The sequence below is a fragment of the Nitratireductor luteus genome, from assembly GCF_026162365.1.
Lineage (GTDB): Bacteria > Pseudomonadota > Alphaproteobacteria > Rhizobiales > Rhizobiaceae > Chelativorans > Chelativorans luteus.
This window is the reverse complement of record NZ_JAOANW010000019.1, coordinates 1-56444: the sequence shown is the minus strand read 5'-3', so window position 1 is coordinate 56444 and position 56444 is coordinate 1. Positions and strand designations below refer to the sequence as shown.

Below are 56444 nucleotides of genomic sequence, written 5' to 3'. Positions count from 1 at the left end.
CTTTTTCCTCGATAGGGGAAAGGCATGAGAGCTCGGGCACTGTTCGATCTGGCAATCGACAGCAAGCTGCGCGGCTGCGATCTGGTGAAGATCAAGATCGGGACGTTGGTCACAGGACCAGAAATCCGGACACGCGCAATAGTCATTCTGCAGAAGACCGGCCGCCCCGTCCAACTTACGGCAGATGCCCGAGAGAGTCTGCTTGCGTGGCCAGTCGGGTCGACCATTCCGATCGAGCACCGCCAGTATGCTCGCCTCGTTGATAAATAGCTGAGTGCAATCGGGCTTCGGCGCGAAGAATATGGCACCCATTCGCCTCGGCGCACCAAGGCCGCGATCATCTACAAGGCGACGGGCTACCTTCGAGCGATCCAGATTCTTCTGGGTCACACCAAGATCGAGAGCACGGTCAGGTATCTTGGCGTAAACATCGAGGATGCGCTGGAGCTGGCTGAAATGACCGAGATATAGAAAGGGTGATCCCGCGGGTTGTCGGAGCCGCTTGACATCCAAATCGAACTCTCGTCTCAGCGCGATCTTACGAGCAGCGATGCGCCTCCATCTGGGCCGTAGACGCCAGCTTTGCCACTTCTCGTAAGCCGACATTGCCCGCGACGACGCTGGAGGTAGCGGTTGCGGACGTCCGATCCGGCGCTACGGACGAACTTCGACCTGTTGCTGCCAATTGGCAGCCACCGAGCGGAGGTCGCAAGTCGGAAGCGGGCGTGCACATTGGCGCCAGCCGGCAGATGTCAGTTTCAGTATTCCGGTGAAGTGGTGTTATCTTAACGAGATGTCACGGAACCCGCTTGAAGCGATTCAGGCCGCCAGAGACGCATACGAACGGGGTGCGTGGGCGGACGCGACCCGACTGTTCTTGCGCGCGGACGCCGAGTTCGATCTCGCTATCGGCGACCTCGAGTCACTGGTATGGGCCGCGGGGATTTCGGCGCAGGATCGCGTGATGCTCGCCGCGCTCGAACGGCTCTACACCCATCACTGTGCCGGCGAAAATCATGAAGAATGCGCGCGCGCGGCATTCTGGTGCGGACTTCGCAACATGCTGATCGGGAAAGTGGTACTGGGGTCCGGCTGGCTTCAGCGCGCCGCCAAACATGCCGAACAGACTTCACCGGATTGTGTGCAACGAGGGTATTTGCTGTTGCCTCAGGTGCACATGCACCGGGCCAAGGGCGCCTATGAGGTGGCGATCGACGTTGCCGACAAGGCGCTCGCCATCGGAGAGAATGGCGGCGATCCGGACCTGATTGCCCTGGCCGGCAGCATCAAGGGCGGCATCCTTTTCCGCCTCGGCCGGATCGACGAGGGGTACATCCCGATCGACGAGGCCATGTTGCTGGCCAATAGCCAGCGTCTTTCCCCGATCGTGAGCGGTGTCGTCTATTGCGAGATCGTCTCCTCCTGCTGCCGTGTGCTTGAAATGGTGCGCGCGCGCGAATGGACCGCGATCCTGACCGACTGGTGCCGGCGCAACCCCCAGGCCAGGGCGTTCAATGGCGTCTGCCAGGTGCACCGGGCCGAGGTGCTGCAACTCGAGGGCAACTGGAACGAAGCCTTTGAGGAGGCCGAGCGCGCGACGCAGGGTTTGAGCGGCACGAGCGAGCAAACCGCCATGGCCAACGCCGCCTACCGGCGGGGCGAAATCCTGCGGCTGCGCGGCGAATTGGAGAAGTCCGATGCCGAGTATCGCCTGGCCGGCGAAATCGGCATCGACCCGCAGCCCGGACTGGCGCTGCTCCGCCTCGCGCAGGGCCGGCGGGACGAGGCGGTCGCTGCGATCCGGCGCGCGCTGGAAACCGCCGGCGACGTGCCCCGGAAAACGGCGCTGCTCCCGGCGGGCATCGAGATATTCATCGCTTGCGGCGACCTGGACGAGGCCGAACGGCTTTGCGGTGAAATGTCGGACATCGCGGAACTCTTTGGTACCGAAATCCTGGCCCACGTGGCCGACCAGGGACACGGTTCGCTGGCTCTGGCACGTGGCGAGTTCGGCCGCGCCGTAGCCGTACAGACCCGGGCGCTGCGCTACTGGTCAGAATTCGGCGCGCCCTATCTCGTGGCGCGCCTGCGCGTCGACATCGCGCGAGGCTGTGCCGGGCTCGGGGACTCCGAGGCCGCAGGGAGGGAGCTCGACGCGGCCGAGAAAATCTTCCGGGACCTCGGCGCGGCGCCCGACCTCGCTCGAATCCATGAGATTCGGACCGTGTCGAAGACGGCAAGGGCGGACAATCTGACGGCGCGCGAACGCCAGGTGCTGTCGCTGGTGGCCAGTGGCAGCACGAACCGCGAGATTGCCGAGAAACTCAGGCTCAGCCCCAAGACGGTAAATCGCCATGTCGAGAACATATTCGGCAAGCTCGGGGTTTCCTCGCGAGCTGCCGCCGTTGCGAAGGCGTTGACGACCGGCTCGATCGACACGCGCAAAAATGGGTAGAACGCCCCATTCAATGATTTTGAAAGGTGGGTCGTCTTCACGATGAAAGCCAACGACAGCTCGCCTAGGCTGGTCTTCAGAAACACAAGACTGGAGATAGGTCATGGCCAGCACGCGCACGACAAGATCCGCCGCCCCCGGCCGCCATCCCGCCGACCTGGTGGAGATGGGCCGTCTACTCAGAACCCAGCCCGACGCATTCCCGGCGGCATCTTCGCAAGATGATGCCGAAGCCAAGGCCGAGCGCCATGACGTCGTGGTGATTGGCGCCGGCCAAGCCGGGCTGTCCGTCGGCTATCACCTGAAGCGCAAGGGCATAGACCACGTCATTCTGGACGCCGCCGCCCGCGTTGGCGACGTCTGGCGCAGCCGGTGGGATTCGCTCCGGCTCTTCACCCCGGCGAAGTTCGACTCGCTCGACGGTTTCCGCTTCCCGGCGGACCCGGACACCTTCCCAACGAAGGACCAGATGGCGGATTACATCGAAAGCTACGCCAGGAAGTTTGGACTGCCGGTGCGCCTGAACACCCGGGTCGAGGCGTTGCGCAAGGCAAACGGCCGCTTTGGCGTTGAGACCACGGACGGTTTCTACGAGGCGGATCAGGTGGTCGTCGCCGCGGCAAGCTATCAAAAGCCGCGTCTGCCGGGATTTGCGCGCGACCTTGATGCGCAGGTCTTCCAAATGCACTCGCGCGAATACAAAAATCCCGCCCAGATCCCGGCCGGCCCGGTGTTGCTGATCGGGGCCGGCAACTCCGGCGCCGAGATCGCGCTCGACCTTGCCAGGACGCACAATGTCTATTTGTCCGGACGCGACGTCGGGCATGTACCGTTCGACATCGCCGGCTTTCTCGGACGAAAGCTCCTGGTTCGCCTGGTCGTCCGCGGCATGTTTCATCGCCTCCTGACCATGCGGACGCCCATGGGCAGGAAATTCCGGTCCAAGATGCACGGGCACGGCATGCCGCTGATCCGGACACGGCCCGGCCAGCTGGAGCGCGCCGGGGTTCGGCGGATCGGGAAGATCACGGGCATCAGTGACGGCAAGGCGCTGGCAGACGACGGCACGAAGGTGGCTTTCGCCAGCGTGATCTGGTGCACCGGCTTCCATTCCGGTTTCGACTGGATCGACCTTCCGGTTCTGGACGAGCACGGCGCACCCCGTCACCGGTTCGGCAAATCAACCGACATGGACGGGCTCTATTTCGCCGGCCTTCATTTCCAGTACGCGGTGTCCTCGACACTAGTCTCCGGCGTCGGGCGTGACGCGCGCCGCGTCGCCGGCTGGATCGCCGCGGCGAGGAAAGGCTAACGGCCCGGCAGGACTTGGGACGAAGGAAGTCGACGGCTGGTGTCAAAGCCCATCGGCGATCGGACCAGCGGAATTCTACCAGAAGGAGGAAAGATCATGAAACTGATACTCCAGGCAGCCGTTCTCGCCTGCCTGCCCACCGCCTCGCTCGCGGGGCCGGTGATCGTTCCGTCGGCCGGCTCGGTGTCAGATACGGTGCAGAGGCTGACGGCCTCGATCGAGGATGCCGGGGCGATGGTGTTCACCGTCGTCGACTTTGGCGGCGGCATCAGGAGCATCGGAAAGGATGTGGGCGAGTTGCAGCTTGTCATTTTCGGAGACCCCCGGATCGGCGCATCCGCGCTGTCCGCCGACAAGATGGCCGCGCTCAGCCTGCCCGGCAAGGTGCTCGTCTACGACAGCGGAAACGGCACGGAGATGGCCTATGAAGTCCCGGCCGAAATGCTCGCGGAATGGGATATTCCCTCCGACGCACCTGTGCTGCAGGTGATGGCCGACACGCTCGATCGGATCACCTCGGCAGCCGCCGACTAATGCGGACACAGCCAACACCATGCGTATGCTCGCTGTCGACACCTCCGCCACACGCAGGCCCGCACCATAAGCGACCGACAGCGCGGCCTGGTGGAGACAGGTGGTGGCGCCAAGCAGCCGGGCAACCTCGTCACGGCTAAGGACCACGGCAGCTTGCGCGGGTGCGACAGCCGGACGAGCTTGCGCGCCAGGTCGGGGCGGTCGAGCGTGTTGGTGAAGAAGAAGCGCAGCGCCGACACGATGCTGTTCGTGGTCGGCACGGGAACGCCATGGCATCGCCGACCCTGGTGATGCCGCCGTCTATGTCGGTCTCGCCGGACTGGTATTTCTTGGGCGTCAGTCCGAAGTAAGCACCAACGGTTCGGGATTTCGCAAACCGCCCCGGATCGTCGACCGCCGCGCGATAGGTGAGCGCAACAAGGGCGCCGACGCCGGGCGCGCTCATCAGCCGCTGGCAGACAGGATCAGCACGGGCGATCTTCAGCATCGCGCGGTGCAGCCGGGTAAACTCATTCCACAATGCAGCCCGTGCCTGCAGCATCGCGCCGATCACTGTCCCAAGCATGTCATGGCCTTCAATGAGGTCGCGAATGCGCGCCTCGAAACGTCCGCGGCTCACCTCGCCAACCTTGAGCCCGTAGCCGCGCAGGATCCCGCGAATGCTGAGCTCGACGTCGAGCAGCTTGGCCAGCAACAGCTTGCGGCCGACCAGCAGTGCCCGCACCTCCTGGGCATCTCCAGACTTGGCGTGCACAGGACGGTACCAGCCCATGCGCAGCAGCTGCGCGATCCCGCGAGCATCCTTGCGGTCTGTCTTCACGGGCATCGCCGACAGCGCCGCCTTCACATGCCGCGTTTCCAGCAACACCACGTCAAGGCCAGCCTCGACCAACTCCTCCCGCCACCACTGCGACAGAGGGCCCGAAGGCCGATCCTGACTACCGGCAGGCCAAGATCGGCAAAATGCTGCAACAGCGCCTCTGGCTCGCTCGCCACCTTCGTCTCGCGCACGATCTTGCCCGATGAATCCACCACGCAAACGCTGCTCTGTTCCAGCGACACATCAATTCCGGCATAATACTCCATGGTTGTCCCTCGCTTGATGCTTGGGGCCGACAATCGGACCCCGTTTCAACATCGTCACTCTGAGGGACAGCCACCTTCATGGCTACCAGAGGAGCGCCGGCCCAGTACGGCATCTAGGAGGACATCACAAGGCTGTTGTCCCACCCGCAGCAGCAAGCGCTGAACGATGCGCTTGCCGGTCGATACGTCGCGGTCTGCTGCGGCTCCGGAGTCAATTCGACCGCGATGCTGGTTGCCCTGCACGCACGGACCTTGCCAATCAGAAATTTACGAATATATGGATATTCGAGATAATATGGATTAAATGGAGGCCCATATGCGGACATTCTCAACTGCTGATCTCAACAAACATGTCGGTGATGTGACCGATGCCGCCCGGCGCGGCCCGGTTTTCATCACCCACCATCGCAAGCCGAGGTACGTTCTCATGGCCATCGAAGATTTCGAAAGGATGCGCGGCAAAACAGACCGGCGCAAGCAATTCACACTCGACACAATGCCGGCCGAAATCGAAGAGGGCTTGCTCGCCCTGGCCGACAGTTACGAGAAGGACGGCGGCGCTAATGATTGATCCCGAAACCGGCCTCGTCATCTAGTTCAGTTATCTTTGGTCGCATGAGCATAACCAGGGAGAGCAGGAAGGCCTCAAGGCACGGCCGACTTGCGTGGTCGTGCCGCTCTACATGCACCAGAGACGTGTTATTCCCGAAAGGAATGATTGCGCGGACCCTTGGACGACGTGGATCGCGTGTCAAAGGCGGCCGGTATTCCAAGAGCGCACGAAGACCATGAATTCAGAGCAACTGACAAAGTCTCTAACCCTTCGGCATCTGCGCATCATTGCGGCGCTCGCTGAGTTTGGTCTGGTGGCAAAAGTCGCCGACGCGCTAAACGTGACACAGCCGTCGGTCTCAAAGCAGATCAGCGAATTGGAGCGGCTCGTCGAGACACCGATCGTGACACGCTACCGCAACCGGCTCCACCTGACACCGGTGGGCCGACGGCTTGCCGATCATGCACGGCAGGTGCTGGCACAGATCGACCGTGCGGCCTTCGATCTGAACGCCATGGCGCAGGGCGTGACCGGGGCAGTCTCGGTAGGCGTAGTCAGTTCGGTGGCGCCGATCCTTTTGCCCCGCACGATCGCGCTGATGAAGCGCAGCGCGCCCGAGGCCAGCATTTCGGTGACCGAGGGGCATTTCGTCTCCCTGTTCCCGTTACTTGAAAGCGGTGCGTTCGATGTGCTCATCGCTCGCGTATGGCACCCGCAGGAACTGCCGGGGATTGAGCAGAAGGCCCTGTTTCAGGAGCAGGTCGTCGTCGTTGCCGGACACGAACATCCCCTGGCGGGGGCGACAACCCTGGAATGGTCGGAAGCGCGAGAATGGCCTTGGCTGCTGCCGTTGGCGAACTCGGTGGCGCGCCGTGCCGTGGAGGCGCTGTTTGCCGAATTCGGCTTTGCCCCGCCGGTCAATCTCATTGCCTCGGCCTCGCTGCCGCTCAGTATAGGTGTCATGCGGGAATTGCCTGCTTTGGGGCTGTTTCCGCAAAGCCTTGCCCGGGTTCATGCAAGCCGCGGCGAACTCGTTATCCTGCCGCTCGACACACATGGACTCCTGTCGGAGGTACGCTGCTTCTGGCGCACCGGCCAGTCGGACACGAACAGCTCGTTCGGCCTGTTCATGCAATGCCTCGATCAAGCACTGAGCACATGAACCATTCCCTCCGGTTATGGTATTCATACAATTAATCAATATTCACAGCCGGTTGCCGCGGCTATCCTTTCCGGATATGCAATCATGCCATGGGGGCCGGTGTTTTGCCGGATAGCAGCGATCGACAGCGTATCCTTGCCTGAAAAGTCTGCGACCCGGCTGATCGAGGGATTCGCCAAAGCAGAGTTTACCCCAAGTGAGCTTCTCGAATCCTGTCTTGAGCGCATAACGCGCCTCAATCCCTCGATCAACGCATTGACCGCCTTTTGCACCGAGCGCGCCACTGAGGAAGCCGGCAAGGCCACGCGGCGCTGGAAGGCCGGCGCGCCGATCGGGCCGCTGGACGGCTTGCCCATCGGAGTGAAAGATCTGCAAGATGCGGAGGGCCTGCCGACCACGCATGGAAACCCTCGCTTTCTCAACAACATCGCCATACGTGATATGCCAATGGTGGCGCGGCTGCGCCGGGCCGGGGCCATCGTCCTGGCCAAAACGAATGTGCCCGAATTCGGCGCCGGCGGGAACACGTGCAATCCGGTCTGGGGCGCCACCGGAAATCCCTACGACCCGCGCCTGACGGCGGGCGGGTCGTCCGGCGGCTCGGCCGCTGCGCTGTCGGCATCGCTGGTTCCCCTGTGCACAGGCTCCGACACCGGCGGATCGCTTCGCCTGCCCGCAGCACTCTGCGGGGTATTGGGCTACAGGCCCTCGGCGGATGTGGTGGCGCATCCGACCCGGCCGGTGGGCTGGTCGGTCATTTCGGTGCTTGGGCCAATGGCGCGGAATATGGAAGACCTGCTGCTGATGCTGCGGACGATCCACGGGTTCGATGCGGACGATCCGTTGTCCTCCCTTGCCGATCCCGCGCGTTTCGACAGTCTGCCGCCAGCTTCGCTGGACCGGCTGCGCATCGGTTTCAGCGAAGATTTCGGCGGTGCGCCGGTCGACTGCCGGGTGCGCGCGGCCTTTCGCGAACGGGTGGCGGCCATTGCTCCGCATGCCGCCTCGTGCCGTCCGGTGGACTTGAATCTGGGCGAGATGGATCGCTGTTTCGACATCCTGCGAGCCGAAAGCTTTGTCGCCGCCTTCGACCCCCTGGGAGACGGAGCGATCGACCAAGTCGGGCCTCATGTCGCCGCGAATGTGGAGCTGGGCCGCAGCCTGAGCTTTCACGACCGTGCCTGGGCTCATCTGGAACAGACACGCATCCTGCGCGCCTTCAAGGAGCGAATGGCCGATTTCGACATTCTTTTGCTGCCGACCGCGCCAATACCGGCCTTCCCGTGGGAACAGCCCTACCCGGAGGAGATCGACGGGCGGAAGATGGACATCTACTATCGCTGGCTTGCGCTGACCTATCGCGGTTCGCTTATGGGCGGCCCCTCAATCACCCTACCGGCGGGCGTGCTGGAGGATGGCCTTCCCTTCGGTCTGCAGGTGCTTGGTCCGCCGCGTGGCGACCGGGAACTGCTGCGGGCGGCACGGGCGCTGGAGGCCCTGCTCGCACGCGACCCCGCAACCGCGCCGGTGAAACCGGACCTGACCAGCATCGTTCCGCCGCCGGTCGATCTGCGCGCAATCGCGACGCATCCGCCCGGGAGCCCGGATATCGCGATGATCCGGCCCCATGCGGTCGGCACGGCGGTCTGAGGATGGGCGCGTGCTGATCGTTCTTGCTGCCTTCATCGTGATGCTGATCACCGGAACGGCTTTCGCCTATCTGATGGGGGCGGTGTCGGTTTTATCGTTCGTTGTCGCCGACAAGGCGCAGTTCCTCTCGATCATGCCGCAGCGCATCTTCGCGCAGCTCGATGTCTTTGCCTTCATGGCGATGCCGCTCTTCATCCTCACGGCCGAGATCATGTCGCGCGCCGGCGTCACGCGCAGCCTGATCAACTTTTCCCTGGCGCTGGTCGGACGGTTTCGCGGCGGGTTGGGGCATGTAAACATCCTCACCAGCATCTTTTTCGCCGGCATATCGGGTTCGGCCGTGGCCGACAGCGCCGCACTCTCGCGCATCTTCGTGCCCGAGATGGTGGCGCGCGGCTATTCCCGCTTCTACGCTGGCGCGGTGACGGCGGCCTCGTCGATGATCGGGCCGATCATCCCGCCGTCGATTATCATGATCGTCTATGGCGGACTGACCGGCGCCTCGGTTGCGGCGCTGTTTGTCGCGGGCATTCTGCCGGGACTACTTCTGGCTGCAGCACTCATGGCGCTGAACGGCGTGATTGCCCATGTCCGCAAACATCCAGGCGGTACCGGCGCCGATCTGCCGCCGTTCTGGTCCAGCCTGAAGAGGGCCCTGCCCGCGCTTTGCCTGCCGGTCGTCATCCTCGGATCGCTCGTTTTCGGCCTGGCCACGCCGACTGAAGGGTCGGCGATCGCCGTCTTGGTGGCGCTGATTGCCGGGCAGTTCTATGACGGCCTTTCCGCACGTGCCTTTTTCGACGCGCTGGAAGCCACCGCGCGCATGACGGGCACAATCTTCATCATCCTGGCCGCGATCTCGATTCTCGGCTTTCTTGCCGGGCAACTGGGTTGGCCGCAGATCCTGTCGGCTTGGGTGGAGAGCATCGGGCTGACCGGCACCCGCTACCTGTTCTTCCTGCTCCTGATCTTTCTGGTCGCCGGCATGTTCATGGATACCCCGGTGGCCCTGACATTGCTGATCCCGCTCTTTGTCCCGCAGGCGCTGCAACAGGGGATCGACCCGGTTCATTTGGGCATCGTGCTCTGCTTCAATCTGTGCATCGGCCTGATCACGCCACCCCTGGGAAAATGTCTGGTTGTCGTGGCGGCCATGACCAACACCAATTACTGGCGGCTGGCCTATGCCGCGCTGCCTTTCATCGCCGTGCAGATACTGGTGCTACTGGCTCTGGCCTATTGGCCCGAGATCAGCCTCGCCCTACCGCGCGTCAGCGGCTTCGCCGTCAACTGAATTTTGAATGGAGGAGATCAACATGCAACTCAAGGCCCTTGCCCTGGCAACTGTGATGGCTTTCATCGGACCGGCCGCAGCCGAGGTCAAGATCGCGCTCGATACCAAGCCGGATCTTGAAACGTCCGGTTCCTACAACTGGATCCATGCCTTTGCCAATGCGCTGAAGGAGGCGGGGATCGAGGTGCGCGAAATGCCGCGCGGCTCGGTTGGCGACGAAGGAGAGAAGCTCGACCAGATCTCGACGGGCCTGCTGGAAGTGTCATTGTCGGACGTGCGCACCGTGGCCTCGATCGAGCCCTTCATCTACGGCGTCCGCCTGCCCTATATATTCAACGATGTCGCCCATATGGACCGGGTGCTGGCCGAAGGCGATGTGTTCGCATCGGTCAACGCAGCATTGGCGAAACAGGACGCGGTTCTCCTGGCGCTGGTGCCGCTCGGCCCGTCCTCGGGCATCATCACGACGGACACCGCCGTGCGCAAACCCCAAGACATGGGCGCCTTGCGGATGCGGGCCCTCGACGATGCGCAGATCGCCATGTACGAGGCGTGGGGCACCAAAGGCACCATCGTACCCTGGAGTGAGGTGCCCGCGGGTCTGCAAACGGGGGTGATTGACGGCTATCTCAACTCGCCCTTCGTGCCCATCCTGTTCGGCCAGACCGACTTCGTGAAGCATTTCTCGACTGCCGGCGTCATCATCCCGCTGCGCGCTGTGCTGGCCTCGAAACAATGGTATGACGGATTGTCGAACACCCATCGCGCGGCCGTCGACGCCGCTGTCATCGATGCCGATGCGGCCGTGCGCGACTGGCTCGCCGAGGTTTCGGAAAGTTCGCTTTTAGCGCTGGAAGACGCCGGCGTCACCGTGCAGCGCCTCACCGACGAAGAGCGCGCCGCCTTCCGCGAGCACTCGGTCGCGGTCTACAATTCCGGCCTGTTGCCGCAAGAGGACGTGGCGGCCTGGACCGCGCTGTCGGAACGCACGCGCTGAGGCGCTGAAACGGCGGTCCGCCCGGAGGTGCGACCTGCCTTGGCAACAGGAGACGGCCCGATGCGTCGGTTGATCACCCGCCTCTCGAACGGCTTGCATACAGCCGCACGCAGCGCTGCGGTGCTGGCGCTGTGCGTGATGTTCGTCACGGTGTTGATCCAGGTTGTCGCGCGCTATGGTTTTGCATCGCCGCCGGTCTGGACCGAGGATGTGGCGCGCTACATGATGGTTTGGACCGGGGTTCTGGGCGCGACGCTCTCCTTCAAGACGCGTAGCGATGCCGTGCTTTTGCAAAGCGTCTTTCCAGATCCGCCGGCGCTCTTGGGCGTGATTGCCGAGGCGATCCAGTCACTTGCGATCCTGAGCTTCACCCTTCCAGTCGTCTATTTCAGCTTCGTGGGCCTGCGCGGCGGCTTTTCGAAGGGATATCTGGTCCGGCAGGCTGGGCTGACCGCCGACACATTGGGCATCCAGATGGTCTGGATCGTTGTGGCGGTGCCACTGGCGATGATCCTTATCCTGATCCACCTCGCCGCACGCTGGGTCGAACCGGCCACAGCGACCACCCAGACAGAAACGGATACATAATGAATATCCCGCTTTCGAAAATCCGTCGTGACGGCGCGACACTCTATCTTTCGGGCGAGCTCGGCTTCGATGCTGATGGCAAGCTCCCCAAGGGCATCCGCGCCCAAACCGAGAACTGCATCGCGAATATCAAGGCCACGCTCGCCAAGGAGGGGCTGGATATGTCCGACGTTCTCTCCTGCACCTGCTACCTCACCGATGCCGGCGATTTCCCGGTCTTCAACGAGGTGTATGCCGCCGCGTTCCCGCAACCTTACCCGGCGCGAACGACGGTGGGCGTCTTTCTGATGCTCGATGCGGAGGTCGAGATCACCGTGATTGCACGAGACCGCAACCAGTAGGACGGCAATGGCCGAAATTCTTGTTCTTGGCGCCGGCATGGTCGGCATCGGAGCAGCGCTGGCGCTTCAGGCGCGCGGCCATGTGGTCACCGTGGTGGACCGACGCGGTCCGGGCGAGGAGACAAGTTTCGGCAATGCAGGCGCGTTGCAGGCGGAAGCGATGGAGCCCTACGCGATGCCCCGCGACCTGCCGACATTGCTCGGCTACGCCCTGGGGCGCAGCAACGATGTGGCCTGGTCGCTACGCGACCTTCCCGGCATCATGCCAGGCCTTCTGGCCTATTTCCGCGCCTCCGCGCCGGAACGGCATGCGCAGATATCCAAAACCTATGCACAACTCATCGCACGCGTCCTTTCCGATCACGGGCCTTTGATCAAGGCGGCGGGAGCAGATAACCTGATCCGCCCTACCGGGTTGGGCGAAATTTACCGCACGGCGCGAGCCTTGGACGCCGCACACGCAAGTGCGGAGAAAAAGGCCACCCGCTACAGCCTACGCCTGCGCGCGCTCCACGGCACGGGATTGGCGTCAGAGGAACCGGCTATCGCAGGCGAGATGGCCGGCGCTCTGATCTGGGACGACAGCTGGAGCTGCAGCGATCCGGGCGGGCTGGTAACATCCTATGCCCAGCTGTTCCAAGATCGCGGCGGGCGGCTACTTCAAGGCGATGCGCAAACGCTGGAATGCGCGGGCGCGGGGTGGCGCGTTGACACCTGCACGGGTCCGGTCGACGCCCAACATGCGGTTATCGCACTCGGTCCGTGGTCGGGATCCTTGCTGACACGATTCGGCTATCGCATCCGGATGCTGCTGATGCGCGGCTATCACACCCATGTCTCGAACGCGCCCGAACTCAGCCGGCCGTATCTTGATACTGAACATGGTTATGTCATGTCATCGATGCGCGATGGCCTGCGCCTGACCACCGGCGCCGAGTTCGTCCGTCAAGACCGGCCGCAATCGCGCCGCCAGCTCGACCGGGCCCTGCGCGCGGCTGGTGAGCTTTTGGCCGCAGATATGAGCGCCGAAGGTAAACTGTGGCACGGGCATCGGCCATTTCGGCCCGATATGCTGCCGCTTGTAGGGCCTGCACCGCGGCATAAGGGGCTCTGGTTCGATTTCGGCCATGGCCATCATGGCTTCACCCTCGGCCCCACGACCGGCGAATTGCTGGCTGCGCAACTGGAGGGCGATACTTCTCCGGCGGCACTAAGCCTCTTGGCTGCGGCGCGCCTTTGAAAGGTCTCTGTTTCGACCTTCACCGGGACCATCATAGCCTGACCCTTCTACGATGGCACGGAGCTCGCGTAGGTCATCCACTCCTTTACCATGCCGCGATCAAGAAGGATGCGGTTCGAGACCATCAACGCACTCTTGTTCCGCCGGTTGTTGGGCCCGATCTTGGTCAATGCGGCCGATGGCGTTGTTAAACCGGCCAACTTTCATCCGCGCCATCGTGCCTGTGGGAATCCCTGCGGTGGTGCTTCGCGCTGCGTGACAGCAGATGCTAAGGACGGGCTCGAAAGGGTGCTGGATGAAGGTCAACATCGATATGGGCGCCGCGGCCAGCGGCTCTGCGGCGGAGCTGGATCTGGAAGAGCTGCTCGCGACTCGTTTGCTGGTGCAGGGCAATTCCGGGTCCGGCAAGTCGCATCTGCTGCGCCGCCTGCTGGAACAAAGCGCGCCCTGGGTGCAGCAATGCGTCGTCGATCCGGAAGGTGATTTCGTCACGCTGGCGGAAAAATTCGGGCACCAGGTGATCGACGCCGCCCGCTCCGAGGTGGAGCTCACGCGCATCGCCGGCCGCGTGCGCCAGCACCGCGTCTCTGTCGTGCTCAATCTCGAGGGGCTCGAGGTCGAACAGCAGATGCGCGCCGCCGCCGCCTTCCTCGGCGGCATGTTCGACGCCGAGCGCGACCATTGGTATCCTGTGCTCGTGGTGGTCGACGAGGCGCAGCTTTTCGCGCCCGCCAATGCCGGCGAAATCTCGGATGCCGCGCGAAAGCTCTCGCTGGGCGCCATGACCAATTTGATGTGCCGCGGCCGCAAGCGCGGGTTGGCCGGCGTCATCGCCACCCAGCGTCTGGCCAAGCTGGCGAAGAACGTCGCGGCGGAAGCCTCCAATTTCCTGATGGGTCGCACCTTCCTGGACATCGACATGGGGCGCGCCGCCGACCTGCTCGGAATGGACCGTCGCCAGGCCGAAATGTTCCGCGAACTTTCGCGCGGGAACTTCATCGCACTGGGCCCGGCTTTGTCGCGCCGCCCTTTGGCGATCACCATCGGCCCTGTCGAAACCTCTGCGCGCTCGACCAGCCCGAAACTCATGCCGCTGCCCGAGGCGCCGGAGGACGCCCGCGACCTGATCTTCGCGCCAGGCCCCGAAGAAGCCTCACCGGTGGTGCGAAGGCCGCCACCCAAACCGATTCCCACAGACGAGCTTCTGACGCAGCTGTCGCGGCCCAGGCCGGCCCCGGAACCGCCGGCTGAGCCGGATTTCGCCGCCATCAACGGGGCTGAGCGCGATGCCGGCATCGACACGGTGCTGCGCGAGATCCTCGAAGATCCCGATACGGCTTTCCGCTCCGACGCCGTGCTCTATCAGGATTTTCTGGTACGCAGCCGCATTCGCCGCGTGCCCGGCGAACCGCTGCCGCTTTCCGCCTTCCGCCGGCGGCTGGCGATAGCCCGCGCCGGCGTCGATGAAGACTCCGGGGGCGAAGCCTGGGCGATGGCGCTGTCGCTCTCTGAAACATTGCCTGACGATCTTCAGGGCATATTTTTGATGGTCGCCCGCGCTGCGACCAACAATGCCCCCTGCCCGTCCGACGCCGCTTTAGCCCGCGCCTATGGCAGCCACTCGCCGCGCCGGGCGCGGCGCCTGCTCGCCTATTTCGAAGAGCGCGGCTTGCTTATCGCCCGCACCGATTTTCATGGGCACCGCGTGCTCGCATTCCCGGACCTCGGCTGCGAAACCGCCCCCGGCCACCCCGACGCGCCGGACGAGACGCAGCGCGAGGCGGCGGAGTAGTGTGCGCGGCCACGACGGTTACGTCTTTATCACCGACCGCCACGGTCGTTACCGGATGGTACGGTCTGGTTGATATCGAAGTGACCGTCAAGCCTCCATTCAATCCGCGCGCTCGGCGATACCGGACTTGCGTACATGCTCCAGGAACGCACGCGCCGGTGGAGATAGCGAACGCCCCGATCGCCGAACCAGCCCGATGCGCCGGCCCGCGCCGAAATCCGGGATCGGCCGCTGGATCAGTGCCTCGGTCCTCAATACCGGCAGCGTGAGTGTCGGCAGTGCCGTGATGCCCAGCCCCTCGGCCACCAGCGCGCCCGCTGTGGCGAGATGCGCCACCTCGAAACGCGGCGCAAGCCTATGGCCGATGCGCAGACAGGCGCCGTCGATCAGTTCGCGTACACTGGTACCCTGAGCCATGGCGATGAAGGGCATCCCCACCAGTTCCACCCAGCGATAGGGGCGATCTTCTGACAGCGGTCCGCCTGGTGCGCCGATAGCGACGAAAGCGTCATCCATCAGCGGCTGGAACGCGAGGCGGCTGCGCGCCGATACCGTGCCCGCGGTAAAACCTATGTCGGCAGCCCCTGTCTCGACCGCCTCGAGCACGCTGCCGGAAAGGGCGTCGACGATACGCAGGTCGATGTCCGGATATTCGGCTGTGAAGCTGCGCAAAAGCCCCGGCAAAAGGCCCGCAGTGACCGATGGCAGCCCCGCGATCGTCAGCCGCCCGTTGCGCGCCGAAAGATGCGCGTCGAACTCGGCCATCACATCCTCGGCCGTATTCACCATGCGCTCGGCCACGCGCCCGAACGCACGGCCGGAAGCGGTCGGCACCACGTTGCGCGTGTCACGGTCGAAAAGGCGCGTGCCGAGCCGTGCCTCAAGTGCCGAGATCTGCCGCGAAACGGCAGAAGGCGAAAGCCGAAGTTCCTCCGACGCCGTCCGGAACGACCGTCTGCGCAGCAGCACGAGAACCGTGTGGAAGTCGCTAAGCGTGGGATTGTTGCGGTCCATTCATGAATGATGCATCAATTCGCACTTCTAGCAACAAACGTTTTGAGTCATGCTGTTGCCGTGATCCCGACTTCGGGACCTCAAGGGAGGACATCAATGAAACACGCGATTTGCGCCCTTCTGGGGGCCACCATGCTTGCCATGCCCGCTCTGGCGCAGGACACAGATCTTCTGATCGGATCGACCTCGGCCTCGTCCAGCCACTACGGCTATTTCGTCGCCGTTGGCCAGCTTATCAACGAAAATGCGGAGGGTCTCAGCGCCTCGGTGGTCGAAACAGGGGCTACGATGGACAACATCCGCCGCATGGCGCGCGGACAGGTTGATCTCGGCCTTGTGACCACCAACACGGTCCAGCACGCGGTCACCGGCACGAAAGCCTTCGACGGCAATCCGCAGGATCTGCGGCTGCTTTGGGTCTACACGAACGCGCCGCAGAACGTGGTGATGCGGAAGGATGCAGGTGTCGACAGTCTTGAAGGGCTCGAAGGCGTGCGCTTCAATCCGGGAATCAAAGGCTCCAGCACAGAGGCGACGACGGAGGCGGTCTTCGAGACACTTGGCCTGACAGCCGATTTCGTGCGCGGCTCCACCACCGACATCGTGGGCGCAATCAAGGATAACCGTGTTGCGGGCTATGTGAAATCCGGCGCGGGGCAGAAGCTGGACGGGTCTACGATGGACATCGCAACATCGGTCGATGTCACTGTGCTCGGACTGACAGACGAGCAGGTCCAGACCTTGCGCGACGAGATGCCCGACATCTCAGTCGTCGATATCCCCGAGGGCGCAGCCGAGGGCATTCCCGCCTATTCCACATGGAGCTTCGGTGTCGGCGTCGCCGCACCTGCCTCGATGGACGAGGAAACGGCCTATAAGATCGTCAGCGCCATCATGGCCGACGAGAGCGCGCAGACCAACGCCATGGCCAGCCTCAAGAGAGCCGATCTCGCGCAGATGACACTCGACTACGGGACCATACCGCTGCACCCGGGTGCGGCGCGCTGGTTCGAGGAACAGGGGCTGGAAATTCCCGCCAAGCTGCAGCCCGGCGGCTGACATGTCCCTGGAGCGCGTCCAGAGTGCACTGGCGATCGTCGTCGGGGCCTTCGTTTTCTACACTGCGGCCATGGGCCCCTTCGAGGGGTTGATCCAGCGTGCGATCTTTCTCGCGCTGGTGACCGCATTGGGGTTCGCGCTCTATCCGCTGGGCGCCGGGAAACCCTGGCGTCCGCTCGGACTTGTCATTGACCTTGCGCTCTACGCGGTGACGCTGGCGGCCTGCGGCTATGTGGTTTGGAACTACGACGAGATCATGACCTCGTTGCCCTGGGCCACGACGCTCGACAAGGCACTGACCGCGGGACTGGTGCTGGCGGTGCTCGAACTCGGGCGACGCACCGTGGGCGTGATCTTTCCGGCGCTGGTGGTGCTGGGGTTGTGCTATGCGCTCTTCGGCAACCTGCTGCCCGGCGCGTTGGGGCATCGAGGTTTTGACAGCGCCTTCGTGACCGAAACGATCTTTCTGGGTGATCTCGGCATCTGGGGCATGCTGACCGGCATTGCCGCCACGGTGATTGCGGCCTTCGTGCTGTTCGGCGCGCTGCTTTTGCATTCGGGCGGCGGCCAGGCTTTTATGGACCTCGCCATGCGGCTTGGCGGACGCCAGCCTGGCGGCGCGGCAAAGATCGCCACCATTGCCAGCGGGCTGTTCGGGATGATCTCCGGCTCGGCCGTCGCCAACGTCGCGACGACCGGCAATTTCACCATCCCGATGATGATCCGCCTCGGCTATCCGCGCCCCTTTGCGGCAGCCGTCGAGGCCGTGGCTTCGACCGGCGGACAGATCGCGCCACCGATCATGGGGGCCGCTGCCTTCGTCATGGCCGAGATCCTGGGTGTGCCGTACCTGACCATCATCACCGGCGCGGTGCTGCCCGCGATTCTGTTCTACGTCTCGGTCTTCGTCACTGTGCATTTCGTCGCCCTGCGCAGGGGTCTTGCCATCGTGCCGGAGGAGGAGCTGCCCGCCTGGGGCACCATCGCAGCACCCCGCCGGGTGCTGCCGATCCTTGCTGCACTCGGCGGCCTGGGCATCGGCATCTGGCTGGGCCGCTCGATCGCCACTTCTGCCTTCTACGGCATCGTCGGACTGCTCATCGCCTTCGTCGTCACGCAGGCCGGGCAGATCTCGCCCTTCGAGATGGTCAAGCGCTTCCTCGATGGACTCAAGGATGCGGGCAAGGGCATGGTCATCATCGGTGTGCTGCTCGCGGGCGCACAGATTCTCGTCTCCATGATCAATCTGACTGGCATTGGGGTCACTCTGTCCTCGCTGATCGTGACACTTGCCGGCGATTCGATCGTGCTGGTGGCGCTGATCGTCGGAGCCGTCTGCCTCATTATGGGGATGGGCCTGCCGACGACTGCAGCCTATGTGCTGGTCGCCGCGGTTCTGGCGCCGGCGATGACTGCCGTCGGGGTCGATCCGCTGGCAGCGCATCTGTTCGTCTTCTACTTTGCGACGATCTCGGTCATCACCCCACCGGTCTGTGTCGCGGTTTTCGTCGGCTCAGGCATCGCCAACACCAACTGGCTCCCGGCCGCGGGTGAGGCGGTGCGGCTGGGTGCCGTGACGTATCTCGTGCCCTTCCTGCTGCTCATCTATCCGGGTATGACCTTGCGCGGCAGTGGCCTGGACATCGTCGAGGCCGTCGCCGCGGGCTTTGCCCTGGTGCTTGCCGTGCCGGCGCTTCTGTCCGGCGCGCAGCTTATCGGGCGGCGGCTGATTGACACAATCCTTCTGCTCGCGGTCATCGCCCTGGCGATCTGGCCGCATCCCATCACTCCCTTTGTGGCACTAGGGGTCTTTCTCGGCGCCCGTGCCATGGGCCGCGCCCAGAGGAAGGCACTGGCATGAGCATCGTGCGGATTGGCGCGGGGGCAGGATTCCAGGGCGATCGGATCGCTCCGGCAGTCGAGCTGGCAGAGCGGGGTGAACTCGACTTTCTGGTCTTCGAATGCCTCGCCGAACGAACCATTGCGCTGGCCCAGCAGGCGCGGTTGGCCGACCCAACGGCTGGCTATGACCCCTTGCTGGACCGGCGGATGCGGGCAGTGCTGCCGGCCTGTGCAAGAAACGGCACGCGCATCGTTACCAACATGGGGGCTGCCAATCCCCGCACCGCCGCCGAGCGCACCTGCGCCATCGCGCGTGAACTGGGATTGTCGCTGCGCGTGGCTGCGGTCACGGGGGACGATGTGCTGGACCGTATCCAAAACTATATTCTGGATGAGACCGGTGCACCCGCCAGCGCGCTTGGCCAGCGGCTGGTCTCAGCCAACGCCTATGTCGGCGTTTCAGGTATCGTCGATGCATTGGACGCGGGCGCCGACGTGGTGATCTGCGGGCGCGCCTCGGACCCCGCGCTGTTCCTCGCGCCTCTTGTCCACCGCTTCGGCTGGGCAATGGATGACTGGGTGCGGTTGGGACGCGGAACGCTGGTCGGCCACCTGCTGGAGTGTGCCGCACAGGTGACAGGCGGATATTTCGCGGATCCCGGGGTCAAGGACGTGCCCGACCTTGCCCGTATCGGCTTTCCACTCGCGGAAGTCTCCGAGGGCGGCAACGCCACCATCACCAAGCTGCCAGGCACGGGCGGTATGGTCACCCGCGCCACTTGTACCGAGCAGTTGCTCTACGAAATCCATGATCCCGCCCGCTACTTGCAGCCCGATGTCATCGCCGATTTCTCGGGCGTTTCGCTTGAGGAGATTGGCCCCGACCGGGTTGCCGTCTCGGGCGCTTCCGGGATGGCAGCAACCGGACAGCTCAAGGTTTCGGTCGGGTATCGCGACGGCTGGCGCGGCGAGGGGCAGATTTCCTACGCAGGCGTCAATTGCGTGGAGCGGGGGCGGCTCGGGCTCGCATTGCTGCGCGAGCGTCTTGCCGATTGCGCTGCAGTGATCAGCGAGGATCGCGCCGACTTGATCGGTCTGGATTCGATCCTGCCGCAACGTCGTGCGGGAACCTGGGAACCGCCCGAGGTCCGCCTGCGCTATGCCGCGCGCTGCGCGGACGAGGCAACGGCTCAACGCGTGGGCGAGGAAGTCGAGAGCCTTTACCTTTGCGGTCCTGCCGGTGGTGGCGGGGTGACTCGCTCTGTGCGTGAAATCCTGGCTATCGCTTCGACCCTGATGCCCGCCGCGGAGGTGGCGGTGCGTGCTGAGGCTCTCAAGGAGGCCACTGCATATCTGCGCTGAACTTATACGGGCCGGTTCCTACGGCCCGCTATTCACGGTCAAGGCGAGGATTGTCCCATGAAGCTGCACGAAATCGCCCATGCCCGCACTGGCGACAAGGGCGACATCTCGAATATCTCGGTTATCGCCTATCGTCCAGAGGATTGGCCGCTGATCGAGCGTGAGGTGACGGCGGAGCGCGTTGTCGCACATGTCGGGCATGTGGATGCCTGCGAGGTCACACGCTACGCGCTGCCGCAACTGCAGGCGTTGAACTTCGTGCTGAAAGGCAACCTTCGGGGTGGCGTCACGCGGTCGCTCGCGCTCGACGGGCACGGCAAGTGCATCGGCTCGGTCGTTTTGGAGATGGAGATCGCCGGTCAGTCCCGCGGAGAGGAATGATGCTGACGTCTGCCACCGGCGTCGCATCGGCGGTGGGGATGTTCGGCGTCGTAGTGTTCATGGCAATCTTTTCTCCTTATTGCGTCAGCGCCACTACGCGGTCATAGGCGCTGGAAAAACCGGTAAGCGAGATGGAGAGCACCAGCTCCTGCCCGCCATCAGCGGTGGCCTTGACCTTTAGAACGTCGTCGACTTTGAGACTTGCCACGGTGCGGGCGTCGAAAGCGATGTCGACCAGGCAACCGGCGGGAAGACAGGTGCGAAAATGCTGCGGCGCACCGGTCTCGCCCTCGTCGAGTTGATAGGTGACCCCGAAGCAAGAGCGAGACCAAAGGGAAGCACGAGCGTGCCCTCCACGCCGTCCCCCTCAGGGTGCAATTCGATGGCGAGCTCGCGTTGGCGTGTCTGGTTGTGCAGTTGCGTCTGGGACAGAGCGCAACGCTTGACCGGTCCGGCCTCCCCCTGCATGCCGATCGCACAAGTGACGGTCCAGGCGCCGTGGGTTTCGTTCAGGGCGCGGGCGCGGCGGGGCAAGCTGCCGCCATTTACGACGAGTAGGACTGGCACGCCATGCGCAAGGAGAAGGAAGACGAAGCGCGCGACGAGGAAGAGGCAGCCGCCTTCGAGCAGGCCCGCGAAGAGCGCATGGCGGGCCTCGTATGACAGGGGTCGCCGCTGCGCAGCGCCAATGGCGGCGCCCGCCGCTCTTCATCCAGAGCCGCTTCTGGCGCTGGGTCGTCTATGATGAGGCGCTGATCTATTTCGTCGCCGAGTTCGGCACGCTGGAGATCAATTGGCAGCGGGTCTATGAAGGCCTGGATCGCGGCGCGCGCTTTGCACAGGGTTTTCTGCTTCCCGATTTCATCACACGCGCCAAGGACATCTGGCGCGGCATGGTCGAGAGCTTGACCATGACCGTCTGCTCGACCATCGTCGGCGTGCTGATCTCCATACCCATCGGCCTTGGCGCCGCACGCAACCTGGCACCGGCACCGATCTATCTTTTCTGCCGATCCATCATCGCCGTCTCGCGCGCGTTTCAGGAGATCGTCATTGCGATTCTGTTCGTCGCGATGTTCGGCTTCGGTCCCTTCGCCGGCTTTCTCACCCTCTCCTTCGCCACCATCGGCTTCCTCGCCAAGCTGCTTGCAGACGACATCGAGGAGATAGACGAGAGCCAGGCCGAGGCGACGCGCGCCACCGGTGCGAGTTGGTGGCAGGTCGTGAACTACGGCATCCAGCCTCAGGTCATGCCCCGCCTGATCGGCCTGTCGCTGTACAGGCTCGACATCAATTTCCGCGAGCCCTCCGTCATCGGTATCGTCGGAGCCGGCGGGATCGGCGCCACGCTCAACACTGCATGCAGCGCTATGATTACGATACGGCTGGAGCGATCCTGATCCTCATCATGCTGGCCGAGTATGGGTGCAGTGATGCCAATCAGCTCAACCGCCTCCGGACAGGCATGGAAGAAGCGCACGACGACTGGCGAGTGGGCCGTCTGGCTCGGCTGGTTCGCGATGGCCCAACCCGTCAATCGCCTGGTACAGGCCTAACACGGGCACTGCGCTTCAGCGACTGCGTTTTTTCCATTCGCTGCCGAACATACTCACGCATGAATTCCCGGATAACCTGCGCGGCGGGCTTGTCCTCCGCCTTGCAAACTTCCTGAAATTGCTCACGCAGCTCACGCTGCACCCTGATGCGTAAACCGACATCTTTTTCCATCGCAGCAGTGTATCCAACGGATACACATTTGTGTAGTCTTTTGGTTGAATCTCGTCGATTTTCTCGTCTGCCCCGCTTCGCTGGTGGGTTCCTGATCCCTTCAATTCTCGCTTGCTTTGTGATCTCACGGTAACGAACACGCATATTCTCAAAGAGATACATGGCGCGCGCCCAACAAGAGCGGGAACTTCATGCTATAAACAGCATATTACGTGGCTTACGATGCCTTACAAGGCAGATTCGTTGACGACTGCCTCAATGCGCCGTATGCTTTATATAGCAGTTTAAGGACAACAAAAGGCTTTATAAAGCATGCCGAGAAAGAACCTACTTCTGGATGCTCCCCCCTACGAGGTCGAACAGGCGATCAAACGCCTGGGCAAAAACCTTCGTACGGCGAGGCTCCGCCGCAACATGACAATCGAGCAGGCCGCCGAGAAGATCGGCACTGGCCCGCGCGCCGTTATGGATGCGGAAAAGGGGAAACTGGCCACCGGCATGGCGGTCTATACCGCCTTGCTCTGGGCCTATGACTTGCTGCGCCCGTTCCACGAGCTTGCCGATCCGCAGACCGACAGCGAAGGACTCGCGCTCGACCGGCTGGCAGGCCGCGAACGCGCCCGCACAGGCAAGGGGCTGGACAATGACTTCTAAGGCCGGGGCAACCGAATGTTTTGTCTACATCATGCTGCCCGGCACGCATACATTCGTGACGGCAGGCCGCTTCGTCCTCGAACCGGACCGGGCAGGCGTTCCCGTCGGCCGCTTCGTCTATGGCAAAAGCTACCTGGACAATCCGGATGCTGTTCCGATTGACCCGATAGAACTCAAGCTTGCAGGCACGACCTATCAGACCGCAGCCCTGAAAGGCGTGTTTGGCGCGCTGCGCGATGCCGGACCGGACTATTGGGGGCGCTGCGTCATCGAAAAACACGCGGGCCTGCCACAACTCGGCGAGATCGACTATTTGCTCTACGCGCCGGACGACCGCGCGGGCGCGCTCGGGTTCGGCCTCGGCCCGAAGCCGCCAGCGCCGCAGAGAAAATTCAACAAGACACTTGATCTGGAAAAACTGATCGGGCTGGCCGACGCGATCATCGCCAATGAGGACGTGCCGGACGGCCCGGAAGCCGGACAGGTCGAAGACCTTATGCTCGTCGGCACCTCGATGGGCGGCGCCCGCCCCAAGGCGGTGGTCGAAGACGATGACGGTCTCTGGATCGCAAAATTCAACCGGCCTGACGACAGATGGAATTATGCGCGCGTCGAGCATGCAATGCTGGAACTTGCGCGGGCATGTGATGTTCAAACAGCACAAAGCCGCATCGTCACCGTGGGAGACCGTGACGTTCTGCTGGTCAAGCGCTTCGACCGGGAACGCACGGACGAGGGCTACCGCCGCGCCCGCATGATGAGCGGCCTGACGATCCTGCGCACCGAGGATACGCACCAGCACCGTGATCGCTGGTCCTATGTGCTGTTGGCAGAAGAACTCCGCCGCATCAGCGCACAGCCGAAAGCCGATGCTGCCGAACTGTTCAAACGGATGGTTTTCAACGCGCTGATCTCGAACACCGACGACCACCCGCGCAACCATGCCGCCATCGCGCAGGACAAAGACTGGAAGCTTTCACCGGCTTACGACCTGACACCTTCGATGCCGGTCAGCCAGGAACGCCGCGACCTTGCCATGATCTGCGGTGACATGGGACGTTATGCAAACGCAGATAACATGCTTTCGCAATGTGCCCGCTTTCACCTCAAGCCCGAAGAAGCCACAGCGATCATCGACTCGATGGAAAAACAGGTCAAAGCGAACTGGTACGAAACCGCCCGCCGCGAAGGCATCTCCGAACAGGACTGCGAGGCCATCAGCACGGCCTTCGCCTATCCAGGTTTCCGGGTCAAGCTCCAAGAAAACCCATAGGTCAACTATGTTCGACGACAAAATCCCGCCGACCTTCCTGCAGTACGCAACCAAAATTTCTCGGCGACATAAATCGCGGACTAAGTGGGCGCGTCGTCATCGACGAAACGTCAGCTTACGCCGTTGAGTATGATGTGCAATTGCCGCATCCGCTATACCCGTATGATGCACCAAGCAAACGACAGGTGCTGTTCGACAATCTGATGGAATTCTCGGGTCCACAGCAGTACCGGATCATCATGGAGCATTGCGATCATAGCTTCTTCGCCCCTGGAAGAAGCGAGAAGAGCCGACCTGATGTGGTGGACGGCCTCCGCTCCCAGCATCAGGTCAATGCGCCTGATTTTATAGAGGGACGTCCAAGCTGCGCCAGGAGTAACCATCGGAACCGGTGTGATTCAAAAGACCGAAATGGGGCTGCTAGGAGGCTGACGGCTTGTGGACGACAAGCTACCTGAGCGGACATTCAAACTGACAAATATCGACGGTAGCTTTCGGCCGATAAAAAGCCATCCCGACGCTGTTGGAACCATGAGGTGCCCCCGCCGCGTCCTGGTGCGATCAAGCGTCCGGCTGTTGCCAATGAGGGTGGATGACGTAAGCCGTCACGACCCATCCTCGTGGGAACGGATCGTCACCTTATCGCCCTTCTGCATGGCGATGATCTCCCCGGGACCTGCCGTCTCACCGATCCGTGTTCGTCAGAGACAGTGATCTTTCCTTCCAGGATCACCATCGTGTCGTGCACGGCCATAGTCTCCTCCAAGGTTTGGGTCGGACCGTAGCGCCCGAAACCGAACGTCACCGGCCCGCCGTGACGCTGGTCGAAGACGTTGCCGGCGAAGATGTCGCCATCCTGCCCTGGCGAGCGTTCCAGCGGTGCATCGGCAATGGCAACCCCCGGCCCTGAGATTGCAGCTTATCCCCGGGGCAAGGTTTCTGAGACGCTGCGAGATGCAGGACGCGTTCGGGTTCGCGGGCTCGTGATGGCGCGAGTTGAACTGTGGGACAGAGCCTGGCGCCCGGTCCCGCAGGCACCTCAGTTGGTGACAAACTTTAAAAGGTCGGCGTTCAGCACATCAGCGTTCACTGTCAGCATCCCGTGCGAGAAACCGGGATAGGTCTTCCGCATGCCGTTCGGCAGCAGCTTGACCGCCTTCAAAGCCGAGGCGGCGATCGGGACGACCTGGTCATCCTCACCGTGCAGCACCAACGTCGGCACGGTGATCGCCTTGAGGTCCTCGGTCTGGTCCGTTTCCGAGAAGGCCTTGATCCGTCGTAATGCGCCTTGGCGCTACCGATCATGCCCTGCCGCCACCAGTTCTGGATCACGCCTTCATAGACCGCCGCGCCCTCACGGTTGAAGCCGTAGAACGGGCCCGACGGGACGTCGCGGAAGAACTGTGCACGGTTGCTGGCCAGCGCTGTCCGAAAGCCGTCGAAAACCTCCATTGGTGTACCCTCGCGGTTGTCCTCGGTCCGCAGCATCAGCGGCGGAATGGCGGCGACGAGGACGGCTTTGGTCACCCGGCCCGCAGGTTCGCCATGTCGCGCCACATACCGCGCAACTTCGCCGCCACCGGTGGAATGGCCGATGTGAACCGCATTCTTCAGGTCCAGCGCCTTGGCGACGGCAAACGCGTCGGCCGCGTAATGGTCAATGTCGTGACCCCCGGCGACCTGCTCCGAGCGTCCGTGGCCGCGCCGGTCATGCGCGACGACACGATAGCCCTTCGACAGGAAGAAAAGCATCTGCGCGTCCCAGTCATCGGAACTGAGCGGCCAGCCATGGTGAAAAACAATTGGCTGAGCGTCCTTGGGACCCAGTCCTTGTAGAAAATCTGTACATCGTCGTCGGTGGTGACAAAGCCCATAGTATGTTCTCCTTCTTGGACATCGTGGACGCTCCAGCGGCCCTTTTTGGATGCTTGCCTATTTCAGCGCCGTTGTTCCGATCAGCGGCTCCGGGATGGGCTGGGTGAACAGCCGGTCCCGCCCCGACATGACACCGCCCTGCACCTGCTCGGAAAGGCGTTCGGTATCGCGCTGACGGATGTCTTCGGTTGCCTCCTCGACATCGACCTCGGCGAAACCCAACGCACGAAGCCCTTCCGCCCCCATCCGGTAAGCGGATTCGACCGTCTCGCGGATCTGATAGTCGACACCCGAACGGATCAGCTCCACGGCATGTCCGCGATCGTAGCTTCGCACCAGCAGTCTGGCCTGCGGAAACTCGTGCTGCGCCAGTTCCACGATGTGCATCGCGACCTTCGGGTCGTCGATGCAGACCATGATTGCATCCGCTTCTCCCGCGCCGGAATGGCGCAGGACGCCCAGCCGGACGCCGTCGCCGAAAAAGACTTTGAACCCATATCGGCCTGCATAGCGGATCCGGTCGGGGTCCCGGTCGATGACGGAAAGGTCGACGCCCCTGGACAGCACAAGTTGCGAGGCGATCTGGCCGAAGCGACCGAAGCCGATGAGGAGTACCCGCCCCTTCAGATTGCGCGCGACATCGACGCCGTCCATTGACGCTTCGGCACGCAAGAGCCGGTCGGCCGCCAGCATGAACAGCGGTGTCATCGCCATGGACAGGATGACGACGGTGACGAACAACGCATTTTCCCGCGCATCGATCACGCCGCCCGACGTCGCTGCGGCATAGAGCACGAAGGCGAACTCTCCGCCCTGCAGGAACATGGACGTCCGGTGCACGGCCTGATGGTTGGATCCGCCGAACAGGCGCGCCACCGCAAAGACCACGGTGCCCTTCGCGACCATGAACGCAGCCAGCATGGACAGCAGAAGCCACCATTCGGCCGCGACGACGGAAAGATCAAGTGACATGCCGACGGCGAGGAAGAACAGTCCCATGAGCAGGCCACGAAACGGTTCGATGCCGCTCTCGATCTGGTAGCGGTAACTTGAGCTCGACAGCATCACGCCGGCGAGGAATGCGCCCATGGCCATCGACAGGCCGGCCGCGTCCATCAGGAGCGCCGCGCCGAGGACCACCAGCAACGCGCCGGCCGTCAGCACCTCTCGCGTTCGTGCGCGCGCCAGCAGGGCGAAGAAGGGATTCAGTGCCCAGCGCGACACCCCCAGTAGCGCCACCAGCGCAGCTGCCGCCAGCACGACGTCGGTCCATCCGGCATGCCCGTGCGAGAGTGGCGACAGGAAGGCGACCACCGCCAGCAATGGCACGATCATCAAATCCTCGAACAGCAGGATCGCGACCGACTTCTGGCCTTCCGCACTCGAAAGCTCGCCCCGGTCCTGCAGCACCGACGTGATGACGGCGGTCGAGGAAAGAACGAAGCCCGCCCCGGCAATGAAAGCGACCGGAGCGGAAAAGCCGAAGATCGCCGCGCCTGCGAGCGCCAGGGCGACCGTCGCACCGGCCACCTGAACAAAGCCAAGTCCGAAGATCTGGCCACGCATCGCCCATAGTTTTTGAGGGCGCAGTTCCAATCCGATTACGAACAGGAACATCACAACCCCGAGTTCGGAGAAATGAAGAATGGACTGGGCATCGGTGATCAGGCTCAGCATCGATGGCCCGACCACAAGACCGGCGGCGAAATAGCCCAGGACCGATCCAAGCCCGATCCGCCGGAACACTGGCACGGCGACAACCGCCGCCCCCATCAGGACGACCGCAGGTCCGATCACCTGCCCAAGGCTCGCTTCAGCCATCAACACGTCTTTCTGATCTCATGCGCGAGGCATGTCGGACTGTGTCGCAGGATGGGGATGACGAGGCTCGATCAACCTTGGCTTTCGCGATGCATCGCTCGCCATCCCAGCTCAGATCACTCTGCGGCGCGTGGAAGCGGCGTGTTGAGGAGTTGTTGCTCCCACAGGAACGCGATGCCGCTGGCGCCGGCATGCTGCACGAGCAACTCTGCAAGCTCGGTGGCGTGCTCGGTCCGGGCCCAGTCGCGCTGCCATTCGGATGCCACCGACAGCCAGGTCATCATGTTCGCGCCGGCCCCGATCATGCGCTGGATCGCGACCTCGTGGGCCTCAACCGAAGTGCCGCCGGACGCATCGGTGACGACCGTCACGTCCCAGCCTTCGCCGAGTGCCTGGATCGTCGGCATCGCGACGCATACCTCGGTCCAAAGGCCGGCGATGATGAGTTGCTTGCGCCCGGTGGCCTTGACCGCGTCCACAACCTTCTGGTCCTGCCAGGTGTTGATAAACGTCCGGTCGATCACCTCCTGTCCTGAAAACACATCGGTGATCTGCGGAAAGATGAGACCACCGCGATCTGCGATCACGCTCGTCAGGGTTGTGGGGACGCCGAACGCCTTGGCGGCTTTCGCCAGGGCCACCGAGTTGTTGACCACCATGTGGGGATCGTGGCTGTTCAGGTTCGCCAGCTGGTAGGGCTGGTGGTCGATCAGAACGAGGACCGAGTCTTCGGGCCGAAGAAGCGAATCAAGGCCATTGCGAAAGGTCATTACGACTTCCTTTCCTGCTGATGTAAGCGGCATCGGGTTTTTCGGTAGGCGTCCGCCAGCGGCGACGTCGCCTGGCTGTAATTTGCCGTTCCCATTTTTGAGGCCATATTGCGGCTATCTGTGTCGCGAAATGGGGAACGTCAGAATGGACATTGAAGATCTGCAGACATTCGTCGCGGTGGCCGATACCGGGGGTGTCTCGGCCGCCGCGCGCCGGCTCGGAGTCTCCAAATCAATTGTCAGCCGGAGGCTTGTCCGGATTGAAGCGGAACTCGGTGTCCAGCTTCTTGCACGAACGACCCGCGGCGCCGCGCTCACGGAAGCGGGAACCACGTTCAGGGATCATGCGGCCCGGGCCAGCGCCGAGATCGACACTGCCAGGGAAACGATCCTCCCGACCGGCGACCTTCGCGGCCGCCTGCGGATTGCCATGCCGCTTACTTTCGGCCCGACCCACTTCGCCCCGGTGCTCGCGGAAATGGCGCGCCAACACCCGAAGCTCCACATCCATACCTCCTACAGTGATCGTTTCGTCGATCTCATCGCCGAAGGGTTCGATTGCGCGATCCGGGCTGGCTACCTTCAGGACTCCAACCTGATCGCGAAGCGCGTCGGGCCGTTCCATGGCAAGCTTGTCGCAAGCCCGGATTATATCGAAGCGCACGGCTCACCTGAGACGCCAGACAACCTAGTCACCCATCAGGCCCTCATGCAGGGAACGGAAACCTGGCAATTCATGGATGGTCGCAAGGTTGTTACGGTTCAGCCGCAGGGCAGATTCAAGGCCGACAACGCTATGGCACTTGCGGCCGCGGCGGCCGCAGGCCTCGGCATCGCCTGGCTCCCCGATTGCATCATACATGACTATGTGGCCTCCGGCGCGCTCGTTCCGATCATGACACGCTATCCGGTACCGGCAGCAGGTGCGTATGTCGTCCGTCCGCCGGGTCAGTATCCCACGCGGAAAGTGCGCGTGCTCACCGAGATGCTGACTGAGCATTTCAAACGGAACCCGGATCTTTGGGGTTTCGACCGCTAGGACACGAACGGCACGAAGCCTCGTCTAGGACCTTCGCTTGACGGAGGCACTGCTTCGGCGACATGGCCCGCACGTTCCACTTGCTGCGACACAGCTTGACGTATTACGGGGCTAGTTCGGTAGACGGTGGCCTGCCAGTTTAGACAGTCCGAAAGCCCAGGAGAGGATGGCGCGCATGAGTTGGAACCCGGCAATCGAACCCGGCTGTCCCGATGAGGTTGGCATCGACGCGATCGAGACCCTCATCGTTCCGCGAACGCGCGACCTTGGAGGCTTCGAGGTCCGGCGCGCCCTGCCGGCGCCGAAGCGGCAGATGGTGGGTCCTTTCATCTTTTTCGATCAGGCAGGGCCGGCCGAATTGCTGACGGGACAGGGCATCGACGTCCGTCCACACCCTCATGTCGGGCTCGGCACCGTCACTTACCTTTATCGTGGTGACTTTCACCACCGGGACAGCACCGGCGCCGACCAGATAATACGTCCTGGCGCGCTGAATTGGATGGTCGCCGGGCGTGGCGTTACCCACTCTGAGCGCACCACCACGGCCGCCCGAAGCGGGCCAAACAGCCTGTTCGGGATCCAGACATGGCTGGCCCTGCCCGACACCCATGAGGATATGGCGCCCACCTTCGAACATCACGGCAAGGACGTGCTGCCCATGCTCGAGGACCGCGGTGTCTCGGTTCGGCTTATTCTTGGAAACGCCTACGGCAAGGTAGCGCCAGCGACCATGTTCTCGGAGACGTTCTACGCCGATGTTAAGCTCGAACCGGGAAGCCGGCTGCCCATGCCGGACGAGCACGAGGACAGAGGCATCTATATCGTTGAAGGTTCCGTCTCGATCGCCGGACAGACTTTCGAGGCGCCTCAGATGATGGTGTTTCGCCCCGGCGACAGGATCACGGTCGCAGCAGGCGACCAAGGCGCGCGGTTGATGATTCTCGGCGGCGCCACTTTCAGCGGACCGCGTTACATCTGGTGGAACTTTGTCGCCTCGTCTCCGGAGCGCATCGAAGAGGCCAAGGCCGAATGGCGCGCCGAAAATTGGGGCAAGGGGCGCTTCGATTTGCCAATCGACGACCGGGATGAGCACATCCCCCTTCCGGATTGAAAGGTGCTGATGGAGCCCGGACACAACTTAAGCGACCCAAGACCAAATGACCGATGCCCGTACAGAGCAGATGCTGGATGGAGAAAAAGCGAAATGAGCAACAAGTGGCCCCACCTTGACTACCTTAGCTGGCGTGAGACTTGTTCAGCTTTGCATCTCTACCTGCAGATCGCGGGCAAATACCGGCTGGCTCATACACCGTGGCTGAACCATTCGTGGAACGCGACCTTCTATGTCACGCCGAACGGTCTGGCATCGTCGCCGATCCCCGACGGCCCGGGCATCGAGATCCTGTTCGATCTTCGAGGGCACATGGTCGTGGGCACCTGCGGCAACGGGCGCAAGCTGTCGTTCGCACTCGAGCCGATGACCGTCGCGGCGTTCCACGCCAGCTTCGTGCAGTTGATTTCGGAGCTCGGCGGCACGCCGACGTTCAACGGACAACCGAACGAAGTCCCCATCCCAGTACCCTTCGCCGAAGATCACCGCGACCGGCCCTATGACCGCGACGCCATTCATCGCTTCCATCAGGCGTTGATGGCGGCCGACAAGGTCTTCAATCGGTTCCGCACCTCCTTTCTCGGCAAATCCAGTCCCGTTCATCTGTTCTGGGGCAGCTTCGACCTGGCGATTACCCGCTTTTCGGGACGGCGCGCGCCGCTCCACCCCGGCGGTATTCCCGCCTTGCCGGACGACGTGGCGCAGGAGGCTTATGACCGCGAGGTCTCGTCGGCGGGCTTCTGGCCGGGCGGCGGGGGCATCGACTATCCTGCCTTCTACGCCTACGCCTATCCGGCGCCGAACGGTTACCGGGCAGCAATGGTCCGGCCCGATGCCGCGTTCTGGCATGAGGACCTGTCTGAATTCATCCTCCCCTACCATGCCGTGCAGTCGGCGGCCGATCCCGACGAAGCTCTGATGGCTTTCCTCGTCTCGACCTACGAGGCGGCCGCCGCTCTGAGCGGATGGGACCGCGATCTTCTGGAATGTGCGCATGGACAACCACGCAAGGTCCGCCGCCCGGACGCGGCGCTGGCGAAGGATGCGCCTTCGGCCGGCGACGAAAACGTCCAGCGGGAGGATGGAGCATCGAAAGGGCGCTATCGACTGACCATCGATGGTGTCGAAGCAGAGATGACCTATAGCCGAGCCGGTAAGGGGTTGATCATCATCGACCATACCGAAGTTCCGGCGGCCTTGCGTGGCCGCAAGGTTGGTGAGCGACTGGTGAGACAGGCGGTCGAGGATGCCCGCCGCGACGGCGTCGCCATCATGCCGCTCTGTCCATTCGCAAAGGCGCAGATCGGCCGCCATCCGGAATGGCAGGACGTGCTTCGTCGGTCATAGGGCGTGTGGCTGTCTGCCGGAACATCCAACGCCACTGCGGCGACAACTGTGCTCGGCGTTGGTGAGGTTGGTGGCCGCGACCAGCAGGAAGATCCCCAAGTGCATCAACGCGATGATGACGAAAGTCGTCCTTGATCACCGACGTAATCGAAACGAGGGTAGGCTGCACTGCCTCTGCCTGCAAATCGGCGAGGCGTTGCCGCAGATGCGAAAGCCCGCCGCGCTTCGGATCCTCCTTGCCCGCCGACTGGGGGCGAAGGGCAACGGCATCTGCGGACGCCGGCAGGCGGTAGCCGGCTTGCACGATCTATTGACCTTCGACTCAACGCTGGCCGTAATCCGTGCTATTCTTCGCGCCTGAAAATTCAGATGGCCATGCATGCGCATTCCCTGATCGTCGGCGCATTGTTGGCAACGACCACGGCCGCCGCGGAGCCCACGATCTTCCACACGTCGCGATTTCCCGACGCGACGACCGTCAGCCTCAGTCTACTCTCCAACCAGTTCTCGACCCACGTCGGGTATGATTTCGACGTCACCATCGGCCTGGCGGAGCTGGACGGCAGCGGCGTGCTCGCCTATCGCGACCCGTGGCAGTCACCGGGCTCGCGTGCGTTGCGGCACGCCGGCAAGTGTGTATGGCCGGCCCACATGCTGCCCTTCGGGCCTTCGCGCAGGACGTTCGCGGCAATGGCTTTCCGGATGACCCCTTCGGGAACGTGGCGCGTATCGTGCAGATAACGCCATGTTGCAGAGCCAGGCCAGGGTTTACGCCGGACCCGCCAGCGTTCCATGATCGTCAGGTCAGGCGCGCGGTCTCTGGCCTTGCGTGTCCAGACCGGCTCGGACGGCGTAAAGCCGACCAGTTCGGCGACGACATACAGCGCGGCGGCAAAAGGAACGCCGTTGAGGTGTTCCACCAAAGAGAAGTCGTCGCCCTTTGCATCCGACAAGGGATCCAACCGGCCCTTGCCGTCATGGATGATGATGATGATCTCGCTGCGCGGCGATACTTCATCGCCTTGCGGCTGCTCTCCTTGAGATCGAGCGCGAACCCCGCCTGCTCCAGCACGGCGCTGCAGGGGACCTTTCCTCTCAGCTCTTCCAGGTCTGCTTTTTCCATATCTCGCCTGTGCCTTCGCGCGCTCCTCTTAACCGATTCCCGCTCCCGGTCTTTCCGGGACGAGGATCGGCATGCCGCGAAGAGCAAGACGGGCAAGGGCGCGGCGGGCAACCCGGCAGATTTGCGGGGACGGACCGGTGTGTCAGTCGCGGCGAAGCCTCCCTTGCCGGGTGCGGCGCGCAAGCGGCACGCACACCCGCACGTCAACCGCTGCGTCGCTCTTCCTCGGCGACAAGCGCCGTCACCATGTCGATGTCCATTTCCGCCTGCAGAGAGATGCGGGCGATTTCGGCGGCGACCTTGGCCCAGTGATAGAATTCGGCTTTCTCGCCACGAACGCGTGCCCGGGTGGCGCGGCGCTGCGCCTGATAGTAGGCGTTGGCCTCATGTTCCGGGGGGGTATACCGATGAAAACCACGGCCAAGTCTTGCCGCGACCTGGGGCCGGTTCCGGTAGGGGTGAAAGACACCTCTAGGTGTTCTGCCGCTGTCGTTGAATGGGCTACTCAACCGATGATCCCAGCTACGCCGACAGCAACGTAGGGCAGCGGCACTTGCAGTCATGCGGCGAGCGCATCGAGGATCGGGCATTCCGGCACATCTTCGCCCGAGCATTGCGCCATGGTCCGGGCCAAGAGCCGCTCGATGCGCCGGAGGTCGGAGATCTTGGCCCTGATTTCCGCCAGATGCGGTTTTGTCCGTTCCTGGATCTCGGCGCAGGTCTGGCACTTACGATCGACGAGGTCCAGCAAGCCGCGGATACCATCGATGTCAAAGCCAAGTTCCCGGCTGCGCAGGATAAAGCGCAGGCGGCGGACGTCGGTTTCGTCATAGATGCGATAACCGCTGGCGCTGCGCGGCGGGTCGGGCATAAGGCCGATCTTTTCGTAATAGCGGATGGTCTCCAAGTGGCAGCCGGTCGCGCGGGCCAATTGGTGGCGCTGCAGTCCCTTGGAGGAAAATCGAGAATTCATGGCAAAGATACCTCTTGAGCCTGTACCGGCTACAGAGCTTATCTTGATTTCACAAAAAATCGAGGATGGTTGCGATGAACGAAACCGGTAGCGAGACATTGAATTCTTCGGAAGCGGGCGACGGTCCGGTTCGGCGCGAGGGCGGGCTCGCAGCGCTGAGCGTTATCGGCGCCTTCCTGGCATCGGCCTGTTGCGTAGTCCCCCTGCTCCTGGTGATGCTCGGCATCTCCGGCGCATGGATCGGCAACCTGACAATGCTCGAACCCTATAAGCCCTATGTAGTGGCCGCGACACTCGTGCCGCTCGGGCTTGGCTTCTGGCAAGTCTATTTTAAGCCCAAGACCGTTTGCGAACCCGGTTCCTACTGCGCCCGTCCGCGCTCCGCCATCATCACCAAGGCCGCGCTCTGGATCGCGACGGTCATCATCGTGCTCGCCATCACGATCGGCTGGTGGGCACCGCTGTTCTATTAGAATAGGAGAGAACACGTGAAACACTTGCCGAAAGCTATCTTCGCCGCACTTGCTCTCGGGACGAGCGCAATGATTGCGTTGCCGCTCGTCACCTCCGCTTCCGCCCAATCGACGTCAAAAGCAGTTGCCGTGGCAGAAATGACGCAGACCTTCGCCATCGATAACATGACGTGCGCGTCGTGTCCGATCACGGTACGCTTGGCCATGGAAGGTGTTGCGGGAGTGAAATCGGTCAAGGTAGATTTCGAGGCCAAGTCGGCAACGGTTCTCTACGACCCCTCGGCCACGACGGTTGCGGCCATAGCCGCTGCTTCCACCAATGCTGGCTACCCAGCCAAGGCGATCGGGAATTGAACCCGTGCATCACCGGTCCATGCTTGGCTTCGGACTGGTTGGCGCCCTGAAGTAGCACCGTGTTGTTTGGCGCTGCTCCTGCTGGTCGCCGTAGGCGTGATCGGCGTGGGCGCGCTCACAACAGCGGTCTACGGCCCAGTACCTGTTCTCATCATGATCGTTGCTGCAGTCGGCTACCTGCTGTGGGGACTTCGCCACGTGTCGATACCAGAAATCATTTGGAGATTTTTCATGTCCGACTGCTGCAAGCCGAAAAGTAATTGCCGCTATGACCTGGCGGTGATCGGCGCCGGTTCCGCGGGTTTCTCGGCCGCGATCACAGCCGCTGAGATGGGCGCGCAGGTCGCGCTCATTGGCCACGGCACAATCGGCGGCACCTGCGTCAATGTCGGTTGCGTTCCGTCAAAGGCGATGATCCGCGCCGCCGAGGCGCTGCACGGCGCGCGCGCTGCGCAGCGTTTTCCCGGCCTTGCCGGCGAAGCTAACGTCGTTGACTGGGCCCAACTGATCGGAGCCAAGGATGATCTGGTCGCAATCCTGCGGCAGAAGAAGTATGTCGACCTGTTGCCCGAGTACAATGGGATTGCCTATCTGGAGGGTCCTGCGCGCCTGAACGAACAGGGCGTGTTCGTGAACGGCGCCACGATCCCGGCCGACAAGATTATCATCACGACCGGCGCTTCGCCGGCCTTGCCGGATATTCCCGGCGTGGCGGACATTTCTTACCTCACCAGCACGCCCGCGCTCGAATTAACCGAATTGCCGCGTTCGCTGCTGGTGATCGGCGGCGGCTATATCGGCTGCGAGCTGGCGCAGATGTTTGCCCGTGCGGGGGTGGAGGTGACGCTTGTTACCCGTCGCCGCCTGCTGCCGGAGGCAGAGCCTGAGGTTTCTAAGGCCCTGACCGGCTATCTCTGCGACGAGGGCATTACCGTCCGCTCCGGCCTTGCCTATCGCATGATCGCGCAGACGGATCGCGGTGTCGAGCTGACGATTGTCATCGACGGGGCGGAGGAAGTGATTCCCGCCGAGCAAGTTCTTCTGACCACTGGCAGGACTCCGAACACCGATAGTCTGGGGCTTGCGGAGGCGGGCGTGCGGCTGTCCGGCAATGGCGGCATCGTCGTCGACGAGCGGATGCGCACCTCGAAGCCCGGAGTCTATGCTGCCGGCGACGTGACCGGCCGTGACCAGTTCGTCTACATGGCGGCCTACGGCGCCAAGCTCGCGGCGAAAAACGCGCTGAACGGCGACAGCCTCGTCTATGATAACGCGGCCATGCCGTGGGTGACGTTCACCGATCCGCAGGTGGCCGGTGTCGGCTTGACCGAGCGGGCGGCTCAGGCCGCAGGCTTTACGACCAAGACCTCGATCGTCCCGCTCGACCAGGTTCCGCGGGCGCTGGTTACCCGCGACACGCGCGGGCTCATCAAGCTGGTTGCCGATGCCAGGACCGACAGGTTGCTTGGGGGCCAGATCCTTGCGCCCGAGGGCGCAGACAGCATCCAGACGGTGGTGCTGGCCGTCACGCACGGCATGACGACCCGGGGATTGGGCGAGACAATCTTTCCCTATCTCACCACGGTCGAAGGGCTGAAACTCGCCGCGCAGGGCTTCGCCAAGGATGTGGCGAAGCTTTCCTGCTGCGCCGGATAGGAGGAAGAAATGGAACCTTCGCACGGATAGATCTGAGTTGCTGTCAGCAAAGGTCGTGTGTTGCGGCGCGCTGGTGCTTGTCGCAACGGCGGCAATCAGCTTCGCCGGTCTCGCCAGTTGGCTGGTCGGAGGGGCTGTTTTTGGCTTATCGCCATCGTCATGGCTATCATCGGAATCTTTCTGTGGCACCGGGGTGCGCGGCCGAGCGGCACCGGTGTTCCCATATGCAGACACGCAGCTGTTCCCTGTATGGGGTCGATTCCGGTAGGGGGCAGGATCGTACGTTAGGATAAACCAGACCTTCGTGATTCCTGCAACGGATCACCATTTGAGCCCGGTCCAGTCTTTCCCGCCACGCTTCATGAACGACCACAGTTCCCCTAATGTCAGCCGTGGCCGATGAAGAGCATCACCTGGCCGACGAAGACGGGATTGCGGGAGAAGGCGAACCGCCCTATCCTCACGATCCGGCCCGGTTCCCCGGATGCGGCCCCGATTCGCCAAGACTGTCCCATATAGGCCTGTGAATACAGCGCCAATGCGGCCCCAGCCAAAACGAGCAAAGATCCGAAAAGATTGCCCACCTGGCCGTCAAGCGCATCGTGAATCGGATCAGCAGTCACGGCATATGCGGACAGAGCTGCCGTGACGTAGATCACCGCGCCGACGAACGAAATCCGAAACAGCAAGGCCGGAAGCCCTTGTCTCTCCGATCCTTTGCCGAAGAGCCAGACCGATCGCCCCGACGCCCGGCTGGCCCACACGGTTAGGATCAGGAACAGTGCCATGTAAGCAAGTACGACCGTGGCAGAAACGGCTTCGAACGGTGACATCGCGTTTTAGTTCCGCCAGTCGGGATAGTTGGCAAAGACCTCGGTTGATCCGTCGCGGTGAACCAGCAGGACGTCATACGGCTCGGCATCCGGTCCGGGCTCGCCCATACCGGGCGATCCATAGGGCATGCCGGGGACGGCCTGCCCGATCGCGTTGGGCCGCTCGGCCAGCAGAGGGTTAATTTCGCGCGCGGGCACATGACCTTCGATTACATAGCCTTCGATCCTGGCCGTGTGACAAGCCGTCAGATCCGGCTTCAAGCCAGCCTTGATCTTCTCCTGCATCAGGTCAGCAATGGGCAGATGTTCGACTTCGGCGGTGTAGCCGTTTTCCTCGAGGTGCTTCGTCCAGGCGATACAGCAAGCGTAGCCACTTGTTGACAACATCTCCAGGTGTTGCTTCGACGGCGGCATGCTGTCGTCCAACGGCGGCGTTCTAGCTCTGGCCGAGGTCGAAAAGCGGCTGGGTGTGGCCGAGCGCTTGGCGCGCTGCATCGACGATCCGCGGTGCCCGGACCAGATCGTCCACAGCCTGTCCGACATGATCGGCTTCCGCATGAAGATGATTGCCGCCGGTTATGAGGATGGTAACGACGCCAACCGGCTGCGTTCTGACCCGATCTTCAAGATGGCTCAGGATGCACTCCCGTCGGGTCGGGACCTGGCGTCGCAATCCACGATGTGCCGGCTGGAGAACCTGCCCGGCGTGCGGAACCTGGTTGCCATGGGCCGGGCGGCGGTCGACCTTTACTGCACCTCGTTCAGACAAGTGCCGAAGCGGATCGTGCTCGACATCGACGACACGTTTGATGCCGTGCACGGCGGCCAGCAGCTGCGCCTCTTCAATGCCCATCACGACGAATACGGCTTTCAGCCGATCGTAGTGTTCGATGGCGCGGGCCGGTTCGTCGGTGCGGTGCTGCGGCCGGCCAAGCGGCCCAGCGGCATCGAGGTCCGCGCCCACCTGCGCCACCTCGTGCGGGCGATCCGCAGCAATTGGCCGAACACCTCGATCCTGATCCGGGCCGACAGCCACTACTGCGGTCCGCAGGTCATCGACTGGACCTGGGCAGGTGAGATCAGGACGATGAGGCGTCGCTGTTGAAGGTCTGTCTCTTACGTGATAATAATTGCAACTCATTCTCATTTGCAGGAAGTGTACATGCTCGAAATCTCCGATTGGCTCCGTGCAAGACTGAGCAGACGCAGCCTCCTCGGCGCGGGAGTTGCGGCAGCCGGCGGATCCGCCATGGCCGCCGCAGGCGCCGCACGGCAACCTGCGCGAGCCGAAGATGCCGGCGCCAACGGGCGTGGCAAGATGAGTGGTGCCGGCCATGGCTCCAGCCATGGCGCGATGATGACCGTGGGGGAAGTCGACGAAGAGCGAAACGGCTTCGACACGGCGAAGATGCTGACCGATTGGAACACGGGAACCGTCTCCCGCATGCACGACGGCCGCACCCTGCGGACATTCGAGATCGAGGCGGTCGACAAGGAGATCGAGATCGCCCCGGGCGTGATGTTCCCGGCCTGGACCTATAACGGTAGGGTCCCGGGTCCGGCGCTCAGGGCAACCGAGGGCGAAAGGCTGAAGATCGTCTTCCGCAACTTCGGCTCCCACCCTCACTCGATCCACTTCCACGGCATCCATTCGGCGCGCATGGACGGGATTCCGGGGGCAGGCGTTGTCAATCCTGGGGAAGAATTCGTCTACGAATTCGACGCCAAGCCCTTCGGCTGCCACTTCTACCATTGCCACGCGCTGCCCCTGAAGCGGCACATCCACAAGGGTCTCTACGGCCTGTTCGTGGTCGATCCCGATCCTGCGCTCCACCCGGATCATACCGATATTGCTCGCTCCCGCCTTTTCGGCACCCCGGAGAACGCGGAGTGGCAGGAACTTGCGATGGTGATGAACGCCTTCGACACCAACTTCGACGACGAGAACGAAGTCTATGCGGTGAATACCGTCGCACACACCTACATGAAGCGGCCGATCCCCATCCGGCGCGACAAGCCGGTGCGCGTCTATCTCGTCAATGCAGTCGAGTTCGACCCGATCAACTCGCTCCACCTGCATGCCAACTTCTTCGACTACTACGATCACGGTACGACGCTGACGCCGACGCTTCGCACCGTCGACACCGTCATGCAGTGCCAGGCCCAGCGCGGCATTCTCGAGTTCTCCTTCAAGAACCACGAGCCGGGGCTCTACATGTTCCATGCGCACCAGTCCGAGTTTGCCGAGCTCGGTTGGATGAGCTTCTTCGATGTGCGGGAGGCGGTGGTATGAACGAGGCTCGCCCGCTCTCAAGCGTCCAATCCGCTTCTGGTAAAACGCCGCGATCTCGCTCGTCCCTCGTCTGGCTTGTCTTGCCGCTCGCCGTGTTGGCACTTGCCGTAGCTTGGCTCCTCGCGGCCGATCCTTTGCGCTCCTTCGACAACGGCGCGCCGCCGGTGGAGAACCTGACATTCGAGCGGACGGTCCTGTCGTCGGATGGCATCGACGTACTCGTCCGCGCCGGCGGCTCGGAACCGATGACCATCGCCCAGGTGCTGGTCGACGAGGCCTACTGGCAGTTCACGCAGGACCCTTCGGGACCGCTCGCGCGTGGCGAGACCGCCTGGATTCGTCTGCCCTATCCCTGGGTTCAGGGTGAAGCGCACGCGGTGAAGATCATCACCAATACAGGTGCAACGTTCGAACACGAGATCCCGGTCGCCGTGCGGACGCCGGTGCCCACCACAGGAAGCCTCGTCAGTCAGGCTCTCCTGGGCGCCTTTGTCGGCATCGTTCCCGTAGCGATCGGGCTCATGTTCTATCCGGCGTTGCGCGGCATCGGGCACAGCGGCATGAACTTCCTTCTCGCCATGACGGTGGGGCTGCTGGTCTTCCTGATGATCGACGCCGGAGGGGAGGCATTCGAGCTTGCGGACGAAGCCGCGGCCATCTTCCAGGGCCAGGTGATGGTTGTTCTGGCGGCTGCGGCAAGCTTTCTGCTGCTCATGGCGATCGGCCGCCGCGACGGCACACCAGCCGGGCTGGCGCTCGCGACATTCATCGCCCTTGGCATCGGCCTGCACAATCTCGGCGAGGGCCTTGCCATCGGCGCGGCCTTCGCGTCGGGGGCGGCAGGTCTCGGTACCTTCCTGGTGCTCGGCTTCACCATCCACAACATCACGGAGGGCATCGGGATTGCCGCCCCGATGCTGAAGGCACGCCCTGCCTTATGGATTTTCGGGGCACTGACGCTGCTCGCCGGTGGCCCGGCGGTGCTCGGGCTTTGGATCGGAAGCCTCGCCTATGCGCCGCAATGGTCGGCGCTGGCGCTGGCGATCGGCGCTGGCGCCATCCTTCAGGTCGTCGTCGAGGTCACCGCCTACCTCATGAAGTCCGACGGGCGTGGCTTCGCGGCCCTGTCCTCGTGGCCTGTCCTGTCCGGGGCTGCCTTCGGCGTGGCGTTCATGTACGCCACGGCCATGCTGGTGAAGATCTGATCGCGAGCGGCCTGGGACGCATGCTTCAAACCAGCGCCCGGTGCAGTGCCGCCTTGAACGGGACGGGGCGATTTTGAAAACGGCGCCGGATCGATAAATTCGGCAGCCAAAAGTCTCCATCGTTGATTTCCCCGGCGGCAGCGCCGCACGTCTCTGGGAGTCAGTCCAGGAGATTCCGGCCCTCCCGGAAGAAACGCGCATCTTCACCGGCCATGACTACCAGCCCGACAGGTGCGAACCCAGATGGGAATCGAATGTCGCCGAGCAGAAGGCAAAGAGCACTCATATCTCGAAATGCAGGTCGCAGGCCGAGTTCGTGAAGCTCCGCGAGGCGCGCGACAGGAGGTTGCCCGTGCCACGGCTTATCCTGCACGCACTGCAGGTGAACATGAATGGCGGCCGCCTGCCAGAACCGGAGTCGAACGGCACGCGGTATATCAAATTCCCGCTCGACGCGCTCGACGGGGCGGCTTGGGACTGACACGAACGGAGTTCGATATTGGGCCGAGACGGTCGAGATGGTATAGAATGCCGGCGATCAGTCGATTGGTCGCCCCACCGCACCCGTCTGATAATCATCGCCCGCTTCTAGACGGCGAGCACTTGCTACACGACCTCCAAGTCACGCGAAAGATCGGGAAACGCCACGAGGCACTGCCTCCAGGTCCCATCGACCTTTGAGTGCGAGAAAGAGTTGATTTAGGTGCCCCGAGTTCTTATTTGCCAATAAGATACTTGCGTTTCTTATAGCCGGCAGAGAGATTCTGTCGGCGGCCGGAAACAGGAAAGTTCCGGAACAACTCAGTCGCATTCCACTTGAGACGTAAAAGCTAAGAACCGGCATAAGACCACCGGCTGATTCACCATGGAACGACACGGCCATGAAGATGCCGGCCTGACGTTCACGCGGGAGACGAGGCAGAACGCGCCGGTCGCGCAGGCTTCCCGTCGAACTGTCGGCGCATGCCAGTGCAGGTCACTTTGCTCCGGCATTGCGGATCATCTGTAACAATGGCCTGCCGCGGGTGAACCGCCAGTCAAGGAACGCACGATGAGTTTTACTGGTTGGGGTGTCGCGGCGATCATGATCGTTGTCGCATCCTGGGTCTTCTACCACTACTTTGCCCCTCAGAGGTGGCGTGAGTGGGCGGGCGCCGGGTTGGTGCAGGCGTTCATCATCGCGCTTTATGCCGAGATGTACGGTTTTCCTCTGACCGTCTATCTGTTGGCGCGCACCTTTGGCCTTGACCGGGAGTATGTCGGCTCAAATCTCTGGTCGACACTTTTTCAGCTCGGCGGAACAGCGATGCTTGCTTCAATGCTCATCGGCTATGCGCTTGTGGTGATAGGAGTGGGCTTTTTCATACATGGGTGGCGTGAGGTCTACAGAGCGCGCAAGCAGAACCGGCTTGTCACGGGCGGGTTATATCGGTTTGTCCGGCATCCCCAGTATACCGGATTGTTCATAGCTTTGTTCGGTGAAGGCATTGTGCACTGGCCGACCGCGTTCTCGGTCGGGCTGTTCCCGCTGATTGTAATCGCCTACTACTTCCTCGCTCGCAAGGAAGAACGCGAGATGATCCGTCAGTTTGGGAACGATTATCGCGACTATTGCAACCGCGTGCCGATGTTCTTTCCCCGATGGGGCCAGTGGCGACGGATGGCTCAGGCATCACAACAAAGGTGAGAGCAGCCGGCGCATGGCAATAGCGGCTCCGGCAGCGTATGGAGGGATAGCGTCCGTTCCCTGTCACGGGTTCAGAGGGCAGCTACGTCGAAAGCGCAGGCCGGGTCGGACCGAGGCTCGTGACCAGAATGGGCGTCCTGTTCGGCACACGATCATGCAGATCGATCACGTCCTGGTTGAACATGCGGACGCATCCCGACGACACTGACTGGCCGATCGTCCACCACTCCGGTGTTCCGTGGATGCGGTAGAGCGTGTCTACTCCATTCTGGAAGATATAGAGGGCACGTGCCCCGAGCGGATTCTTGGGGCCCGGGTCCATGCCGCCATTGGCGATGCTGTAAGGCTCGAGTTCAGGCTGGCGCGCGACCATCGTATCGGGGGGCGTCCAGCGCGGCCATGCGCGCTTGTACTGGATGACGCCGCGTCCGGACCACTCGAAGCCGGCTCGGCCGAGTCCAACGCCATAGCGCATGGCCTTGCCGTTTTCGCGGGTGAGGTAGAGAAAATGGTTGGCAGTATCAACGACGATTGTTCCGGGCCGCTCGCCAGTCGGATCATCGACGAGCTGCCTGAAATAGATGGGATCGATACGGTCGACCGGAATGGCAGGGATCGGAAACTTCTCGTCGGGACGAGCCGCATAGATTGACGTGTAATAGGAGAGATCGCTCTTTTGTATGCTGCCGACGTTGTCCTTCGAAGAAGATTGCGGGTTGGTAGCCCATGCTGAGAAACGGGCAGGCTCGCTTGTTGAACAGCCTGCCAGCCCTAGCAGGGCGGCTACACTCCCAAGGCGAAGAAGCCCTCGTCGATCGAGGCCACTTGGATCTTTCAAGCGGCCCTCCTGTTTTTTCAAACTACTCACAACAACTGTCCCTTCACTTGATTGGTCATCCGATGCGGATCCGGTTGTCATCCAGGAATGCATATGGCGGCACGTCAAGATTGCGCGGTGCGGGTCCTTTCCTGACCCGTCCGGCGCTGTCATAGATTGAGCCATGGCACGGGCAGAACCAGCCGTTATGCGGACCGCGGGGATCGCCCTCCTGCTGCCCGAGCGGAATGCAGCCCAGATGCGTGCACACACCGATGACCACCAGCCACTCGGGTCGCTGGACCCGGGCGCTGTCGGGGGCCGGGTCGATAAGATCGGGGCTGTCGTCGTCGGCGCGGGCCTGCCTAATCAATGCCTCCGTGCGATAGACGATGAACACTGGTCTGCTGCGCCACTTGATTGTGACACGTTGGCCCGGCTCGATCGGGGAGAGATCGACCTCTGTTGTTGCGAGGGCGCCCACATCGGCGGATGGCTGCATGCCATCGATAAGGGGCCAGACGGCTGCTGCGGCACCAACAGCAGCTGCCGTGCCGGTGGAGATATAGAGGAAATCGCGGCGGTTTGCGGGCGCCGGCTTCGGCATCCTTGATGTTTCGGCTTCCGTACTCATGTGGCGCCTCCTTCCTCGTCATGACGCCGTTCGCTCGGCTGGATCGCCTTTGCGACAAGTTTGATGTGTGCCTTTGTTCCTACCCAGCCAAGCACCCTGGCAGCATGGCACCATATACCGCCTGCTAATTCGGCGGATTCGGTGACGCGAAGGGGTCACTGACCTCGCCTAGTGTACGTGCTCACCGCTGCCACCACAGCCGTCAGACAGATCCCAAACGTCAGCAATCTGCTCGCCGGTAAAGCCGTGCTCGCGGATCAGATATTTCGCCAATCCACCATAGACGTGCCAGCGCCAGCACTCGCAGCAACAGGGCCCCTGCTCATCGGAATGTTTCATCGCGTAGTCGTAGGCCGCTTGCTCTACAGGTGTTAGCTCCGTCGAGTAATGGGGCAGGAGCTGCTGGGCGATTCCGGCCGGGATGTCGTACGGATCGCTCGTAATGAGTGCGATTTCGGCGTACTTCGTCAGCCCTCTGACTTGCTCGACATAACGGTGCTCATCCATGCGGCTGCAGCAGGAGCCTTGCAGCAGCGCCGTGGCGGGCATCGCTGTGATTGAGTCCAAAAACTCGCCCGAACAGTTGCTGTTACCGTTCTGGCTAAGATATTCGAAGCGCAGCTTGAGCGCTTCATCCCCTAAATTCTCCGCGGCCAGACTGCGTGGCGGGTACAAGCCTGCTCCGAGTCCGATCAGGACGAGAACCGCCGCACCGATTATTGCTTCTTGAAATCGAAATGCCCGGGTCATGGAGAGGCCTCCTTAGCCGATTTTCGTGAGAATCGGGAACTGCTCAAGCAGCCAGAACGAAAACGTCGTCATGGTGCCGGTCATCATCGCCACGCCCATCACGATCATGATCACACCGGCGCCGATTTGAAGAATGCGGCCGGTACGCTTCATGCCTTTCAGACGTTTGGCGAGACTCTCGGTGAAAAGCGCCGACAACAGAAATGGAACGCCCAGTCCGAGGGAATAGATGCTGAGAAGCGCAATGCCACTGGAGGCTGTCGAGGACAGCGCGCTGACGGTGAGAATTGCCCCGAGAACCGGACCGATGCAGGGAGTCCAGCCAAACCCGAAAGCCAGGCCCAGGACATAAGCGCCAAGTGGCCGACCGCCCCCGAAATTCCCATGGAATCGTAACTCCCGCTGCAGCCATGGCAGCCGTACCAGGCCGGTCATGAAGACGCCAAAGACGATGATAACGGCGCCGCCAATGATGTTCGTTTCGTATCGATATGACAGAAGAAGCCGGCTGATCGCCGTTGCGCTGGCTCCCAAAGCCACGAAGATGGTCGAAAAACCGAGAACGAACCACGTGCTGAGAAGCAGGGTGGAAAGGCGGTCGCCGAAAGACCGCTGCGGTCCCCCTGCCACCGCAGCGTTGCCTGCGACATAGGATATATAGCCGGGAACGAGCGGCAGGACGCACGGCGAGAGAAAAGAGATCGCGCCTGCCGCCAGCGCCGTCAGAATGCCGATGTTGGATATCTCGAACACAGTCTCAATCCTCGGGCTTGTCTCGTGCATCGGCTATGAAACGCTGCAACGTCGCGAGGTCGACCAGACCGCGAACGATCTCATCGCCGACGACAAAGGTCGGCGTACCGGTAATGCGCAGGTCGTTGGCGAGCGTGCGATTGCGCTCGATTGCGTTCGCAATGGCCGGATCCTGCATATCCCGCTTGAGCTGCTCGACGTCGAGGCCAACATCGCCTGCAATGGTCAAGGTGGAACTCTCGCTGATCCGGCCGGGAAAACCCATCAGCGCCTGGTGGAAAGCCCCATATTGTCCTTGCTTATGGGCCGCGAGGGCCGCCCTTGCGGCAAATTCCGAGCCTGGACTTAGGATAGGCCATTCCTTGTAAACCAGCTTAAGGTCGCGATCCTCGTCCACCGCTTGCTGAAGGATTGGTGCGGCTTTGCGGCAATAGGGGCAGTTATAGTCAAAGAATTCGACCAGTGTGACGTCACCGTTCGGATTTCCGCCAACTGGCGCTTCCGGGTCACTGAAGATTTCGTCGCTCCGTTCGGCAACCAGAGTCTGCAGCTCGTTTGTTTCGGCGGCCAGCTTACGCTGCTCGAGCCGCTGCAGGGCTTCCACGACGATCTGGGGGTTCTGAAGAAGATATTCACGTGCCTGCAACTCGAAATCGCGAGAGATAGGCTTCCCGGCGTCAAGGACGCCAGTTACGGCGAGAAACGCCAAGCCGGAAAGAAGAACGGCAAACATTGACAGAACAAGTGAAGCGATAACGCCAGGCGTCGGCTTATGCATGGGTTTTACTCCTGCGAGTCACGGTTGGTAGGCTATGGGTTTCAGGCCGACCATCAATCCGCATGGGCCGACGCGCCCACCAAAAGCCGGCGAGAGGAATGGCGACCCACTGGACCACTGGAGAAACGCCCGTACCGAAAACCACCGGCATCAAATCGGAGTAGGCCCAGCTCTCTCGTACCGCTGTATTGAGCCACTCACTGAAGATCGTGTAGCCGAGCCCGAAACTGATCGCCAGAACAGCCACGCTTCTGTACTTCCGCGCGGGCCACCCTGCATCCCCGACAAAGATGAGCGCCAATATGAGGGATGAAAGCGCAATCAACAGGTCGCCGCCCGTGCAGTGGACGACGGCGAAGATAAGCTCGCCTGCCGTCCCCTCCGTCCAGATCGTGTAGAGCGGAAGGTGCAGTGTCTCCCAAACGAGATTTCCGCCCAGGATGGCCAGCAAATAGCGCCGCATCGTCGCCAGCCAGAAACTGTCACCTTGCAGCGAATCTGGGATGGGTCTGGAACGAAGGCTATCCATCCAGATCACCCTTGCCCGTCGTCGCCGCGATCCCATTACTCTCCATGTACCGCTCGAGCGCCTCGGGCCCTTTGTCGAAGAAGGTGTAGGAAAGGGTGATGGTTGTGACCCCGTCCAGATCCGGATTGTCTTCAATGGCCGGGTCGACAAAGAAGGTCACAGGAAATTCCTTCTCCTCGCCCGGCATCAGCAGTTGCTCCGTAAAGCAGAAGCACTCGATCTTGTTGAAATATGCACCCGCTTGCAGGGGCACGACATTGTATGTTGCTGTACCGAGGATTGGCCGATTGGTCGGATTCCGGCCCCTGTAGGCGACCAGCCCTGTCTCGCCTAGCGCGAGCTCGACCGGCTTGGGAGCTTCGAACTCCCACGGCATGCCGGTGACGTTGGCGTCGAAGCGGACCGTGACCCTTCGCTCAGACTGGTTCGGAGCTGCCTCGGCGACCTGCGTCGTTCCGCCATATCCCGTCACCTGGCAGAACAGCCGGTAAAGGGGAACCGCGGCAAAGCTTAAGCCCACCATCACAAGGACAAGCCCGGCCAGAGCGACGGCGGTCTTTCTCTTCCGTCTGACCGCCGCGTCGACTTGCTCGGACTTCTTAAATACCGATGGCAGCAGAGGCCTCCGCTTACCATCGTTCAAGTCTACATCCATCTAAGCTCTCTCGGCTCATCGTCCAAAGGCATGAGTATCATTCCGTTGCGTAGACTTCCGGGGCGTCATTGGAGATCACGTAGATGTTCAATGGCCCGGACTTGGGTCCTGGCATGCCGGGCACCCCTGTCGGCATTCCGGGCAGGGAAATGCCTCTGATCTCCGGCTTTTCCTCAAGGAGGCGATTGAGTGTGTCGAGGGGAACCAGCCCTTCAACCACATAGTTTTCGACGCTCATCGTGTGGCAACCGGCCAGTTGCTCCGGCACGCCGGCCATTTTCTTGATCTGCGACAGGTCGGTAGTGTCCTTCAGCGTGACCTCGAAGCCGTTGGCTTCGAGGTGCTTGGCGTATTCGTCGCAACAACCGCATTGCGGATTCCTGTAAAGCGTCGCTTCGATCGGCGCAGCTGCGTGGGCAACAGACGCCGACAAAACGGTTGTGACGGCGAAGATGGGAGTAAAAAAACGCATGTTGATTTCCTTCTGCATCAGTCATTTCGAAGTCTGTGTTGCTTCAGCGGGAAGCGGTTCATTCTCACTTGCTTCCTGCTGGTAAAGCCGCTGCTCTTCTGTCCACAGCGATTTCAGGTAAGCGATCACTGCCGCGATCTCTTCCGGTTCGAGAATCTCATCGAATGGCGGCATGGTGAGCCGGTCGGTTTTGTTGAACGGGTCGCGCCATCCCTTGCTAATCATCTCGTACAGGTCGGCATCTGAATGCCGCCAGGTGTGCCCCTCCTCGTTGTGAGGCGGCGGAGGCAGGTCGCCTTCGGCGTTCGGCTCGCGCCAATTGGCAGCGCCTTTGCCTTCAACACCGTGACAGGAGGCGCAGTACTGTCCGTAGGTGGCCCGACCTGCCTCGACCTGTTTGGAATCCAACATCGGCAAGGAGTCGCCCGCTGCGCTGGCGGATATCGCTGCAAGCACCACTGCCAGGCAAACCAAAACCCTCCTACTCACCAAAGCGTTCCCACGTTTCGGCTTGGTCGGTGCTACGGAAGAGTGCGCCATCGATGGAGGCGGCAAAGAGTACTCCCGAGGGCGTCACGGTCAGCGCCGCCACGAGTGCGTCCGGCGCCGTCGCCGGCTCCCACTCCTGGCCACCATTCGTGCTTCGAAACAGCCCCTGCTCGGAAGCGGCGTACAGCCGCTCCGGCTGCTGCGGGTCATAGGCAACGGTGTCGGTCTGGCCATTGAGTTCGCCGGCGTCGCGCCACAAGCAGAAGCAGTCCATCGAGACGCGCACGCCTTGCGACGTGGCCGCGTACAGCCAGCCGGTTTCCATGCTCCCCTGCATGTCGGTGTGGATCAGCTGTTGAATTTCTTTAGGGCCCTTGTCGACCAGCTTCCAATTTTCGCCGGCATCCTGGCTCCGATAGATGCCGTTCTCGGGAACAAATGCATAGAGCGTCTCCCCCAGGGTCGCGTGGGCAGCGAACGCAGTGACTTCGTTGCTCGGCAGGCCTGTGTTTGATCGGGTCCAGCTGGAACCTTCGTTTTCGGTACTCAGCACGCCAAGGCCCGGCCCGGCGATGAAGACTGCGCCGGCCCGATCCGCCGGGACCGCAATGGCCGCTATACTCCCGCCCGCCAATGGTGGCAGTGGAATCGAAGCCCAACTGGCTCCCTGGTCGACGCTACGGTAGAGCGCTTTGCCGTCGCTCTTCAGCAGGGCACCGCTGCTGGGGTCATTAGTCAGCGCAATGATCGGAGCTTGTGGGCCATCGCCCGCTCGTACGCCGGTCATCGACAAAGCTGCGATCAGAGCCAGTAACACGAAGGCAAGAGACCATCGGGCGCACAGGCGTTTCATTCCGGTTGAGGTGACGTGCATTCAGATTGTTTCCATTTGTGTGATGGCTACAGCCATGAGCGGATTCGCGACCACAGTGATTCATGATGGGGAACGTTGGCGTTCGTCAGTCCGTTGATGAAGACGACCATGTTCGTGGGTTCGAACCCAAGCCCGTGAAAATTGGCGACCCACTGTCCGTCTTGGTCGATCACGTGGGTGACCACGCTATGAACCTGATATCCCTCCTCGGTGACCGTGAAGCTGTGGCCGAACTTTTCCGCAAGATTGCGGGTGGTGTCCTCGGGCTTGTCAGGTCCGCTGGTTAGAAAAACCCAATTGGTCGTCGGATTGAGGCCGTGAACCGGACCGTACCCCTTGAGGACTTCCGGGACATCGCGTTCGGGGTCGGTGGTTACGGTAACGAACTGCACCCGATCCTTCATCGGTGTTTCATTGGCCATTGACTGGATTTCGCCGATCCGGTCCGCGTGCAGCGGGCACACGTCGGGGCAGCCGGCATATATGAAGTGCAGCACAACGACCTTGCCGCGAAGGTCCTGCAGGCGGACCGACTTGCCGTCGGCGTCCTGAAGCGCGAAGTCCGGGGCGGGCTCGCGCTTGATCTCGAAATATTTTTCCGTGTCGAAGAGGTCCTGCTGCACGTCTTCCAGCGAATGGGCTGATACGAGGCCAGGCGCCAGAACGATAATGCTGCCGATCATGCCTCCGACGACGTGACGCCTGGAAATCATGCTATTTCTCCTTCACAGTCAGGTGCGGCGGCTCGCGGAAAGCGAGCCCGCCGATCTTTGCTGCTCAGCCTCCGTTTGGCTGCTCGCCCTCTTCTGCGGGCATGTCCATGTCCGACATCATGGCCTGCATCATTTTGTTGCAGTTGCTCATCATCTCGTTCATCTGGGACATCATGCCCATCATCCCCATGCCGTTGCCCTGCATGCCCTCCATCATCTCCTGCATGTCTTGAGACTGTGCCGGCTGGCCGGTCTCGGTGTCGTCCTGCGCAAAGGCGACCGGCGAGGCGGCGAGAGCTGCTATGGTGAATGCGGTCGTCAGTATTTTCGATGTCTTGTTCAATGGAACGTCTCCTTTTCCTGGTTGGGAGTTTTACCGGCCAAAGGTCCGGCGTGCTCGGGTTGAGGCACGGTTTGGCCGTCAACCGAATCTAAATTGGTGTCGGACGGGTCGGCGATGGGCAGGGGCTGGGCAACGCCATTCGTCGATTTGGTTGCAGCGACTGGCGCGGCGGTCTGGTCGCCTTGCGATTTCGAGCAGCAATCTACTTCGCCCAGATTTGAAGCGGAATCGGCCTGAGCGGGTTGAGTGAAACTTGGATCTTCAACCGAACCCAAATCGCGGTTGGATGGAGCGGCGATGGCCAAGGGGGCCGTCGCCTCGTCTGTTGATCCGTTTGCGGCCACCGAAGCGGCCGTCTGGTCGCCTGCTTGCGATTTTGAACAGGAACTTGCTTCACCAGAACCTGTTTTCGAGCAGGACTTCATCACGCACAAGCCCAGGCCGCACATGATGGCGCAGGGTGCAAGTGCAATCAGAAGCGGCGCCAGACCCGCCATGACGAGCCACGGCCAACCGAGCCAAAGCGCCGGCACGCCTAAGGCGATTGCAGCAACGATCAGGCCACGCCGGCCGCGCAGCTGATAGCGGATGTATCGGAATATATCCGCGCTCAGCGATGTCTCTGGGACGGAAGTGCTCATTGGTGGTCCTCTCTCTGGTTCCCGTGTGATTGTGGTGTTCGGTTGGTCTTCATCCCGTAGCGCCTCCCTTGACGGTTGCGTGCACGCCGAGCTCGACAACCGGGTTTTGCGGGTCGGTGGTGGCGAACTTGACGTTCCGCGCCACGGAACCCTCCACAGGCATCAGCGACGGCTTGTAGGTGACGGTGACCAACGCTTCCTCGCCGGGGGCGAGAACGCCTTTCCAGGTGTTGGCGGTGGCATCATTGTGCATTGCCATGTTGAACTCCGGGCTGTTGCCGTCGGGCAGAGCGATTTTGGCGAAGGTGCACATGCAAGAGGTGCGGACCTGGCTGAACTCGACGGGTTGGGTACCGGTATTTTTCAGGCGGAAGGTAGCACTGGCCACCTCCTCAACTGTCATCTCGCCGAGCTCCGCCTCTTCCCTGTCGATGGCCAGCGACGCGCCCACTGTCGCCTCTACGGGCGCGATCTCGCTGTAGCTGGCCTGGGGCGGCTGCGGAACCGCGGCCCGATAGACCGCCATGGCAACACCGCCGGCCATCACAGCGATAACAACCAGGGGTATGAGGAATCCCTTGGCGGCAGATCCGGCGCTCGTTGCGTTAGCCTTCTGCATCGTCCACCTCCGTCGTTGTCCACTGCTCGCCGGCATTCCTGCTGACGGCGAGCGTGCCGTCTGCGCCGACGGCATAGATCCGGTCGGGGTCGCCGGCATCTACCGTGACGACCGCGTCCTCGACCAGATCGGTCGCCTGACTCCAGCTTTGCCCACCATCTGTCGTCTTGAAGACGCCCTGGCGCAGTCCTGCGTAAAGGACTTCAGGTTTCGACGGGTCGACGGCGAGGCTATAGACCCGACCCTCGGGGAGCCCTTCGTTCGAAAGCCGATCCCAGCCGCAGAAGCAGTCGGGGCTTTTCACCACGCCGGTATCCAGTCCAGCGTAAAGCCAGATGCCGCCCATCCCGGTGGGACCGTTGACCGAGACCAGGCTGCGGATCTCCTGCTTCTTCGGCCCATCATCAACCCGTTGCCATGACGCCCCGGCATCCGTGCTGCGATAGAGCCCGGTGCCGAGAACCCAGACGTAGAGCTTGTTCTGGTCCTTGCCGTCGATCGAAAAACCCTCGGTAGACATGCCGCCAAGACCCGAGCTGGCGGAATGCCAGGTTGCGCCGCCGTCGGTGCTCTTGACCACGCCGACGCCGTGGCCGGTTGCGTACATCACCAGCGGGTCGGTGGGATCAATCGAAACGGACGTTATGTTCGCCCGCTCTTCGGACTTGGGAATGCCGTCGATCGCCGCCCAGGATTTCCCCTCATCGGTGCTGCGGTAGATTGGCCGAGCGCCAAGGAAAAGTTCCTTCGTCTGCGGATTGACCGCGAGAGCGTGGACGTGCCCGCCAAAGCGGCTCGGCGCCAGGTTATCTGCATGCTGACTTGCCTCGACGCCCGCTGTGCCCGAATTTGGTACCTGTTCGGCGGTCGCGAGCCCGGCAGGCACTGTAACGGCAACGAGTACCGGAATAGCCAGTAGTTTGATCATTGTTTTCATTTCGAATTTCCGTTTCCAAACGTGAAGGTTCAGCTCGGCTCGCCGGGCGCCTTCCCAAGTTGCTGTTGAATGAGACCGACTAACTCTTGGCTGTCCCATTCGGCGGGGCCGACAAGGCGCCCTGTCTCCAGGCCATCGGGATTGATCAGCAATGTCGTCGGGATTCCGACGGCTCCCAGCCGGTAGGCCGCCTTGCCGGACGCGTCGAGATAGATGCCGATCGCCTCAAGGCCGAGTTCGTCATAGAAGGCCTTGACCTTTGGAAGACCGTCGCGATCAATCGAAAGCGGCACGACTTCGAAACCGGGTCCGCCAAGCTTCGCCTGCAGCCGATCAAGTGCAGGCATTTCCTCGCGGCACGGCACGCACCAGGTTGCCCAGATATTGAGCAGAATTGTCCTCCCGTGGAAGTCCGCCAACGACATTTCGCGCCCGTCACCGTCAACGAAGAAAAGGTTCGGAACGGCTTGCGGCGCATCGTGGATGACCAAGGAGCCTGTATCCTTTCCAGCTTGCGTGGAGATCGATGCCGGTGGCGTCCGGTCCGCGAGCTCGCCGGACGGTGTTGCTGCGAAATGGTGGTAAATCCCGCCTCCGGTGAGCCCCACGGCGCCCACCGCAATGACAATAAGGATGGCGGTCGACAGACGTACACCAAGAACTCCGGTCCTCATCGGCGTAGCTCCGCAATGATCGGGGCTATTCTTTCGCGATAAACCTCCGGCGTGACGGCGCCGACATGCTTGAAAGCAATGCGGCCCTCCTTGTCGATCACGAAGGTCTCCGGCACGCCGTAGACGCCCCAATCGATCGAGACGCGGCCGTTCAGATCTGCGCCAGTCCGCGTATACGGATCGCCCATGGTGTTGAGCCATTTTTCCGCGTCCTGCGGCCTGTCCTTGTAGTTGATGCCGTGGATGGGGACGGCGTTGGTTCTCTTAAGCTCCATGAAGACCGGGTGCTCTTCCCGGCAGGCGGTGCACCAGGACGCAAAGACGTTGACGAGGGAAACCTCGCCTTCCAGATCCGTGCTGGAAAGACCAAGCGTCCTTCCCTGGACCGGTGGAAGCGTGAATTCAGGCACAGGTTTGCCGATCAGCGCCGAGGGCAGCACACTTGCGTTGCGTCCCAATCCCCACGCCAGCATGACAGCGAGTGCGAGGAACGCTGCCAACGGCAGGATCATGAGCACGCGACGGCGCGCAGGCGACGGCGCTTCCTGTGCGCTTATCGCATCTGCTGTACGAGCCGGTTCAGGACTCGCACTTATGTGAGCCGTTTGTGGAGCGGAAGACATAGCATCCTCATATTTTCCAATTTTCCCGCGCGTGCCGAAGCGGCTTCTGAACGCGGGTGGACTGGAAACGGGCGGCTGCACAAATGCGTGCCGACCCGGACGGGGACGAAATCACCGCGAGATGCGGCGAGAGCCGTCCTAGACGAGGATGTTGGTTTTTGGAGGGAAGGGCTCTGGCAAGCCCCTGAGGCCAGCGAAATGCTCAGAACCGGTCGAGTAGGTAACCGAATCCGGTCGCAGGGAGGTATTCGTCTCGGCAGACGCCAAGCCATGCATGCATGGGCCCATGGCTGCGCACGCCGCCGATGTCATGCCAGTATCGTCGCCGCCACAATCATTGCAGCCGCCTGGCAGGGGCTGATCCACGGAAGCTTCCATGGTCGCCTGCATAGTGCCATCGTCTTGAACCACAGCCCAAGCTGTCCCCGCCCCAAGAGCGAAGAATAGCAGCGCGGTGATTACACAGCGAAGACTTTTCATACCGCGCAATATAGGGAGCTTCTCCCAGCCTGCCAATACCCTTACAAGCGACCGTTCGTCACGCTGCGAAAGCGAGCGATCTGAAGCATTTGTCTCGGCATTCGTTTCGTCGCCCGGCCGACCGCTGCGGCATGGCGCTTCTTGAGGTCAACAACAAGGCGACGGAAAGTTTTCTTATTCGGCACCTTCCAGGAGTGCCCCCGTCAGCCAAGAGGTTCCTGCCTGGCGGCCGTAGGTTTCTGTCAAGCGTCCGACAGGGTGCAGTAGGGAGGGACCCGAAATCCTTCGATAAGCACGACCGTGGAAGCTCGATCGTACGACTGCCCAGGTAGGCGTTTCAGCCGCTGGAAGCTCAAGGGCGGCTCCACTGCCCTCAAATGCCGCTTTTGATGGGTTTGCGGTGCATGCCGTTTTTATCGCATTCGACAATCGTTCTTTCCATGAGGCCAACAACCTCGTCGAACCGGGCCATGGCTTCCTCGAAGGAATCGCCCCACATCGCAAACTCGATGTCGACTTGAAGGCCGCGCTTTCGGGTCTCAAGGAACAGCGTCGGAAATGGACCAACCACAAAGCTTACATAGTTGGCATCCTTACCGAAATTGATCAGTTGCCGCTGCATTTTCCGGATCAGTTTGAAGATGTGCTTCTTGGAGCAGTTCTGATCCAAATCCCGAAAGATCAGCATGAGACGGCCGCCCAGACAGCCGCTCTTTTCCGGAAAAGGGGAACTGGGCAATCGATAAAGGCGCTTGGTCAACCCGCAGTCCGTCGTCTCGAAACGACCGTCCGGTCGGTTTATGTATCGCAGAAGCCGGTAGAAGTGCTGCACGCTTTGACGTCCCGCGTGCGGTTTGAAATCCTCCAGCACCGTTGTGATTAGGTCGGGCCTAGTCTTGAAACATAGTATCGCGCTTTAGAATCATGCCTGACACCGGAGTAGGGGTGCCTTCGCACAGGGTACCTCAGCATCACCTCGGTTCTGTCTTGGACGGCGGCTGACATTTTCCTCGCTCACCCTACTGTTGATTGACAACTGCCCGGCGACGACAGCGCATCGCCGGACGCCTTCAGCCCGTATGCGCGAAACAGCAGCCCACGCAGGTGAAGGAATTCAGCTTCGGTGGGTCAGGATCAGGTCTGCTAAACGAGCACCTGACCCGCTGATCAGGGGGGCGAAAGAAAGCTGCCAAGACGGTAACCGGTGGCACAGTGTTCGGCGACACCGCGTGAGCAGGAGTGCACATGGCAGGGCAGCTTGGGGTGGCCATCGCAAGGCCCTTGCAGGGCGTCTGCTCGGATGGCTGGTGATGGAACGCTGCCGCGGCGGCGCCCAGCACGGCAGCAGAAACCTCCGGCTTCTCCAGCATCGATGCCGCTGATAACAGGAAAAGCACAAGGCAGCACAAGATCAGACGCACACGTGTCATCACGCTCAATATGCGCCGATTGGCGCGTGGGGCCAACCGTCCTTGCTTCCGACTCGGGGTCTCAAGGTGACCGCTGTATCGATCTGATCTCCGATGGACAGGATGACGACGGCAGGCCAGGTAAGATGGTCTGTCAGAAGCCAGCTGACTATGTCTGCCAGATCGAAGACGCTATTGCCCACTGTCCAATGCGGGCTGCACTGCTGCGCACAATGACGTAACGCGCAATGCTTCTGTAATGGGCCTTTGCTCGTCAAGTCCCTTCGAGTGATTATCACGCCGCCAGGATCATGCTTCTGTCCGTGGTCAGCACGAAGACTGCCACACTATGCCATCAGATCCAGAGCCGGCAGGTC

56 protein-coding genes and 8 pseudogenes (1 of these 64 running past the window's edge) are annotated in these 56444 nt (G+C 62.0%); 32 read left to right on the top strand and 32 right to left on the bottom strand.

The genetic code is table 11. The features are described from left to right. The 4 genes and pseudogenes from N1058_RS21910 to N1058_RS21895 all read left to right on the top strand — a co-directional run. Positions 1-471: pseudogene (locus N1058_RS21910) on the top strand (tyrosine-type recombinase/integrase); it begins 110 nt to the left of the window's first position. A gap of 406 nt (positions 472-877) precedes the next feature. Next, on the top strand, positions 878-2455 hold the full coding sequence (locus N1058_RS21905) for a LuxR family transcriptional regulator (RefSeq protein ID WP_265519726.1): 1578 nt from the start codon (positions 878-880) through the stop codon (positions 2453-2455). Positions 2456-2558: 103 nt separating this feature from the next. Further along, positions 2559-3767 (top strand): flavin-containing monooxygenase, encoded by a 1209-nt coding sequence (locus N1058_RS21900; protein ID WP_265519725.1) that lies wholly within the window; start codon positions 2559-2561, stop codon positions 3765-3767. Positions 3768-3863: 96 nt separating this feature from the next. Next, positions 3864-4301: a DUF302 domain-containing protein gene (locus N1058_RS21895; RefSeq protein WP_265519724.1), complete on the top strand. Its 438-nt coding sequence runs from the start codon at positions 3864-3866 to the stop codon at positions 4299-4301. Between the two features lie 268 nt (positions 4302-4569). On the opposite strand, the pseudogene N1058_RS21885 reads toward N1058_RS21895, so the two are convergent. After that, positions 4570-5387: pseudogene (locus N1058_RS21885) on the bottom strand (IS110 family RNA-guided transposase); the annotation flags it as partial. A gap of 304 nt (positions 5388-5691) precedes the next feature. Between N1058_RS21885 and N1058_RS21880 the strand changes: the two are divergent. The 9 genes from N1058_RS21880 to N1058_RS21840 all read left to right on the top strand — a co-directional run bounded on the left by N1058_RS21880 (position 5692) and on the right by N1058_RS21840 (position 15004). After that, positions 5692-5958: a type II toxin-antitoxin system Phd/YefM family antitoxin gene (locus tag N1058_RS21880; protein WP_420848029.1), complete on the top strand. Its 267-nt coding sequence runs from the start codon at positions 5692-5694 to the stop codon at positions 5956-5958. Positions 5959-6175: 217 nt separating this feature from the next. After that, on the top strand, positions 6176-7102 hold the full coding sequence (locus N1058_RS21875; protein WP_265519723.1) for a LysR family transcriptional regulator: 927 nt from the start codon (positions 6176-6178) through the stop codon (positions 7100-7102). A gap of 135 nt (positions 7103-7237) precedes the next feature. Continuing rightward, positions 7238-8752 (top strand): amidase, encoded by a 1515-nt coding sequence (locus N1058_RS21870; protein ID WP_265519722.1) that lies wholly within the window; start codon positions 7238-7240, stop codon positions 8750-8752. A gap of 10 nt (positions 8753-8762) precedes the next feature. Further along, positions 8763-10046, top strand: coding sequence for a TRAP transporter large permease (locus N1058_RS21865; protein ID WP_265519721.1), 1284 nt, complete (start codon positions 8763-8765; stop codon positions 10044-10046). 22 nt (positions 10047-10068) lie between these two features. After that, the gene (locus N1058_RS21860; protein ID WP_265519720.1) at positions 10069-11043 is read left to right on the top strand and encodes a TRAP transporter substrate-binding protein; all 975 of its coding nucleotides are present in this window, start codon (positions 10069-10071) and stop codon (positions 11041-11043) included. Between the two features lie 60 nt (positions 11044-11103). After that, positions 11104-11631: a TRAP transporter small permease gene (locus N1058_RS21855; protein ID WP_265519719.1), complete on the top strand. Its 528-nt coding sequence runs from the start codon at positions 11104-11106 to the stop codon at positions 11629-11631. Continuing rightward, on the top strand, positions 11631-11972 hold the full coding sequence (locus tag N1058_RS21850; protein WP_265519718.1) for a RidA family protein: 342 nt from the start codon (positions 11631-11633) through the stop codon (positions 11970-11972). Before N1058_RS21855 ends, N1058_RS21850 begins: the two co-directional genes overlap by 1 nt. 7 nt (positions 11973-11979) lie before the next feature. Beyond that, complete coding sequence (locus N1058_RS21845; protein ID WP_265519717.1) at positions 11980-13212, top strand: NAD(P)/FAD-dependent oxidoreductase; 1233 nt, start codon at positions 11980-11982, stop codon at positions 13210-13212. 295 nt (positions 13213-13507) lie between these two features. Next, positions 13508-15004: a helicase HerA domain-containing protein gene (locus N1058_RS21840; protein ID WP_265519716.1), complete on the top strand. Its 1497-nt coding sequence runs from the start codon at positions 13508-13510 to the stop codon at positions 15002-15004. Between the two features lie 99 nt (positions 15005-15103). Here N1058_RS21840 and N1058_RS21835 read toward each other — a convergent pair whose 3' ends face one another. After that, positions 15104-16018, bottom strand: coding sequence for a LysR family transcriptional regulator (locus N1058_RS21835; protein WP_265519715.1), 915 nt, complete (start codon positions 16016-16018; stop codon positions 15104-15106). Positions 16019-16114: 96 nt separating this feature from the next. On the opposite strand from N1058_RS21835, the gene N1058_RS21830 reads away from it, so the two are divergent. From N1058_RS21830 to N1058_RS21815, 4 genes are read left to right on the top strand one after another with little or no spacing between them, the layout of a single operon-like run. Next, positions 16115-17077 (top strand): TAXI family TRAP transporter solute-binding subunit, encoded by a 963-nt coding sequence (locus N1058_RS21830; protein WP_265519714.1) that lies wholly within the window; start codon positions 16115-16117, stop codon positions 17075-17077. A 1-nt stretch (position 17078) separates the two neighbouring features. Beyond that, the gene (locus tag N1058_RS21825) at positions 17079-18938 is read left to right on the top strand and encodes a TRAP transporter permease (protein WP_265519713.1); all 1860 of its coding nucleotides are present in this window, start codon (positions 17079-17081) and stop codon (positions 18936-18938) included. Then, positions 18935-20281, top strand: coding sequence for an acyclic terpene utilization AtuA family protein (locus N1058_RS21820; RefSeq protein WP_265519712.1), 1347 nt, complete (start codon positions 18935-18937; stop codon positions 20279-20281). Before N1058_RS21825 ends, N1058_RS21820 begins: the two co-directional genes overlap by 4 nt. A 57-nt stretch (positions 20282-20338) precedes the next feature. Continuing rightward, positions 20339-20662: an AtuA-related protein gene (locus N1058_RS21815; RefSeq protein ID WP_265519711.1), complete on the top strand. Its 324-nt coding sequence runs from the start codon at positions 20339-20341 to the stop codon at positions 20660-20662. Between the two features lie 76 nt (positions 20663-20738). Here N1058_RS21815 and N1058_RS21810 read toward each other — a convergent pair. After that, positions 20739-20915, bottom strand: a pseudogene (locus N1058_RS21810) (invasion associated locus B family protein); the annotation flags it as partial. 406 nt (positions 20916-21321) lie between these two features. Between N1058_RS21810 and phnE the strand changes: the two are divergent. Next, positions 21322-22088, top strand: a pseudogene (gene phnE / locus N1058_RS21805) (phosphonate ABC transporter, permease protein PhnE); the annotation flags it as partial. Between the two features lie 107 nt (positions 22089-22195). Here phnE and N1058_RS21800 read toward each other — a convergent pair. Further along, the gene (locus tag N1058_RS21800) at positions 22196-22390 is read right to left on the bottom strand and encodes a plasmid-related protein (protein WP_265519710.1); all 195 of its coding nucleotides are present in this window, start codon (positions 22388-22390) and stop codon (positions 22196-22198) included. A 312-nt stretch (positions 22391-22702) separates the two neighbouring features. On the opposite strand from N1058_RS21800, the gene N1058_RS21795 reads away from it, so the two are divergent. Then, positions 22703-23044 (top strand): helix-turn-helix domain-containing protein, encoded by a 342-nt coding sequence (locus N1058_RS21795; RefSeq protein WP_265519709.1) that lies wholly within the window; start codon positions 22703-22705, stop codon positions 23042-23044. After that, positions 23034-24317, top strand: coding sequence for a type II toxin-antitoxin system HipA family toxin (locus N1058_RS21790; protein WP_265519708.1), 1284 nt, complete (start codon positions 23034-23036; stop codon positions 24315-24317). The genes N1058_RS21795 and N1058_RS21790 overlap by 11 nt, the downstream gene beginning before the upstream one ends. A 561-nt stretch (positions 24318-24878) precedes the next feature. Here the strand turns inward: N1058_RS21790 and N1058_RS21785 are convergent. The 4 genes and pseudogenes from N1058_RS21785 to N1058_RS21770 form a co-directional block, all read right to left on the bottom strand. Then, positions 24879-25230, bottom strand: a pseudogene (locus N1058_RS21785) (ethanolamine utilization protein). Positions 25231-25356: 126 nt separating this feature from the next. After that, positions 25357-26191 (bottom strand): annotated as a pseudogene (locus tag N1058_RS21780) (alpha/beta fold hydrolase). Positions 26192-26249: 58 nt separating this feature from the next. Next, positions 26250-28013, bottom strand: a complete 1764-nt coding sequence (locus tag N1058_RS21775) for a monovalent cation:proton antiporter-2 (CPA2) family protein (RefSeq protein ID WP_265519707.1) — start codon at positions 28011-28013, stop codon at positions 26250-26252. A gap of 116 nt (positions 28014-28129) precedes the next feature. Further along, positions 28130-28783: a hydrolase gene (locus N1058_RS21770; protein ID WP_265519706.1), complete on the bottom strand. Its 654-nt coding sequence runs from the start codon at positions 28781-28783 to the stop codon at positions 28130-28132. A gap of 145 nt (positions 28784-28928) precedes the next feature. On the opposite strand from N1058_RS21770, the gene N1058_RS21765 reads away from it, so the two are divergent. The 4 genes from N1058_RS21765 to N1058_RS21750 all read left to right on the top strand — a co-directional run bounded on the left by N1058_RS21765 (position 28929) and on the right by N1058_RS21750 (position 32641). Further along, positions 28929-29822, top strand: coding sequence for a LysR family transcriptional regulator (locus N1058_RS21765; RefSeq protein ID WP_265519758.1), 894 nt, complete (start codon positions 28929-28931; stop codon positions 29820-29822). Positions 29823-29997: 175 nt separating this feature from the next. After that, positions 29998-30933 (top strand): pirin family protein, encoded by a 936-nt coding sequence (locus tag N1058_RS21760; protein ID WP_265519705.1) that lies wholly within the window; start codon positions 29998-30000, stop codon positions 30931-30933. A gap of 93 nt (positions 30934-31026) precedes the next feature. Continuing rightward, the gene (locus N1058_RS21755) at positions 31027-32280 is read left to right on the top strand and encodes a DUF5996 family protein (RefSeq protein ID WP_265519704.1); all 1254 of its coding nucleotides are present in this window, start codon (positions 31027-31029) and stop codon (positions 32278-32280) included. 70 nt (positions 32281-32350) lie between these two features. Beyond that, complete coding sequence (locus N1058_RS21750; protein ID WP_265519703.1) at positions 32351-32641, top strand: hypothetical protein; 291 nt, start codon at positions 32351-32353, stop codon at positions 32639-32641. Positions 32642-32645: 4 nt separating this feature from the next. On the opposite strand, the gene N1058_RS21745 is transcribed toward N1058_RS21750, so the two are convergent. The 4 genes from N1058_RS21745 to N1058_RS21730 form a co-directional block, all read right to left on the bottom strand. Beyond that, positions 32646-32780 (bottom strand): hypothetical protein, encoded by a 135-nt coding sequence (locus N1058_RS21745; protein ID WP_265519702.1) that lies wholly within the window; start codon positions 32778-32780, stop codon positions 32646-32648. 78 nt (positions 32781-32858) lie between these two features. Further along, the gene (locus N1058_RS24180; RefSeq protein WP_338040719.1) at positions 32859-33233 is read right to left on the bottom strand and encodes a DUF3991 domain-containing protein; all 375 of its coding nucleotides are present in this window, start codon (positions 33231-33233) and stop codon (positions 32859-32861) included. Positions 33234-33606: 373 nt separating this feature from the next. Then, the gene (locus N1058_RS21735; protein WP_265519701.1) at positions 33607-33912 is read right to left on the bottom strand and encodes a hypothetical protein; all 306 of its coding nucleotides are present in this window, start codon (positions 33910-33912) and stop codon (positions 33607-33609) included. 50 nt (positions 33913-33962) lie between these two features. Continuing rightward, entirely contained in the window at positions 33963-34376 is a 414-nt protein-coding gene (locus N1058_RS21730) for a MerR family transcriptional regulator (RefSeq protein ID WP_265519700.1), read from the bottom strand. Between the two features lie 74 nt (positions 34377-34450). Between N1058_RS21730 and N1058_RS21725 the strand changes: the two genes are divergently transcribed. The 3 genes from N1058_RS21725 to merA all read left to right on the top strand — a co-directional run bounded on the left by N1058_RS21725 (position 34451) and on the right by merA (position 36859). After that, the gene (locus N1058_RS21725; protein WP_265519699.1) at positions 34451-34849 is read left to right on the top strand and encodes a mercuric transporter MerT family protein; all 399 of its coding nucleotides are present in this window, start codon (positions 34451-34453) and stop codon (positions 34847-34849) included. A gap of 15 nt (positions 34850-34864) precedes the next feature. Further along, a complete protein-coding gene (locus tag N1058_RS21720; RefSeq protein ID WP_265519698.1) occupies positions 34865-35203 on the top strand; it encodes a heavy-metal-associated domain-containing protein in 339 nt (112 codons plus the stop codon). A 153-nt stretch (positions 35204-35356) separates the two neighbouring features. After that, on the top strand, positions 35357-36859 hold the full coding sequence (gene merA, locus N1058_RS21715; protein WP_338040723.1) for a mercury(II) reductase: 1503 nt from the start codon (positions 35357-35359) through the stop codon (positions 36857-36859). Positions 36860-37245: 386 nt separating this feature from the next. Here the strand turns inward: merA and N1058_RS21710 are convergent, their stop codons facing one another. Further along, complete coding sequence (locus N1058_RS21710; RefSeq protein ID WP_265519697.1) at positions 37246-37692, bottom strand: hypothetical protein; 447 nt, start codon at positions 37690-37692, stop codon at positions 37246-37248. A 6-nt stretch (positions 37693-37698) separates the two neighbouring features. Further along, entirely contained in the window at positions 37699-38106 is a 408-nt protein-coding gene (locus N1058_RS21705; RefSeq protein WP_265519696.1) for a DUF411 domain-containing protein, read from the bottom strand. Between N1058_RS21705 and N1058_RS21700 the strand changes: the two are divergent. From N1058_RS21700 to N1058_RS21680, 5 genes and pseudogenes are all read left to right on the top strand, one after another. Beyond that, positions 38093-38755, top strand: a pseudogene (locus N1058_RS21700) (IS1380 family transposase); the annotation flags it as partial. The gene N1058_RS21705 and the pseudogene N1058_RS21700 overlap by 14 nt on opposite strands. Positions 38756-38854: 99 nt before the next feature. Beyond that, positions 38855-39985 (top strand): multicopper oxidase domain-containing protein, encoded by a 1131-nt coding sequence (locus N1058_RS21695; protein WP_265519695.1) that lies wholly within the window; start codon positions 38855-38857, stop codon positions 39983-39985. Next, positions 39982-41190, top strand: a complete 1209-nt coding sequence (locus N1058_RS21690; protein ID WP_265519694.1) for a ZIP family metal transporter — start codon at positions 39982-39984, stop codon at positions 41188-41190. Before N1058_RS21695 ends, N1058_RS21690 begins: the two co-directional genes overlap by 4 nt. A 124-nt stretch (positions 41191-41314) precedes the next feature. Further along, positions 41315-41671, top strand: a pseudogene (locus N1058_RS21685) (bifunctional sulfur transferase/dioxygenase Blh); the annotation flags it as partial. A gap of 570 nt (positions 41672-42241) precedes the next feature. Continuing rightward, positions 42242-42877 (top strand): methyltransferase family protein, encoded by a 636-nt coding sequence (locus tag N1058_RS21680; RefSeq protein ID WP_265519693.1) that lies wholly within the window; start codon positions 42242-42244, stop codon positions 42875-42877. Between the two features lie 82 nt (positions 42878-42959). On the opposite strand, the gene N1058_RS21675 is transcribed toward N1058_RS21680, so the two are convergent. The 18 genes from N1058_RS21675 to N1058_RS21590 all read right to left on the bottom strand — a co-directional run bounded on the left by N1058_RS21675 (position 42960) and on the right by N1058_RS21590 (position 55490). After that, positions 42960-43715, bottom strand: coding sequence for a L,D-transpeptidase (locus tag N1058_RS21675; RefSeq protein WP_265519692.1), 756 nt, complete (start codon positions 43713-43715; stop codon positions 42960-42962). 55 nt (positions 43716-43770) lie between these two features. Next, positions 43771-44328 carry a ubiquinol-cytochrome c reductase iron-sulfur subunit gene (petA, locus tag N1058_RS21670; RefSeq protein ID WP_265519691.1) on the bottom strand — a complete coding sequence of 186 codons (558 nt, stop codon included), beginning with the start codon at positions 44326-44328 and terminating at the stop codon, positions 43771-43773. Positions 44329-44496: 168 nt separating this feature from the next. Then, positions 44497-45078 (bottom strand): hypothetical protein, encoded by a 582-nt coding sequence (locus tag N1058_RS21665; RefSeq protein ID WP_265519690.1) that lies wholly within the window; start codon positions 45076-45078, stop codon positions 44497-44499. 12 nt (positions 45079-45090) lie between these two features. Continuing rightward, the gene (locus N1058_RS21660; protein ID WP_265519689.1) at positions 45091-45861 is read right to left on the bottom strand and encodes a cytochrome c biogenesis CcdA family protein; all 771 of its coding nucleotides are present in this window, start codon (positions 45859-45861) and stop codon (positions 45091-45093) included. Then, entirely contained in the window at positions 45836-46609 is a 774-nt protein-coding gene (locus tag N1058_RS21655; protein WP_265519688.1) for a DsbA family protein, read from the bottom strand. The genes N1058_RS21660 and N1058_RS21655 overlap by 26 nt, the downstream gene beginning before the upstream one ends. Then, positions 46602-47138, bottom strand: coding sequence for a hypothetical protein (locus N1058_RS21650; RefSeq protein ID WP_265519687.1), 537 nt, complete (start codon positions 47136-47138; stop codon positions 46602-46604). The genes N1058_RS21655 and N1058_RS21650 overlap by 8 nt, the downstream gene beginning before the upstream one ends. After that, positions 47131-47793 (bottom strand): cytochrome c oxidase assembly protein, encoded by a 663-nt coding sequence (locus N1058_RS21645; protein WP_265519686.1) that lies wholly within the window; start codon positions 47791-47793, stop codon positions 47131-47133. Before N1058_RS21645 ends, N1058_RS21650 begins: the two co-directional genes overlap by 8 nt. Before the next feature lie 37 nt (positions 47794-47830). After that, the gene (locus N1058_RS21640; protein WP_265519685.1) at positions 47831-48283 is read right to left on the bottom strand and encodes a DUF411 domain-containing protein; all 453 of its coding nucleotides are present in this window, start codon (positions 48281-48283) and stop codon (positions 47831-47833) included. A 3-nt stretch (positions 48284-48286) separates the two neighbouring features. Beyond that, positions 48287-48754 (bottom strand): c-type cytochrome, encoded by a 468-nt coding sequence (locus N1058_RS21635; RefSeq protein WP_265519684.1) that lies wholly within the window; start codon positions 48752-48754, stop codon positions 48287-48289. Beyond that, positions 48747-49628, bottom strand: coding sequence for a WD40/YVTN/BNR-like repeat-containing protein (locus N1058_RS21630; RefSeq protein WP_265519683.1), 882 nt, complete (start codon positions 49626-49628; stop codon positions 48747-48749). The genes N1058_RS21635 and N1058_RS21630 overlap by 8 nt, the downstream gene beginning before the upstream one ends. Before the next feature lie 26 nt (positions 49629-49654). Then, positions 49655-50341 (bottom strand): SCO family protein, encoded by a 687-nt coding sequence (locus N1058_RS21625; RefSeq protein WP_265519682.1) that lies wholly within the window; start codon positions 50339-50341, stop codon positions 49655-49657. Positions 50342-50405: 64 nt separating this feature from the next. After that, positions 50406-50684 carry a hypothetical protein gene (locus N1058_RS21620; RefSeq protein WP_265519681.1) on the bottom strand — a complete coding sequence of 93 codons (279 nt, stop codon included), beginning with the start codon at positions 50682-50684 and terminating at the stop codon, positions 50406-50408. Continuing rightward, the gene (locus N1058_RS21615) at positions 50681-51325 is read right to left on the bottom strand and encodes a hypothetical protein (RefSeq protein WP_265519680.1); all 645 of its coding nucleotides are present in this window, start codon (positions 51323-51325) and stop codon (positions 50681-50683) included. Before N1058_RS21615 ends, N1058_RS21620 begins: the two co-directional genes overlap by 4 nt. A gap of 49 nt (positions 51326-51374) precedes the next feature. Beyond that, positions 51375-51944, bottom strand: a complete 570-nt coding sequence (locus N1058_RS21610; RefSeq protein ID WP_265519679.1) for a DUF1573 domain-containing protein — start codon at positions 51942-51944, stop codon at positions 51375-51377. Beyond that, positions 51931-52881 (bottom strand): WD40/YVTN/BNR-like repeat-containing protein, encoded by a 951-nt coding sequence (locus tag N1058_RS21605; protein WP_265519678.1) that lies wholly within the window; start codon positions 52879-52881, stop codon positions 51931-51933. The genes N1058_RS21610 and N1058_RS21605 overlap by 14 nt, the downstream gene beginning before the upstream one ends. Before the next feature lie 29 nt (positions 52882-52910). Further along, on the bottom strand, positions 52911-53555 hold the full coding sequence (locus N1058_RS21600) for a TlpA family protein disulfide reductase (RefSeq protein WP_265519677.1): 645 nt from the start codon (positions 53553-53555) through the stop codon (positions 52911-52913). Next, a complete protein-coding gene (locus N1058_RS21595) occupies positions 53552-54055 on the bottom strand; it encodes a DsbE family thiol:disulfide interchange protein (RefSeq protein WP_338040716.1) in 504 nt (167 codons plus the stop codon). The genes N1058_RS21600 and N1058_RS21595 overlap by 4 nt, the downstream gene beginning before the upstream one ends. Before the next feature lie 976 nt (positions 54056-55031). Further along, entirely contained in the window at positions 55032-55490 is a 459-nt protein-coding gene (locus tag N1058_RS21590; RefSeq protein ID WP_265519675.1) for a hypothetical protein, read from the bottom strand. Between the last annotated feature and the right edge of the window lie 954 nt (positions 55491-56444).

Excerpts from the sequence above, each read along its gene's own strand:
- N1058_RS21660 (WP_265519689.1), bottom strand. The coding sequence starts at position 45,861 with ATGCACGAGACAAGCCCGAGGATTGAGACTGTGTTCGAGATATCCAAC.
- N1058_RS21665 (WP_265519690.1), bottom strand. The coding sequence starts at position 45,078 with ATGACCCGGGCATTTCGATTTCAAGAAGCAATAATCGGTGCGGCGGTT.
- N1058_RS21680 (WP_265519693.1), top strand. The coding sequence starts at position 42,242 with ATGAGTTTTACTGGTTGGGGTGTCGCGGCGATCATGATCGTTGTCGCA.
- N1058_RS21860 (WP_265519720.1), top strand. The coding sequence starts at position 10,069 with ATGCAACTCAAGGCCCTTGCCCTGGCAACTGTGATGGCTTTCATCGGA.
- N1058_RS21770 (WP_265519706.1), bottom strand. The coding sequence starts at position 28,783 with ATGACCTTTCGCAATGGCCTTGATTCGCTTCTTCGGCCCGAAGACTCG.
- N1058_RS21695 (WP_265519695.1), top strand. The coding sequence starts at position 38,855 with ATGCTCGAAATCTCCGATTGGCTCCGTGCAAGACTGAGCAGACGCAGC.
- N1058_RS21755 (WP_265519704.1), top strand. The coding sequence starts at position 31,027 with ATGAGCAACAAGTGGCCCCACCTTGACTACCTTAGCTGGCGTGAGACT.
- N1058_RS21625 (WP_265519682.1), bottom strand. The coding sequence starts at position 50,341 with ATGATTTCCAGGCGTCACGTCGTCGGAGGCATGATCGGCAGCATTATC.
- N1058_RS21820 (WP_265519712.1), top strand. The coding sequence starts at position 18,935 with ATGAGCATCGTGCGGATTGGCGCGGGGGCAGGATTCCAGGGCGATCGG.
- N1058_RS21900 (WP_265519725.1), top strand. The coding sequence starts at position 2,559 with ATGGCCAGCACGCGCACGACAAGATCCGCCGCCCCCGGCCGCCATCCC.
- N1058_RS21845 (WP_265519717.1), top strand. The coding sequence starts at position 11,980 with ATGGCCGAAATTCTTGTTCTTGGCGCCGGCATGGTCGGCATCGGAGCA.
- N1058_RS21790 (WP_265519708.1), top strand. The coding sequence starts at position 23,034 with ATGACTTCTAAGGCCGGGGCAACCGAATGTTTTGTCTACATCATGCTG.
- N1058_RS21840 (WP_265519716.1), top strand. The coding sequence starts at position 13,508 with ATGAAGGTCAACATCGATATGGGCGCCGCGGCCAGCGGCTCTGCGGCG.
- N1058_RS21825 (WP_265519713.1), top strand. The coding sequence starts at position 17,079 with ATGTCCCTGGAGCGCGTCCAGAGTGCACTGGCGATCGTCGTCGGGGCC.
- N1058_RS21610 (WP_265519679.1), bottom strand. The coding sequence starts at position 51,944 with ATGCAGAAGGCTAACGCAACGAGCGCCGGATCTGCCGCCAAGGGATTC.
- merA (WP_338040723.1), top strand. The coding sequence starts at position 35,357 with ATGATCGTTGCTGCAGTCGGCTACCTGCTGTGGGGACTTCGCCACGTG.
- N1058_RS21795 (WP_265519709.1), top strand. The coding sequence starts at position 22,703 with ATGCCGAGAAAGAACCTACTTCTGGATGCTCCCCCCTACGAGGTCGAA.
- N1058_RS21600 (WP_265519677.1), bottom strand. The coding sequence starts at position 53,555 with ATGAGGACCGGAGTTCTTGGTGTACGTCTGTCGACCGCCATCCTTATT.
- N1058_RS21690 (WP_265519694.1), top strand. The coding sequence starts at position 39,982 with ATGAACGAGGCTCGCCCGCTCTCAAGCGTCCAATCCGCTTCTGGTAAA.
- N1058_RS21880 (WP_420848029.1), top strand. The coding sequence starts at position 5,692 with ATGGAGGCCCATATGCGGACATTCTCAACTGCTGATCTCAACAAACAT.
- N1058_RS21875 (WP_265519723.1), top strand. The coding sequence starts at position 6,176 with ATGAATTCAGAGCAACTGACAAAGTCTCTAACCCTTCGGCATCTGCGC.
- N1058_RS21815 (WP_265519711.1), top strand. The coding sequence starts at position 20,339 with ATGAAGCTGCACGAAATCGCCCATGCCCGCACTGGCGACAAGGGCGAC.
- N1058_RS21830 (WP_265519714.1), top strand. The coding sequence starts at position 16,115 with ATGAAACACGCGATTTGCGCCCTTCTGGGGGCCACCATGCTTGCCATG.
- N1058_RS21605 (WP_265519678.1), bottom strand. The coding sequence starts at position 52,881 with ATGAAAACAATGATCAAACTACTGGCTATTCCGGTACTCGTTGCCGTT.
- N1058_RS21640 (WP_265519685.1), bottom strand. The coding sequence starts at position 48,283 with ATGCAGAAGGAAATCAACATGCGTTTTTTTACTCCCATCTTCGCCGTC.
- petA (WP_265519691.1), bottom strand. The coding sequence starts at position 44,328 with ATGAGTACGGAAGCCGAAACATCAAGGATGCCGAAGCCGGCGCCCGCA.
- N1058_RS21835 (WP_265519715.1), bottom strand. The coding sequence starts at position 16,018 with ATGGACCGCAACAATCCCACGCTTAGCGACTTCCACACGGTTCTCGTG.
- N1058_RS21850 (WP_265519718.1), top strand. The coding sequence starts at position 11,631 with ATGAATATCCCGCTTTCGAAAATCCGTCGTGACGGCGCGACACTCTAT.
- N1058_RS21775 (WP_265519707.1), bottom strand. The coding sequence starts at position 28,013 with ATGGCTGAAGCGAGCCTTGGGCAGGTGATCGGACCTGCGGTCGTCCTG.
- N1058_RS21710 (WP_265519697.1), bottom strand. The coding sequence starts at position 37,692 with ATGTCACCGTTCGAAGCCGTTTCTGCCACGGTCGTACTTGCTTACATG.
- N1058_RS21615 (WP_265519680.1), bottom strand. The coding sequence starts at position 51,325 with ATGAGCACTTCCGTCCCAGAGACATCGCTGAGCGCGGATATATTCCGA.
- N1058_RS21895 (WP_265519724.1), top strand. The coding sequence starts at position 3,864 with ATGAAACTGATACTCCAGGCAGCCGTTCTCGCCTGCCTGCCCACCGCC.
- N1058_RS21705 (WP_265519696.1), bottom strand. The coding sequence starts at position 38,106 with ATGCCGCCGTCGAAGCAACACCTGGAGATGTTGTCAACAAGTGGCTAC.
- N1058_RS21655 (WP_265519688.1), bottom strand. The coding sequence starts at position 46,609 with ATGCATAAGCCGACGCCTGGCGTTATCGCTTCACTTGTTCTGTCAATG.
- N1058_RS21760 (WP_265519705.1), top strand. The coding sequence starts at position 29,998 with ATGAGTTGGAACCCGGCAATCGAACCCGGCTGTCCCGATGAGGTTGGC.
- N1058_RS21650 (WP_265519687.1), bottom strand. The coding sequence starts at position 47,138 with ATGGATAGCCTTCGTTCCAGACCCATCCCAGATTCGCTGCAAGGTGAC.
- N1058_RS21725 (WP_265519699.1), top strand. The coding sequence starts at position 34,451 with ATGAACGAAACCGGTAGCGAGACATTGAATTCTTCGGAAGCGGGCGAC.
- N1058_RS21630 (WP_265519683.1), bottom strand. The coding sequence starts at position 49,628 with ATGCACGTCACCTCAACCGGAATGAAACGCCTGTGCGCCCGATGGTCT.
- N1058_RS21645 (WP_265519686.1), bottom strand. The coding sequence starts at position 47,793 with ATGGATGTAGACTTGAACGATGGTAAGCGGAGGCCTCTGCTGCCATCG.
- N1058_RS21765 (WP_265519758.1), top strand. The coding sequence starts at position 28,929 with ATGGACATTGAAGATCTGCAGACATTCGTCGCGGTGGCCGATACCGGG.
- N1058_RS21855 (WP_265519719.1), top strand. The coding sequence starts at position 11,104 with ATGCGTCGGTTGATCACCCGCCTCTCGAACGGCTTGCATACAGCCGCA.
- N1058_RS21800 (WP_265519710.1), bottom strand. The coding sequence starts at position 22,390 with ATGGAAAAAGATGTCGGTTTACGCATCAGGGTGCAGCGTGAGCTGCGT.
- N1058_RS21730 (WP_265519700.1), bottom strand. The coding sequence starts at position 34,376 with ATGAATTCTCGATTTTCCTCCAAGGGACTGCAGCGCCACCAATTGGCC.